This is a genomic window from Mesorhizobium amorphae, from assembly GCF_014843845.1.
Lineage (GTDB): Bacteria > Pseudomonadota > Alphaproteobacteria > Rhizobiales > Rhizobiaceae > Mesorhizobium > Mesorhizobium amorphae_A.
On record NZ_JHQS01000024.1, the window covers coordinates 173,015 to 229,603 of the forward strand.

Here is a 56,589-nt window from a genome sequence, read left to right on the forward strand (position 1 = left end):
CTCGATCTGGCGCCCTGCACGGCAGCGGCCTCGGTCGAATTGCTCAAGGAAACCGGCCTCGACCTCAAGGGGCTCGAAGTGGTCATCGTCGGGCACTCCGAGATCGTCGGCAAGCCGATCGCCTTCCTGTTGATGAGCGAAGGCGCGACGGTGACGGTCTGCCATCACATGACACGCTCGGTGGCGGCGCATGCGCGGCGCGCCGATGCGCTGTTCGTCGCCGTCGGCAAGCCGCGGCTGATCAAGGCCGATATGGTCAAGCCGGGTGCGGCCGTCATCGACATCGGCATCAATTCGGAGATCGGACCCGACGGGCAAAACCGCATCGTCGGCGACGTCGACACCGACAGCGTCAAGGACGTGGCGTCATGGATCACGCCGGTGCCGGGCGGCGTCGGCCCGATCACCGTCGCGATCCTGCTGCGCAACACGATGGTGGCGCTCAACCGCCAGCGCGCGCTCTACAACGCGACTTACGGCGTGGCGGACAAGCTCGCGGCGGAATAGACCCGCAATCGAGCAGCCGTCACTCGGCAGCGACAAGCCTTTCCTCGGAAACGCCTTCCGGCCGCGGCCCGCCATAGGCCCAGTCGAGCAGTTTTATCGTGTGCACCACCGGCAGCTTCGCGGCCGACGCGATCTGGGTGATGCAGCCGATGTTGCCGGTGGCGACGATTTGCGCACCCGTCGCCTCGATGTTCCTCACCTTGCGGTCGCGCAGCTTGGCCGAGATCTCGGATTGCAGGATGTTGTAGGTGCCGGCCGAGCCGCAGCACAGATGCCCCTCGCGTGGCTCGCGCACGACGAAGCCGGCTTTGGTGAGCAGTTCCTTCGGTTGGCGGGTGATCTTCTGGCCGTGCTGCATCGAGCAGGCGGAGTGATAAGCGACGATCGTGCCGGGCTTACGGACCGGTTCGGGCAGGTCGAGGCTTGCCAGATATTCGGTGATGTCCTTGGCCAGCGCCGAGACGCGTTCCGCCTTCTCCGCATAGGCCGAGTCGAGGCGCAGCATGAAGCCGTAATCCTTGATGGTGGTGCCGCAGCCCGATGCAGTGATGATGATGGCATCGAGCCCGCCGTTCTCGATGGCGCGCGTCCAGGCGTCGACGTTCTGTCTCGCCGAGGCGAGCGCTGCTGGTTCCCGCCCCATGTGATGGACCAGCGCGCCGCAGCAGCCCTCACCCTCCGGCACCACCACCTCGACTCCCAGCCGCGTCAGCAGCGCGATCGTCGTGTCGTTGATGGCGGGATCGAGCACCGACTGTGCGCAGCCGGTGAGGATGGCGACGCGACCCTTTTTTGTCCCCTGCCCGGCATGGATGCCCGGAGATGCCATCGGCGACGCCGTGGGGATCGAGACCGGAGCGAGCTTGAGCATGGCACCGAGCGGCTTCAGCGCCGGGATCTTTTCGAACAGGCCGACAAAGGGTTTTCCCAGCTTCGCCAGTCTCAGCGCGGCGCGAAAGCGCGCGGGATAGGGCAGCACGAAGGCCAGCATGGCGCGCGTCAGGCGATCGAGCAGCGGGCGTCTGTAGGTCTCCTGGATATGGGCGCGGGCGTGGTCGACCAGATGCATGTAGTTGACGCCCGACGGGCAGGTGGTCATGCAGGCTAGGCAGGACAGGCAGCGGTCGATATGGGTGACGATCTGCTTGTCGGCCGGACGACCGTTCTCCAGCATGTCCTTGATCAGGTAGATCCGCCCGCGCGGCGAATCCAGTTCGTTGCCCAGCGTCACATAGGTCGGGCAGGTAGCGGTGCAGAAGCCGCAATGCACGCATTTGCGCAGGATCTTCTCCGATTCCGCGACATGCGGATCGGCAAGCTGGGCAGCTGAGAAATTGGTCTGCACGCAAAAATCCTATTGTCCGAGGAGCCAGCTTTCCGGGTTCTTGACCGGCTCGCCGCGCTGCAGCGCCTGGATGCCCAGAATGCAGCGGGCGATGAACCAGACGGCGACCGCGAACATCAGCAGGAGGCCGATCACCAAGAAGATCAGCACCGCCGAGATCAGCGCGTAGAGCAGGCCGATCCAGAAGGTGCGGATCAGGAATGTATAGTGGCTCTCGACAAAGCCGCCGGCCTTGTCGCGGTTGATGTAGGCCAGCACGATGCCGACAAGGCCGGTGATACCGATGACGAGGCCGGCGAGATAGAGGATATAGATGACCAAGGCGTTGGTCGCGCCCGGCTCCAGCCAGCGGTCGGTCTGGCGCGGCGTGTTCTGGCCTGGATTGGTGTTGCTCATGGTGCTGCTCCCTCCGTTGTGGGGCTGAGAGTAGCAGAGCCTGAGCCCGGCGCCATGCGGCCGGGGTTGAGGATCGATTTGGGGTCGAATTCGGCTTTGAGCCGCGCCGACAGGGCCGCGAGGTGCGAGGCCTGCGGCTCGAACACCGGCACGGCGGCGCGATGCGAGAGAGCGGCACGCACCAGCGTCGCGTGTCCGCCGCCATGCTTGCGGATCAGCCCGCGCAGCAGGCTCGCCTCGGGATCCCCTGCCTCCATGCGCAGCCAGATCAGCCCGCCCTGCCAGTCGTAGGAAGCGCTGACGCCGGCCTGCATGCGCAGCGTCAGCACCATCTGGTGCGCCTGCGACGGAGCCATTGAGATGCGCCAGACCGGCTTTTCAGTGCCATCGGCGAAGGGCACGCAATCGCGGACATCGCGCCAGATGGTCTTCGACGCCTCGCCCGCAATCTCCTGCAGCGGACCGGCCTTGCCGAGCAGCTGCTTCAGCGCGGCAATGCGGTAGGCGACCGATGGGCCGAACCCCTCGACGCGCAGCAGCGTCGCGGCTTCGCTGCCAAGGTGACCGGCGGCGACGCGCGCGGCGACGCGTTCGGGCAGATGAGCGGCACTCGACACTTCGGCGCTGGAGCCGAGCGCCAGTGCCATGGCGGCGGTCGCGGCTTCGTCGAGCAGGCCGCGGATGGCGAGCGTCACCTCGGTCTCGGCCGCCGGCAGCACCTTGAAGGTGACGTCGGTGAGCACGGCAAGCGTGCCCCAGCTGCCAGCCATCAGCTTGGAGAGATCGTAGCCGGTGACGTTCTTGACCACGCGGCCGCCGGACTTGAAGGCCTCGCCGCGACCGGCAACCGCGCTGATGCCGAGGATATGATCGCGCGCCGCCCCCGCCTTCAGCCGACGCGGGCCGGAAAGGTTGGCGGCCAGCACGCCGCCGATGGTGCCCTTTCCGGGCGCGCCGCCGAGCAGCGGGCCGTAGTCCATCGGCTCGAAGGCCAGCTGCTGACCGTTTTGCGCCAGGAGTTGGTCGATCTCGGCAAGCGGCGTGCCGGCTCTGGCCGACAGCACCAGTTCGGCGGGCTCGTAGAGCGTGACGCCGGTGAGCTTCGACAGGTCGAGCGTGTGCTCGCTCTGCTGCGGACGGCCGATGCCGCGCTTGGAACCATGGCCGAGGATTTCCAGCGGCGCGTCTTCCGCCGCCGCCCATTGGACGGTGGAGAGGGTTTCGGATGCGGTGACGGGGGTGAAGGTGGTCATGGGCGTGCCCGCTTCCTCGCCCCCGCAAAGCGGGGGAGAAGAGATAGGTCGCGATCCTTCGCGCCCCCCTCTGTCCTGCCGGACATCTCCCCCGGAAGGGGGGAGATCGGATGTCGCGTCGAGTTTCGCCAATCGCCAACGTTAATGGAAATGCGCGGCGCCAAGGCTGCCAGTCTCCCCCCTTGCGGGGGATATGTCCGGCAGGACAGAGGGGGGTGTTCAAGCGCCAGCGTGTCCACTCAAAACCTCGGAATATCCGGAAACGCCACCTGCCCGCGATGCACATGCATCCGCCCCAGCTCGGCGCAGCGACGCAGCTGCGGGAAGACCTTGCCGGGGTTGAGCAGATGGTTGGGATCGAAGGCGCATTTGACCCGCATTTGCTGGTCGAGGTCGATCTGGTTGAACATTTCCGGCATCAGGTCGCGCTTTTCGACGCCGACGCCGTGTTCGCCGGTCAGCACGCCGCCGACCTTGACGCAGAGCCGCAGGATGTCGGCGCCGAAGCTTTCGGCCTTGTCGAGTTCGCCCGGCACGTTGGCGTCGTAGAGGATCAGCGGGTGCAGATTGCCGTCGCCGGCGTGGAAGACGTTGGCGACGCCGAGCCCGTATTTTTCGGAGAGTTCGCGCATGCCGGCGAGCACGCGCGGCAGTTCCTTGCGCGGGATGGTGCCGTCCATGCAGTAATAGTCGGGCGAGATGCGGCCGACCGCCGGGAAGGCCGCCTTGCGGCCGGCCCAGAAGCTCAGCCGCTCCTGCTCCGATTGCGAGATGCGGCAGGTGGTCGAGCCGTTCTTGTAGGCGATGGCCTCGACGAGACCGATCAGGTGGTCGACCTCGACACCCGGTCCGTCGAGCTCGACGATCAGCAACGCCTCGACATCGAGCGGATAGCCGGCATGGACGAAATCTTCCGCCGCGTGGATCGCCGGACGGTCCATCATCTCCATGCCGCCGGGAATGATGCCGGCGCCGATGATGTCGGCGACGCACTGACCGCCCTGCTCGCTGGTCGGGAAGCCGATCAAAAGCGCCCGCGCCGTCTCCGGCTTCTTCAGGATGCGCACGGTGACCTCGGCGACGACACCGAGCAGGCCTTCGGAGCCGGTCATGACGCCGAGCAGGTCGTAGCCCTCGGCATCCAGATGCCTGCCGCCGAGCCGCACCACTTCGCCATTCATGAGCACCATCTCGATGCCGAGCACATTGTTGGCGGTGAGGCCGTATTTCAGGCAGTGCACGCCGCCGGAATTCTCCGCGACGTTGCCGCCGATCGAGCAGGCGATCTGGGAGGATGGATCGGGGGCATAGTAAAAACCCTCCTGCTCGACGGCGGTGGTGATACCGAGATTGGTGACGCCCGGCTGGGCAACGACGGCGCGGTTCGGAAAATCGATCTCGAGGATGCGGTTGAAGCGGCTCATGACCAGGAGCACGGCGTCCTCGAGTGGCAGCGCGCCGCCGGACAGCGAGGTGCCGGAGCCGCGCGGCACGACGCGGATGTTGCGGTCGTTGCAGTATTTCAGCACGCGCGAGACCTGCGCCACCGTCTCCGGCAGCACGACCACCAGCGGCAGTTGCCGGTAGGCGGTGAGGCCGTCGCTCTCGAAGGCACGCATGGAGTTCTCGGCATCGACGACGCCCTCGCCCGGCACAATGATGCGCATGTCGGCGACGATCTCGTCGCGCCGGCGCATCGTGGCATCGTCTGGCTTCGGCATGGCCAGGCCGGACATCAACAGACTCCATCGCTTGACTGGTAAAAATCTTTTACCAGCTGGAGGCTACCGTTGCAAACCCTGCTTGGGTCAAAATCGAAGGCCGGCCACGGAACAGCCTTCCGCAGCGGCAATCTGCCGCTGCGCGGCGATCACATCTGTAGCAAGGTTCGGCTGGCCTATTCGCCCGGATGTTTCGCCGGCTCGGAGTGCATGCGCCGCACGCGGCGCACGCCCCACCAGACAAGCAGCAGGGCAACCGGCACCGAGGTCGCGGTGACGACTTCCGGCGCAAAGGCATGGCCGAAGATCGAGGCGCCCTTGGCCAGATACGAGACGAGGCCGACGACATAGTAGGAGACGGCGGCGACAGAGAGACCTTCCACCGTCTGCTGCAAGCGCAGTTGCAGGCGGGCGCGGTTGTTCATCGACGCCAGCAGGTCGCGGTTCTGCTTCTCGACCTCGACGTCGACCCAGGTGCGCAGCAGCGTCGTGGCGCGGGTGAGCTTGCGCGACAGATTGGCCTGGCGCTCCTCGACCGAACGGCAGGTGCGCATGGCGGGCGCGACGCGTCGCTGCAGGAAGCCGCCCCAGGTGTCGTAGCCGGGCACCGCCTGTTCCTCCAGCGCCTCCAGCCGCTCGACGACGATGCCGTCATAGGCGCGGCTGGCGCCGAAGCGGTAGAGGCTGGAGGCGGCATCGGCCTCGAGTTCCGCGGCAAGCTCGGTCAGGTCGGCGAGCAGCGTCTGGCTGTCGCGCGTCTCGGCGACCTTCATTTCCAGCGTGGTCTGCGCCAGCCTGTCCTCGATGCGGCGGGCGCGGCCCGACAGCGTCAAGGCCAGCGGCAGACCGAGCATGGCCAGCGTCCTGTAGTTTTCGATGTCGATAAGCCGCTGCGACAGCGCGCCGGTTCGCGCCGGCGTCAGGCCGCGATCGAGCACCAGTATGCGGGTCATGCCGTCGCCGTCCTGACGGAAGTCGGTGATGATGGCGGCGTTGCCGCGCTCGACCAGCGAATAGCACAGGCTGGTCGGGTCGAAGCTGGCGATTAGCCTCTCGCTCGCCTGCGTCCATTTGCGGATTTCCAGCCGGATGCCGGAAATGACCGTTCCCGGCGGCGAAAACCCGTTGCCGAAGGGAGACTCCTCCTGGGCCCTGCCGCTTTCGGAAAGCGACCCCTCCCACAGATAGGTCGAGAATTCCGTATGCCGCTCCCAGCGCAGCGTGCCCTTGCCCCATTTCATGGCGTGGTGGCGGGCGTGACGATCCGGCGCGGCAATACCAAGGCGCCGTGACAGTTCGGAGAGCACGGCCATGTCGACGCCGGAGCCACCCTCGGTCATGAAGGCAAGCTGCACCAGAACGCGCGGCTTCTCGATCAGCGGATGCGGGCGGGCATGGACCTCGCCGAGCGCGCCTGGCCGTCCCTCATGCGCCGGGAAACCCATGACGGCGCCCTGGGCGCGCGGCTGGAATTCGAGATTGGACGTCTCGTCCGACACGGCTGGTCCCCCTGTTTTCGACCCTTCGTGCAATGGCGTCCTCTTGCGGCAATCGGCCAAGCACGTAAACAGCAAAGTTTAGCAACGGCCGATATGCGGGCGCGACCTGAGAACCGGTCAGATCGGACGAATTGGATAAATAATTTGACCAGTTGGCGACACTGGCTCTAATCTGTGCGGCACCGGCAAGATTTCCCAGGCGCCCCGTTGAGCGATATTTTCTCCAGGATCGAGCATTCGCGCACCGCCGACGAGGTGGTGCAGCAGATCGAGAGTCTGATCCTCGAAGGCGTGCTGCGCACCGGCGACCGGCTGCCCGGCGAGCGCGAGCTGGCGCGCCAGTTCGAGGTGTCGCGGCCGATCCTGCGCGACGCCCTGAAATCCCTTGAGGGGCGCGGCCTGCTGACAACACGGCCGGGAGGCGGCACCCATGTCGCCGACGTCATCGGCCAGCTGTTCACCAAGCCGGTGACCGACTTGATCTCCATGCATCGCAAGGCGGTGACCGACTATCTGGAGTACCGCCGCGAGATCGAGGCCATCGCCGCCGAATATGCGGCGCGGCGCGCCACATCAGACGACCTCGCGCTGCTCGATCGCATCATGGCGCGCATGGACGAGGCGCATCGCACCGGCGACTTCGACGACGAGGCGGAAATCGACATCGAGTTCCATCACGCGGTCTGCGAATGCGCGCACAATATGATCCTCCTGCACACGCTGCGCTCCTGCTACCGGCTCTTGTCGGAAGGCGTGTTCCAGAACCGGCTCTTGGTGTTCACCGTGCCCGGCGCGCGCGAAGCGCTGCTTGCGCAGCACAGGGCGATCTACACCGCGATCAAGGCGGGCGATCCGGCGGCCGCCCGGCAGGCGGCGATGGACCACATCTCCTATGTCGAGCGCTCGATGCTCGAGGCCGAGCGCAGCGGCGACTGGCAGCGCGTGTCGCGGCTTCGGCTCAGGCAGCGTTCCGAAGCCGGCGACGGCGCGCCAAGACAACGAATTAATGAACCAGCTGAAAAACCATGAGCAGCATTCTCACCATCGCCGATCTCAAGGATCTCGCGCGCCGCCGCGTGCCGAAGATGTTTTTCGACTATGCCGATTCCGGCGCCTGGACGGAGAGCACCTACCGCGCCAACGAAGAGGATTTCGGCAAGATCAAGTTCCGCCAGCGCGTGCTGGTCGACATGAGCAACCGCTCGCTGGAATCGACCATGATCGGCGAGAAGGTAGCGATGCCGGTGGCATTGGCGCCAACCGGCCTGACCGGGATGCAGCATGCCGATGGCGAGATGCTGGCGGCGCAGGCGGCGGAGGAGTTCGGCGTGCCGTTCACGCTGTCGACGATGAGCATCTGCTCGATCGAGGATGTTGCTTCCGTCACCAAGAAGCCGTTCTGGTTCCAGCTCTATGTGCTGCGCGACAAGGATTTCGTGCTGAATCTGATCGATCGGGCGAAGGCGGCGAAATGCTCGGCCCTAGTGCTGACGCTCGACCTGCAGATCCTCGGCCAGCGCCACAAGGACGTCCGCAACGGGCTTTCGGCGCCGCCCAAGATGACGCTGGCCAACATTGCCGACATCGCCATGCGCCCGCGCTGGTGGATGGGCATGGCCGGCACCAAGCGCCGGACCTTTCGCAACATTGTCGGCCACGCCAAAGGCGTCGGCGACGTCGCCTCGCTGGCATCGTGGACGACGGAGCAGTTCGACCCGCAGCTCTCGTGGAAGGACGTGGCCTGGATCAAGGAACGCTGGGGCGGCAAGCTGATCCTGAAGGGCATACTCGACAAGGAGGACGCGCTGATGGCGGCCAAGACCGGCGCCGACGCCATCGTCGTTTCCAACCATGGCGGGCGCCAGCTCGACGGCGCGTCGTCGTCGATCAGTGTGCTGGAGGAGATCGCCGACGCGGTCGGTGACCAAATCGAGGTGCATATGGATGGCGGCATCCGCTCAGGCCAGGACGTGCTGAAGGCGCTGTGCCTCGGCGCCAAGGGCACCTATATCGGCCGCCCCTTCCTCTATGGCCTCGGCGCGATGGGCAAGGAAGGGGTCACCATGGCGTTGGAAATCATCCGCAAGGAGATGGACATAACACTGGCGCTGTGCGGCAAGCGCCTGGTGACCGACATGGGCAAGGATCAGCTTCGGCGCTAGGGGCTTGTTCACTGTTTGGCCCTAGCGTCTCCCGTGACGGTTCCGTCGTGGAGACGAACAAGCATTGACCCGGCCCGGCATCCACTTTCTCGACGCGCGCGGACCGCAAGGCATGCGGCTCTACGCGATCGGCGACGTGCATGGCCGGCTCGACCTGCTCAGCGCCATACATCGCCGGATCGAAAGCGAGATCGAACATAAGCCAACCGCCGACTGGCGCGTCATCCATCTCGGCGACTATGCCGACCGCGGACCGGACTCCAGGGGCGTCATCGATTTCCTGATCGAAGCCCGCAAACGTGATCCGCGCCACCTGATGCTGGCCGGCAATCACGACATCGGCTTCCTCGATTTTCTCGACACCCCCGACTCGGACGGGCTGTTCATGCGCTTTGGCGGGGTGCAGACGGCGCAGTCCTATGGCGTGTCGCTGACCGCCGACGCCAGCTGGTTCGGGAAGGCGGAGTCGGTGCGACGGGGACATGCGGCACTGGTCGAGGCCGTTCCGCAGAGCCATATCGACTTCCTGCAGTCGCTGGCGTTTTCAGTGACGTTCGGCGACTTCTTCTTCTGCCATGCCGGTATCAGGCCGGGCATTCCACTCGAGCAGCAGAGCCCACAGGACCTGATCTGGATCCGCGAAATCTTCCACGACCATCCCGGCCTCTACGAGAAGATCGTGGTGCATGGCCATACGCCGGTGCCGGAAGCCGAAGTGATGGCCAACCGCGTCAATGTCGACACGCTCGCCTGGCATTCAGGCAAACTCACCGCGCTCGCCATTGACGGCGCGGACAAGCGTATCCTGACGGTGACTGGCGAAGGCGAAGGATTTTAGCGGAGGGCGGCGGTGACGCCGTAGCCGTCGACGGCCTGATGGTTGTTGGCTGCATCGGCCGAATAGATGCCGAGACCGCACAGCACGATGGCAGACAGCATGACAAAGGACAGAAGTGCTGCTTTCACGGACGTCATCTCTTGTTGAGCTCGCTGCATCTGTGCACGAGGCGGTTACCAATGCGTTGAAACGAAAAATTCGTCTCAAAGTTTCGACGATTTCGCGCTTCTAGGCCGATTCTGTATCGGCCATGTGTCGCGCGGGTCACACAGAAGGTTCATCGCGGTTGCATGGAAGATGCAGAGCGCGCCTTCTAGGCTGGCGGCCGGCCACAGACCAAGGATGAAAGGGGTTTTCCCCAGATGGATCCGGCGCCGCGTGCCAAATATGTCACGCAGCACAGCGGCTGCGCCGAGCATTGGGTGCTCAGATCGTCGCTACCCAGGCGCGGGCAATCGCAAGGCCGGCGGCATCGGCATCCGGCCCGTTGCGGGCCATTTCGCCGTCGAGCCGGTCGTTCCAGTCGGGATGCCGCTCGGCAATGAGCGAAGCGAAGGACGTGCTCCAGTCGCGCACCATCGGGCGGTCCGCCTCGAAATGGAACTGGAAGCCGTAGACGGCGCGGCCGATGCGGAACGCCTGGTTCTCGGCAATGGCGCTGCCGGCCAGCCGCACGGCATTGTCCGGCAGGACGAAGGTGTCGTCGTGCCATTCGAAGATCGGGAATTTTTCGGGAAGTGCCGCAAGCACCGGATCCGTCTTCGCCTCAGGCGTCAACGACACCCTGTGCCATCCGAATTCGGTGGCGCCGCCGATCTGGTTCTCGCCGCCAAAGGCACGCGCCAGCAGCTGGCTGCCGAGACATATGCCGAGCACCGAGCGGTCCTTGTCGGCAAAGTCGCGCGTCAGGTCGAGCAGGCCGGGGAAATACGGGCAATTCTCGTCGTCGAGCGCGTTCTGGGCGCCGCCGAGCACCACCATCGCATCGTGCCCTGCCGCATCGTCCGGCAACGGGTCGCCTTGATAGGGCCGGCGCAAGTCGATATCGGCGCCCGCCTCGACAAGAGCCGCACCAATCTGGCCAAGTCCCTCATTGTCGAAATTCTGGACGACCAGGACCCGCATCGAAAACCTGCTGACATGAAAACGATGCAACGAGCGATATCATGGCGCCAGCATTGCAGCCAAGATGCGCATTCGGGGAGAAGCTATGCCACTGCAGAACCGGGTCGATCCGTTCGGCGCCATCCACGCCGTGCCCGAACGCGGGATGTTCACCGGCAATCGCGGCATCATCCATGACCCCGATACGAAGACGCTGCTCAAGAAACGCTGGGCCTTGCCGGCCTGGATCATCTGCGTCTGCCAATTCCGCAATGCGCGGCGCGAACCGATGGGCCGCAACCGGCCGGGTGGCAAGGCAGGCTGGACCGAACTGTTCTTCCTCGACGAGGTGACGGCGCTCACCGCCGGGCATCGGCCTTGTTTCTACTGCCGACGCGAACGGGCCACGGATTTTGTCGGCCGTTTCGGCAAAGCCTTCGGCGTAACCGAGCCGCGCGCGCCTATGGTCGACAAGCGGCTGCACACGGAGCGGCTAGCCTCGGGCGGCAAGCCGCCGTCCATCGAGTTGGAGGACCTTATCGGCCTTCCGGACGGGACGATGGTCGCGGATGGCGCCTCTGCCTATGCCCTGCGCGGCGGCAAGGCGCTTCGCTGGTCGTTCGCGGGCTATGGCGATGCGAAGGACTTCGACAGTATGGCCAGCCGAACGCTTGGTCTCGTCACGACGGCGACCACCATTTCGGTGCTGCGGCAAGGCTATTTGCCTGTCTGGCACCCTTCCGCCGATACTTGACGGCAACCCTCGCCTCGCCCATTCCTCGGCGATGCGCGCCAATTACAAGATGCAGCGGCTGTTCGTGGCCGACGATCTCGGAGCAGACATCGAATTCGATGCCGGGCAGCAGCAAAGCCATTACCTGATGCATGTGCTGCGGCTCGGCGAAGGCGCCGAGATCCTGCTGTTCAATGGCCGCGATGGCGAGTGGTCGGCGGTCGTCGCCGCAAAGTCGAAGAAGACGGTGCGGCTCAAGGTGCTCGCCCTGCAGCGGCCGCAGCCGCCGCTGCCCGATCTCGTCTACTGCTTCGCGCCGCTGAAGCAGGGACGGCTCGACTATCTGGTGCAGAAGGCGGTCGAGATGGGCGCCGGCATCCTGCAGCCGGTCATCACCCAGCACACGCAGGTAGCAAAGCCCTCCATTGATCGGCTGCGTGCCAATGTCGTCGAGGCGGCCGAGCAATGCGGCATACTGGCGGTGCCGGAGGTGCGGGAGGCCGAGAAATTCGAACGCCTGCTCGGCGGCTGGGACAAGGAACGGCGGCTGATCTTCTGCGACGAGGATGCCTCGACCAACAATCCGCTGCCGGCGCTGCAAGGGTTGAGGGAAAGGAAGCTCGGGCTGCTTGTCGGGCCGGAAGGCGGCTTTTCCGATGACGAGCGCAAGATGCTGCGGGCACTGCCATTCGTCACTGCTATTCCGCTCGGGCCTCGCATCCTGCGCGCCGACACGGCGGCGGTGGCGGCACTCGCGGTGATGCAGGCGACGATCGGGGATTGGTGATCAAATCCTGTTGAGGCGTGGCTCAGGATTTTTCGCTTGATCGGCTGCCGACATTTCGTCCATTTAGCGCCGGCGGTTGTTCCGCCGCTTCCGGAGGGGCCTTTTATGGCGCGCGACACAACCGATTTCCGGCCGATCGAAGGCGTCGACGAACTTGTCGAGCACCTGGCCGAAGGCAACAAGCCACGCGACAAATGGCGCATCGGCACCGAGCACGAGAAATTCCCCTTCTATGTCGACGGCAACGCGCCGGTGCCTTATGGCGGCGAGCACGGTATCCGCGCCATCCTCGAAGGCATGCAGGAAAAGCTCGGCTGGGATCCGATCATCGATGACGGCCGCATCATCGGCCTGGTCGAGCCGACCGGTCAGGGCGCGATCTCGCTGGAGCCCGGCGGCCAGTTCGAACTGTCCGGCGCGCCGCTGGAGTCGATCCACCAGACCTGCCGCGAGGGCAATGCGCATCTGGCGCAGGTGCGCGAGATCGCCGAGCCCATGGGCATCCGCTTCCTCGGCCTTGGCGGCAGCCCGAAATGGTCGCTGCCCGACACGCCGAAAATGCCGAAGTCGCGCTACGAGATCATGACGCGCTACATGCCGAAGGTCGGCTCGAAGGGCCTCGACATGATGTACCGCACCTGCACCATCCAGGTGAATCTCGACTTCGAGAGCGAGGCCGACATGCGCCGCAAGATGCAAGTGTCGCTCAAGCTGCAGCCGCTGTCGACGGCGCTGTTCGCCAACTCGCCCTTCACCGAGAGCCGGCCCAACGGATTGCAGAGCTGGCGCGGCGACATCTGGCGCGACACCGACAACCAGCGCTCGGGCCTGCTCGAATTCTGTTTCTCGCCCGACTTCGGCTTCGCCGACTATGTCGAATGGGCGCTCGACGTACCGATGTATTTCGTCATCCGCGACGGCCACTATCACGACATGACGCACGTCACCTTCCGCCAATTCATGGCAGGCGCGGCGCGCAACGAGGTGCCCGACGGGCTGCCGACGATGGGCGACTGGGCGAACCATCTGTCGACGCTGTTCCCGGACGTCCGGCTGAAGCGCTTCCTCGAAATGCGCGGCGCCGACGGCGGACCGTGGCGGCGCATCTGCGCCCTGCCTGCCTTCTGGGTCGGGCTGCTCTATGACGAGGCGGCGCTCGACGCGGCCGAGGCATTGACCTCGAGCTGGACCTACAAGGAGGTCCTGGCGATGCGCAATGCGGTGCCCGAGCATGGCATTGCCGCGCCCTTCCGCAACACGACGCTGCGCGAGATCGCCCGCGACGTGCTGGTCATTTCGCGCATGGGACTGAAGAACCGCGGCAAGAAGAACCGCGACGGCTATGACGAGACCTCGTTCCTCAACACCCTCGACGAGGTCGTGGCGCGCGGCACCACCAGCGCCGAGGAAATGCTTTCGGCCTACCACACGCGCTGGGGCGGCTCGATCGAGCCGGTGTTCATGGAATACGCATATTGAGCCGGCGGGGCATGGCCCGGCCGTAAAAGCCGCTTCAATCGGCGGTGGAAACAAACTAGAGCGCCGCGCGTCCTCTCGGACGCACAAAGGACGCTCTAGCACTTTGAATCTACGCATCGTGCTTTCCGAAAATCGATTCCGATTTTCGGGCCGATGCGTTAGGTTTCTCCCAAGAGGATTTCCGGAGGAGAGACCTATGCCTTCCTTGTTCGACATAATGGCGCAAGCCCAGAACGGCAACGGCATGCAGGCGCTTGCCCAGCAGTTCGGGCTTTCAATGCAGCAGACGCAGTCGGCGGTCGAGGCGCTGCTGCCGGCCTTTTCGCAAGGGCTGCGGCGCAACACCGCCGACCCCTATGGGCTCGGCGCCTTCATGACGGCGATGGCCAGCGGCCAGCACGCCAAATATTTCGAGGACGCCACCAGAGCCTTCTCGCCACAAGGCCTTGACGAAGGCAACGGCATTCTGGGGCATCTGTTCGGCTCCAAGGACCTGTCGCGCGCCGTGGCCAGCCAGGCGGCGCAGGCGACCGGCCTCAGCCAGCAGGTGCTGCAGCAGATGCTGCCGGCGATGGCTTCGATGATGATGGGCGGACTGTTCAAGCAGACCACCAACCAGATGCAAGCGGCAGGCGGTTTTGGCGGCGGCGGCAATCCGCTCGGCGAGATCATCGAGCAGATGATGCGGCAGGCTGGCGGCGGTGCGCAGGCGCCGCAGCAACGCCAGGCGCCGCAACCGCAGAGCCCGATGGACAACCCGCTCGGCAAAGTGCTGCAGGACATGTTCGGTGGCGCCGCGCAACAGCCTCAGGATCGGCAATCGCAACCGCAGCAGACTGAGAGCCCGTACGGCGACAACCCGCTGGGCAAGATGTTCGAGGAGATGCTGCGGCAAGGCGGCGGCGGCGGTTTCGGCATGCCGGGCGGCCAGCCCGCGCCACAGGCGCCGCAACCGCGCCAGGCACCGCAGCCGCAGGCCAATCCGAGCGGCAGGCCGAGGAACCCGTTCGACGATCTGTTCGGCAAGATGTTCGAGACCGGCGCCCAGCAGCGCGACGACTATCAGAAGGGCATGGAATCGATCTTCGACCAGTTCAAGCGCGGCATGGACCGGCGGTAAGGTCTCTCGCCAACCTAAGCTGCGTTGAGATTCAGGTCAGGCCAGCATCACCCGACCACCAGCACTCCTTAAAGAAAAGCCCGGTCCTTGGACGGACCGGGCAGGATGCAGGCAGGCCGGCGGGGAACCGGCAGGGAGTGGGAAGCCTGCGATAAACGTTGGTCGCGCCGAACCTCAAGAAGGTTCACAGGCAACCGAAACAGCAAGCAACCGCGATCAGGCCACCTTGCGGGCGAGATCCTCGATCGTATCGGCCCGGTCGCTCACGATCGAACGCAGCTTCGCGGTCGGATCGCGGCCGAACGGCAAGTCGATGGCGACGTGCAGGTCGCCGCGCGTCAGGCCGATATCGGCAAGCTCGGCGTCCGACATCTCGCCGAGGCGATAGAAGGCGCGGCGGTTTTTCCAGGCTTGGTAGGCGTTGGCGACCGCATTGATCACACGCGTCGCAACGGCCGGACGCGTGGTGATGCGCGAGGTCTCGGTGGCGAAATCATACGTGGTCATGTCGATCTCCTTCAGATTCGAACAGACGAAGCCGGCCGATCGGCGCTGGAGCACAGCGCCGTTCCGGTCTCGATTCACATGCCTTCATGTGGACAATGCGAATTTGCCACGGCCCGATTGATTAATCCAACGAATGTTTCTAATCTTTAGCATCAACATCAATGATGGATTGACCCGATGAAAGCGCCGCTCGATCTCGATCAGTTGCAGACCTTCATCTCGATTGCCGACACCGGCAGCTTCACCCGCGCGGCGGAAGAAGTGCATCGGACCCAGTCGGCGGTGTCCATGCAGATGCGTCGGCTGGAGGAGCGGATCGGCAAGCCGCTGTTCGAGAAGGACGGGCGCACCAACAAGCTGACGGAGGAAGGCGACAAGCTGCTCTCCTACGCGCGACGGCTGCTTTATCTGAACCGCGAAACATTGGCCGCCTTCGACGACCGGCGGCTCGAAGGCACCATCCGCATCGGTACACCGGACGACTATGCCGACCGCTTCCTGCCCGAGATCATGGCGCGCTTCACGCGCTCCAACCCGCGCGTCGAACTGACCGTCATCTGCGAACCAACGCCGGGCCTGGTCGAGCATATCAAGCGCGGCAATCTCGATCTGGCGCTGGTGACGCACAATGACACGCGCGGCCAATCGGAAGTGGTGCGGCGCGAGCCGCTTTTGTGGGTCACTTCGGCCAACCACGCGACGCATGAGCAGGAGATCCTGCCGATGGCATTCGGCCGGCCGAATTGCATCTGGCGGCGCGCCGCCGTCGATGTGCTCGACCGGCAGGCCCGCGAATACCGCATCCTGTTCACCAGCTTCTCGGCCACCGTCATCACCGCCGCGGTCCTGTCGGGCCTGGCGATTTCGGTGCTGCCGGAATGCGCGCTGAGGCCGGGCATGCGCGTGCTCGGCGAAGCCGACGGCTTCGGCACCCTGCCCGACTGCCGGATTGGCATCATGCGCGGCCAGACCTCGCAGCCGGAAATCGTCGATGCGCTTGCCCGCCACATCTCGGAAAGCCTCGACAACATTTCCGTGCCGCTCGGCGAAGAGACGGGAAGCTTCGATTTCGCGGCGCTTGCCTTCACCAAGATCAAGCGGACCAAGCCCAACCAGATCCTGCCAGGCTGGTAGGTGGTTTCAAGCGCGTGCGGCAGCCGGCCTGTCGTCTTCCTCTGAGGGCAGGCCCGAAAGGGCGAGCAACTGGGCCGGTTCCAGCGGCGGCGAGAGTAGAAAGCCTTGCAGTTGCCGGCAGCCCATGGCGACCAGCAGCGTCTTTTGCGCCTCGGTCTCGACGCCCTCGGCGGTGACCTCGACATCAAGCGCGATGGCGAGATCGATCAGCGCCTTGACGATCGCCGCGGAATTCCCATCGCCGTCGAGGAGCCGCACGAAGGAGCGGTCGATCTTGAGCTTGTCGATGGCATGACGGCGCAGGTAGCCGAGCGAAGAATAGCCGGTGCCAAAATCGTCGAGCACGATGCCGACGCCCGACTGCCGCAAGGCAGCAAGGGTCGCCCTCGACGTGTCGCCGTTCTCCAAAAGCACGCTTTCGGTGATCTCGAGTTGCAGGCGCGTCGGCGCCAAGCCGGTTTCGGCGAGGATCGACGCAACCTGTTCGGGAAAGCCGGCGTCGCGCAATTGCAGCGGCGACACGTTGACGGCGAGCCATGGCAGTTCGGTGCGCACGGCAAAGCGGCAGGCTTCGAGCAGCACCCATGCGCCGAGCTGGCCGATCATGCCGCGTTCTTCGGCGATGGCGATGAATTGCACGGCCGGCAATGCGCCGTGGACCTCATGCCCCCAGCGGATCAGTGCTTCCGCGCCGAGGATGGCCTTGCCGTTGGTGGCGAAGACCGGCTGGTAGGCCAGCTTGATGCCGGTTCCGCCATTCAGCGCCTTGCGAAGCTCGCTCTCGACCTTGCGCTTGCGCAGCAGAAGGTCGTCCATGTCGCCGGCAAACACCTGATGCCGGCCGCGGCCGTTCTTCTTGGCTTCGTAAAGCGCGATGTCGGCCTTGCGCAGCAGATCGTCGGCATCGGCATCGGCACCCGACGAGAGCGAAATGCCGATGCTAGCGCTGACGAAGACCTGGTCGTCCATCAGCTTGAACGGCTCCTGCAGTTTCTGCTGCAGCCGCTCGGCGATGTCCTCGGCAGCCCTGATATCGCGGATGTCGATGAGGATCAGGGCGAACTCGTCACCGCCCAGCCGCGCCACGGTGTCGACTTCACGGACCGTGTGCTGAAGCCTGGCCGCGGTCTGGCGTACGAGTTCGTCGCCCGCCGGATGACCGAGCGTATCGTTGATGTGCTTGAACCGGTCAAGATCGATATAGAGCAGCGCCACCCTTCCCATGTCATGACCGGTCGTGAGCAGGGCGCGCCGCAGCCGGTCCTCGAACAGGGCCCGGTTGGGCAGGCCTGTAAGCGTATCGTGGAAGGCGAGGTACTGTGCCTCATCCTGGCTGGTCTGCAGCGCAGACGAGGCGCGGCGCAAGCGGCGCAGCAGAAATGCCAGCACGCTTGCCGCGAGCAGCAGCCCAACGATCAAAGCGGGAGCCGTCTTGCGCACCAGCGTCAGACCGGGGCGCTCCTGGTCCCAGCCGATATAACCAAGGATGACACCCCGCGAATCCACCAGAGGAATGGTTGCCGAGGCGGCCGGCTGCGACAGGGGCAACAGATGGGCCCTGGCCAGCAGATACTTTTCGGCAATCCTGCCGATGACCGCGTCGTTGATGAATTCCACCGACACGTGCAGATACTCGCTGCCCGGCTCCTGGGTGAGCCGGTCCGTGCTCGGCACCAGCGGCATGACGCTGAGGATGGCGGGCTTGCCCCCAAGCGACACAAGGTCTTCGACGGTGGTCTTGACCGGCTCGTCGGACGTATCGTCCTTCGGCGGCTGGGCGATCATCGCGCGCAGCTTTTCGATGGTGGGCTGGATGGCGGGCTCGTCCTCGCTATAGACGGATGGGGCGAGCACCTTGCCCTCCCGCATGACATGGACGGGACGGTTGGCGGCATCGAGTAGGTAGACCCGATCGTGACCGTAGTAGGAATACATCCAGACACTGAGATTCTCTTCTATCCAGCTCTGGTTGCCGGCCTTGGTGTTGATCACGGAATCGTCCCAGACGGTAACGCTTTCCTGCTCGCGCACGACCGCCGCGATCTGATCCTTCAGCCCATTGGCGAAGAAGATCTTCTGCCGTTCGAGCGAGACATGATCGGCTTGGGCGGTGGCGTAGATGCCAAAGCCGACGACCATCGCCAGCGCAAAGGCGGCGAGCATCAGCACGGTCAGCGTGACCTGGTGCGTCAATGGGCTGCTGTTCGGGCGTGCGCTCATGCGTCCCTGGCCGTTTGAGTGGCCTCCAGTCAAAGCAAATTGGCCTTAAGATCGCGTTATAATATTAGCGAGGATTGATGCCCTGCCTTGACGCAGGCCAACAACCGCTCCCCAATCGAGCCATGAGCGACGCATCCGAATCACGCACCAACGCCACCGAGTACACGGTGAGCGAAATCTCAGGCGCGCTGAAGCGCACGGTCGAGGACGTCTTCGGCAATGTGCGGGTGCGCGGCGAGATATCGGGCTATCGCGGTCCGCACTCTTCCGGCCATGCCTATTTCGCGCTGAAGGACGATCGCGCCCGGCTCGACGCGGTGGTGTGGAAAGGCACGATGAGCCGGCTGAAATTCCGCCCCGAGGAAGGGATGGAGGTGATCGCCACCGGCAAGCTGACCACCTATCCCGGCAAGTCCAACTACCAGATCGTCATCGACAATCTCGAGCCCGCCGGCGCCGGCGCGCTGATGGCATTGCTGGAAGAACGCAAGCGCCGGCTGCAGGCCGAAGGCCTGTTCGATGCCGGCCGCAAACGGCGGCTGCCGTTCATGCCGCGCACCATCGGCGTCGTCACCTCGCCGACCGGATCGGTGATCCGCGACATCATCCACCGGATCAAGGACCGCTTTCCGCTGCATGTGCTGGTCTGGCCGGTCAGGGTGCAGGGCGAGACGGCCGGCGCGGAAGTTACCGCCGCTGTCAAAGGTTTCAACGCGCTGGCATGGGATGGCGCGATTGCGCAGCCTGACCTGCTGATCGTGGCGCGCGGCGGCGGCAGCCTCGAGGACCTCTGGGGCTTCAACGACGAGGGCCTGGCGCGGGCGGTCGCCGCCTCGCGCATTCCGGTGATTTCCGCCGTCGGCCACGAGACCGACTGGACGCTGATCGATCTCGCCGCCGATGTGCGGGCGCCAACGCCGACGGGCGCCGCCGAGATCGCCGTGCCGGTCAAGGCCGATCTCGAGGCGACGCTCGCCAGCCTCGGCGCACGGCTCAAGACCGCGGCCTCGCGCAATTTCGAGCGCAAGCGCCATGCGGTGCGTGCGGCGGCGCGGGCGCTCCCCTCGCCCGACCAGCTTTTGGCGCTACCGCGCCGGCGCTTCGACGAGGCGACGAGCCGGCTTGGCCGGGCGCTGTCGGTCAGCATCGAGCGCAAGCGAGCGAGGCTCGCCGGGCAGCGGCTGACGCCGGCCACGTTGTCACGACGCATGAACGAGGCCCGCACGCTGACTGGCCGCGACCTTGCCCGCGCGCAAGCGGCGTTCTTCGCCATCGTGCGCGAACGCAGAGCGCGCTTTGCGCGGACAGTGACGAGGCTATCGCCGGCGCCGATCGCCAGGCGGCAGAAATTGCAGGTGGACGCGCTCGCCGGACTGGCGCGGCGGCAGGATCAGGCGGTTGCCAGACAGTTGGACCGCCTCCGTGGAAAATTGACGCAAGCCGATCGGCTGCTGGCGACGCTGTCGCACAAGGCGGTGCTGGCGCGCGGCTTCGCGCTGGTCAAGGACGCCGACGGCGCGGTGATAAAGCTGGCAGCGGAGGTGGCGCCGGGGGCAGCGCTCTCACTGGAATTTGCCGACGGCAACGCGGATGCGATCGCGACCAGCGGCACGGCGCGGCCGAAGACAATCGACAAGCCGGCCGCCAAATCCGCCGCTGCCAAACCGAAGGAACCGGGCAATCAGGGGTCGCTTTTTTAGAGGACGGCATGACCGGATACGATCCGCATCTTCGGACGCCATCGGGCAAGCCGCGCGCCCGCGCCTTCGGCATCCCGTTCGATGGGGCGCCGGGCACCTTCAACGCCATCACCGACGTATCAGGCGTTTCGGTTGGCTACGCGACGCTGATCTCAGGCGACGGGCCGCTTAGAATCGGCACGGGGCCAGTGCGCACGGGGGTGACCGCAATCCTGCCGCGGCCGCTCGGCGAACTCGCCACACCGGTGTTCGCCGGCGTCTTCAGCCAGAACGGCAATGGCGAACTGACGGGGTCGCACATCATCGAGGAAACCGGCGCTTTCAACCTGCCTGTCACCATCACCAACACCCATTCCTGCGGTGTTGCGCGCGACGGCACGCTGCGCTGGATGAGCCAAGTGCTGCCGGCGGCACTCGACAGCGGCTGGGGCCCGCCGGTGGCGGCCGAGACCTATGACGGCTTCCTCAACGACATCAACGGCCATCATCTGAGCTTCGAACATGTCGAAGTCGCGCTCGATGCCGCTGCCGGCGGGGCGATCGAGGAAGGCAGCGTCGGCGGTGGCACCGGCATGATCTCATTCGGCTTCAAGGCCGGGTCCGGCACGGCGTCGCGTGTCGTCGCATGGCAGGGCAGCCGCTACACGGTCGGCGTGTTCGTGCAGGCGAATTTCGGCAAGCGGCGCAATTTCACCCTTCGCGGCCTGCGGGCCGGGCTCGATCTCGCGGAGCCGGCGATCCGCGAAGGCACGCCGCACACTGAGAAGGGTTCGATCATCGCCCTCGTCGCCACCGACGCGCCGTTCCTGCCGCATCAGATGAAGCGGCTGGCGCGGCGGGTGCCGCTCGGCATCGGCATGACCGGCGGCTTCGGTTACCACAGCTCGGGCGACATTTTTCTCGCCTTCTCGACCGCCAATCCGGAGGCCGCGCTGGCGCCGTCAGGCCGGATCGCGCGCGCCGATTTCATACCGGACGTCGATATCGACCCATTCTTCGACGCGGTGGTGCAGGGGGTGGAGGAAGCGATCCTCAATGCGCTGGTCGCCAATGAGGATATGACCGGCCGCGACGGAAATTTCGTGCCGGCGCTGCCGAAGGCCTGGCTTCAGGCGAAATTCCCAAAGGGATAGGCGCCCGCAAATGGGCGCCTTGCCCGCCCTGCGGCCGGGCGGCTCGTCAGGGTTTGTTCGAATTCGCTTCGCGCTCTTCGGCCTCGGCCGCCTCTTCGAGACGCGACGCAATCAGTTCCTGGATGTCGCCGACCTCTTCCTGGATATCCTCCAGGGGTATGCCGGCCTCAGCAGCCTTGGCCGCACATTCCCTGGCAAGGGTCTCGGCCTGCTTGTCGATCTCTGCCGGCACGGGCTGGCAATGGACCTTCTCGCCAATCCACCCCTGCAAAAACTCGATCGCATGTTCACTCATACTGCTGCTTCCCTAGCGGCTATGCCGGTTGGTAATCATAAACGTCCGCATCTCGCAAAGGATGCATGTTCCCATTCCAACCGAGTCGGCCCCGCCCGGCAAGCCGGTCGTGCCCAAGGTCCACAGAGGCGAAGGAGGAAGGTTCAAGGAGCACGCTCTGACTGTTGAGGGTAATGGTACCGTTGGCTGGGATCGATTGCGACCCTACGTAATTGTTTCTATTTGCTTTTTCCCGGTTTCAACTACCGATTTATATCACAATGGGCATCACAATACGTAGCACATTTACTGCTGTTCCGCGGGCGCAACCATAGGCACGCCGTCGAAGCCGCCGCTATATAGTGACATCCTCTTGCAATGTCGACTCTACGCCCCATCCTGCTTCTTTCCGCCGCGTCGGGCTGAACGCCCTCTTATCCAAAAATGAAATTGGTAGGCCCGGAGGATGTCCTATGGATATTGATTTCACTAGGTTTTTCGTGGGCCAGAATCAGAAGGCTTCCCGCATCGTTCCGTATGGTCCCGCAACCGCCTTAAAGCCGAAGGGGAACCCTCGCCCCCTTCGGGCCATGAAATCATTAGCATCCCGTAATGTCCTGTACGGACTTGCCCCATGAATGCCGTGGCCGCGGAATGATACTGCGTCAAGAAACGCCGCTGTGATAGGCGACGATCCAGGACTCCTTTCGGAGGCGCGCCAACCCAAGCCGATCTTGATCAACAGGCGCTAGCGCCGCCTGTCAGACCTTTCGTGAAACTGCACAAAGACAACGGCGGCGCCCAGCACAATCAAAGCCAGCCCAAACCACGTCACGGCATAGACCAAATGGTTGTTGTGGAATGCGATCACTGTCAGACCGCCCACAGGCCATCCGCCCGGATTGGGTGTGGCGTCGGCATCAATGAAGTAGGGGGCGGCCTGAGGGATGCCCAGTGCTGCGGCGATCGCCTTGACATCGCGCGAATACCATCGGTTGGCTGCCGCATCGTTGGCACGCAGGAAGCCGCCCTTTGGCTCAGTCATACGCAGCAGGCCGTGAACCACGGTGCGATCGCCTGACGGTCGGGCTCGCTGACGCGTTGCCGGATCACGCTTGTCCGGCGGCACGAAACCCCTGTTCACCAACACGGTGAAACCATCATCCGTCCGGAACGGCGCCATCACCCAGAAGCCGCCGCCGAGGTCGGTCACCGCCTGAACCAGCGTTTCTCGGCCATCGACGAACCTGCTCGAGACGGCAAGCTGGCGGTACTCGTCATCCACGGCGTTGATCGCCGGCCAGGTCGAGGGCCCCGGGGCGGCCACGGGTGCTGCCTTGAGACGCTGGTCGACACGGTTGATCAGGTCGAGCTTCCAGACCCGGCGCTCCAGCTGCCAGATCCCAAGCGCTGAAAACCCGGCCACGCCGATGGCGAAGCAAAGGCAAAGCGACAGCAGTGCCCATTTCGAACGCGGTGCGCGCCGGCCCTCGCCGGGACCGGAATGCGGCCGCGTCTGCGCCTCTTCGTGCAAAGCCGGCTACGCTCTCAGGGCATCTGGCTCATGTCGTGGCCAGGCATCATGTTGATGTTCAGATGGTACATGACCCAGAGCGAGCCGGTCAGCGCGATGACCACCAGAATGAGGGTGAAGATCAGCGCCATCATGGTCCAACCGCTCTCCGAGCGGGTGTTCATATGCAGGAAGAACACCATGTGGACGACGATCTGCACCATGGCAAAAGCCATGATGGCGATCGCCGACGCCATTTGATTGCCCAGTGCGTTGCTCATGACCAGCCAGAAGGGGATAGCGGTCAGCACGACCGACAAGCCAAAGCCTGTCAGATAGCCGCGCAACGTGCCATGATCGACGCCGTGATCCGCATGCCCGTGTTCCTTGGTGTCGGCGTGGTGTCCGGCGCTCATCGCAACATTCCCATCAGATAGACGAAGGTGAAGACGCCGATCCAGATGACGTCGAGGAAGTGCCAGAACATGCTCAGGCACATCAGCCGCCGTTGGTTCGCAACGATGAGCCCGTGCCTGGAAACCTGGACCATCAGCACCACCAGCCAGACCAGGCCGAAGGTGACGTGCAGGCCGTGCGTCCCGACCAGCGTGAAGAACGACGACAGGAAGCCGCTGCGCTGCGGCGTCGCGCCTTCATGGATCAGATGCGCGAATTCGTAGAGTTCGATGCCGAGGAAGGCGAGGCCGAACAGGCCGGTAATCACCAGCCACATCTGCATGGACCTCACCCGTCCTTTCGCCATCTCCAGCATGGCGAAGCCGTAGGTGATGGACGACAGGAGGAGCATCGTCGTGTTGAGCGCGACCAGAGGAAGATCGAACAGATCCTTCGGCGCTGGCCCGGCAGCATAATTGCCGCCGAGAACGCCGTAGACCGCAAACAGCATCGCGAAGATGAGGCAGTCGCTCATCAGATAGATCCAGAAGCCGAGCATGGTGCTGTTGCCGCTCTCGGCATGCCCGTGGTCGTCTTCCAGGTGGAAGATCGTGTCGTCGCTCACATCATGCGCAAGGTCCATCGTGTTCACCCCGCCTGCGTGTTGGCCGCGAGCAGCCGCGTCCGCTCGTCTTCGACATGCGTGACGTCGCCGGACGCGATGTGGAAGTCGCGGTCGTAGTTGAAGGTGTGTGCGATGGCGTAGCCGATCAGGGCAACGAAGCTGACGATCGCCAGCCACCAGATGTACCAGATGAGCGCCACGGCAAGCACCACGCTCAACCCGGCCAGGATGACGCCGGCGCCGGTGTTTCGCGGCATGTGAATGTCGCGGAAGCCCGTCAGGGGACGCTGGTAGCCGCGCTGCTTCATGTCCGCCCAGGCGTCGCCGTCATGGATCACGGGCGTGAATGCGAAATTGTAGGCCGGTGGCGGCGACGCGGTTGCCCATTCGAGCGTGCGTCCGTCCCAGGGATCGCCGGTGTCATCGCGCAGTTGCTCGCGCCGCCGCACGCTGACGAAGATCTGGATCAGGAAAGACACGATGCCGAGCAGGATCAGGAAGGCGCCGAATGCGGCGATGATGAACCAGATCTGCAGCGACGGATCGTCGAAGACACGCAGCCGACGCGTCACGCCCATCAGCCCGAGAACATAGAGCGGCATGAAGGCGAACCAGAAGCCGACGACCCAGAACCAGAACGACATCTTCCCCCAGAACGGATCCAGCCGGAAACCGAACGCCTTGGGGAACCAGTAGCTGATGCCGGCGAACAGGCCGAACAGCACGCCGCCGATGATGACGTTATGGAAATGCGCGACCAGGAACAGGCTGTTGTGGAGCACGAAGTCGGCCGGCGGCACCGCCAGCAGCACCCCGGTCATGCCGCCGACTGTGAAGGTCAGCATGAAGGCCACCGTCCACATCATCGGCAGTTCGAAGCGGATGCGGCCGCGGTACATGGTGAACAGCCAGTTGAATATCTTGGCGCCCGTCGGGATCGAGATGATCATCGTGGTGATGCCGAAGAACGAGTTGACGCTCGCGCCCGACCCCATGGTGAAGAAATGATGCAGCCAGACGAGATAGGACAGGATGGTGATGACGATGGTCGCGTAGACCATCGAGGTGTAGCCGAAGAGGCGCTTGCCGCAGAAGGTCGAGGTCACTTCGGAGAATATGCCGAATGCCGGCAAGATGAGGATGTAGACCTCCGGGTGGCCCCAGATCCAGATCAGGTTCACGTACATCATCGGGTTGCCGCCGAAATCGTTCGTGAAGAAGTTGGTGCCGACATAGCGGTCGAGAGAGAGCAGCGCCAGCACCGCCGTCAGCACCGGAAAGGCGGCGACGATGAGCACGTTGGTGCACAGCGCGGTCCAGGTGAAGATCGGCATCCGCATCATGGTCATGCCGGGAGCGCGCATCTTGACGATGGTGCAGACGAGATTGACGCCCGACAGCAGCGTTCCCACACCAGCCACCTGTAGCGCCCATATGTAGTAGTCGACGCCGACATCCGGGCTGTAGCCGATGCCCGAAAGCGGCGGGTAGGCCAGCCAGCCTGTGCGCGCGAACTCGCCGACGAACAGCGACATCATGACGATGACCGCGCCGCCAGCGGTCATCCAGAAGCTGAAATTGTTGAGGAAAGGGAATGACACGTCGCGCGCGCCGATCTGCAGCGGGACGACGAAATTCATCAGACCGGTGACGAGCGGCATCGCCACGAAGAAGATCATGATCACGCCATGCGCGGTGAAGATTTGGTCGTAGTGATGGGAATTGAGGTAGCCCTCGGAGCCGCCGAAGGCCATCGCCTGCTGAAGCCGCATCATGATGGCGTCGCTGAAGCCGCGCAGCAGCATGACGATACCGAGCACCATGTACATGACGCCGATGCGCTTGTGGTCGACGCTGGTGAACCATTCACGCCACAGATAGCCCCAGAGCCGGAAAAAGCTCAGCGCGCCGACAAGGGTGATGCCGCCCAGCGCGACGACAACGAAGGTTGCCACGACGATGGGCTCATGGAGCGGAAGCGACTCGAGCGTCAGGCGGCCGAAGATCGCCTTGAGAAGTGCGGGATTGTCGAACATGTCTTGCGTGGCGCCTCAGGAGTTGAATGGCGACCGAAATGCGCCCGTTGCGGAGCGTGATGGCAGTCGGATCGACATGGGGGTTGGCCGTTGCAGACCTGCGCCGAGGATTGGCGTGAAGGTTGTCGGCAAGGCGGGTTGCGCCGCGTTCGTGGCTGCCGCCAGCGCTTGCTCTGTCGTGCATATGCTGGCGACATAGGATGGTGCGGGGCCGAAGACCGTGCCGCGCCGAGTGAACTTGTCGTACAGCAGCGGAACGGTGTTGTAGATGCCGGCCAGGCCAAGGCCGCCCCTGGCGTCGATCTGCGTCATCTCACTCATGCACATCTTTCCGGGCTCGACGCACATGTTGAGGATCGCCTTGTACAGGTCTGACTGGACGGAGGCGTAGCGGCGTGCCGGCTCGTTCTCGCTGGGCCGCTCGAGCTCCAGATAGCTGCTTCGGTCGAGCTTGCCGCCGCCGTCTTTCGCCTTCGCAACCCATGCCTGGAAGTCAGCGTCGTTCAGACCGTGGAACGCGAAGCGCATCCCGGAAAAGCCGGCGCCACTGTAGTTGGCGGAGAAACCCTCATAGTCGCCGGATTTGTTTATGACGGCGTGCAGCTTCGTTTCCATGCCCGGCATCGCATAGATCTGTCCGGCGAGAGCGGGGACGTAGAAGGAGTTCATCACCGATGCGGAGGTGATGCGGAAGGTGATCGGCCGATCGACCGGTGCGGCGAGTTCATTGATCGCGGCGACGCCGTATTCCGGGTAGATGAACAGCCATTTCCAGTCGAGGGCGACGACCTCGACCTCAAGCGGACGCGCGCCCAGCGTGAGCGACTTGCCGGCAGCGACACGGCCGATCGGCCGATAAGGGTCCAGAAGATGCGTACCCATCCAGGTTACCGCGCCAAGACAGATGATGATCAGCAGCGGCACTGCCCAGATGACGAGTTCGAGATGGGTCGAATGGTCCCAGTCCGGCTCATAGCGCGCCTCGCGGTTCGACTGGCGATAGCGCCAGGCGAAGAATATGGTGAGCGCCATCACCGGTATGATGACGATCAGCATCAATGCCGTAGATACCACCAACAGGTCGCGCTGCTGCGCGGCCACGTCGCCAGACGGGTTCATGACCACCATGCTGCAGGAACCGAGCGATGCCAGCAGGGGCAGCAGGACGAGGGTGCGAAGACGGCTCAATGGATGACCTGTCGGTTGTTCCCCCAAGTGCTAGCTGCACTGCAGCAATGAAGGCATTGGACAATTTGTCCAATGCCGCAATCATGCGCCAACCGGCATTAAGGCATCTGGCCCGCGCACATGGCACGCGATCGCATCTGAATGTGGTGCCAGACGCATCTCCCGGGCAACGGAGAACGCTGTGAGTCCAACTTCGAAGATCGAGGCCGACGCGAGACGCATCACCGCGCGCCATCATGAGGTGAACCCCGGCGAAATTGCCGTCGGCGTCATCATCGGACGGACATCGGAGTTCTTCGATTTCTTCGTCTATGCGATCGCTTCCGTCATCGTCTTTCCAAAACTCGTGTTTCCCTACCTGGATCCGCTAACGGGCACGCTTTACTCGTTTGGCATCTTCGCGCTCGCCTTCATCGCGCGGCCGTTCGGCACGACCATCTTCACGGCAGTCGACCGGGCCTATGGACGCAGCGCCAAACTGACCATCGCTCTGTTCCTGCTGGGCACCTCGACGGTGGCAATCGCCTTTCTTCCGGGTCATGAGCAGATCGGCTCGGCTTCGGCCTGGCTGCTGGCGCTGTTCCGCATCGGCCAAGGGCTGGCGCTTGGCGGCACCTGGGACGGGCTTGCCTCCCTGCTGGCGCTGAACGCACCGGGGAATCGTCGCGGCTGGTACGCGATGATCCCGCAGCTCGGCGCTCCGCTCGGACTGATCGTCGCAAGCGCGCTGTTTGCATTCTTCGTTGGCAATCTGTCGGCGGAAGACTTTTTCAGCTGGGGCTGGCGCTACCCGTTCTTCGTCGCTTTCGCCATAAATGTCGTCGCCCTGTTCGCGCGATTGCGGATCGTCGTGACGCCCGAATACACCAGGCTGTTCGAGAGCCGCGAACTGCAGCCGACCTCGGTGACCGAGACGCTGCGCGCGGAAGGCCGCACCGTCGTGCTCGGCGCCTTCGCGCCGCTGGCTAGCTTTGCCCTGTTCCACATGGTCACGGTATTCCCGCTGTCCTGGATATTCCTGTTCACGCGCGAAGGGCCGGCACGGTTCCTGGTCATCGAGACGATCGGAGCCATCTTCGGTCTTGCGGCAATCGTGATCTCCGGCTTCGTCGCCGACCGGGTTGGACGCTGGCCCCTGCTGGGCGGATCGGCCATTGCCATCGCTGCGTTCAGCGGCTTTGCCCCGCAGCTTCTCGACGGCGGCTTCGTGGGAGAGTCCGTCTTCATGGTGCTGGGCTTCATCCTGCTTGGCCTGTCGTTTGGTCAGTCTTCCGGCGCGGTGGCATCGAACTTTTCCAGGACCTACCGTTATACCGGCGCGGCGCTGACCTCCGATCTCGCCTGGCTGTTCGGCGCCGGCTTCGCGCCCATCGTCGCCCTGTTCCTCTCAAGCCATTTCGGACTGATCTCATCGGGCGCCTATTTGCTCTCGGGGGCAGCCTGTACCCTGCTGGCCCTCAGGCTGAGCCAGCGTCTGGACCGGACCGCTGCTTGAGTCGGAGGGTTCCAAGACTTTGCGCTGTCTCGCGCTGCTCGATCAAAGGCGGATCGGAAGCTTGGAGTTATCCCGACAAGCATATCGACCGATTGGCCATTAGATTGGAGCCGGCTACCGGAACGGACCTGCATGACCCTGCATGATAAAACCAACAAGCAGAATTTCCTGCTTCTGATTCAATTGCGCTGGATTGCGGTCGGCGGTCAGGTCGTGACGATTCTCTTCGTTCGCTACGGGCTCGGCATTGGCCTGCCGCTAACGCCTATGGTGGTGGTGATCCTGCTATTGACCGCGCTCAACATCGCCAGTCTGCTTCGGCACAGCAGCCAGGACGCCATCACCAACATGGAGCTCTTTCTCGGACTCCTGCTCGATGTCGCCGCATTGACTGTTCAGCTGTATTTGAGCGGCGGCGCGTCCAACCCATTCATTTCCCTCTATTTGCTCCAGGTCATTCTGGGCGCTGTGCTGCTCGAGACCTGGTCGGTATGGGCCCTGGTTCTGATCACCAGCGCGTGCTTCGTCGCGCTGACCAGCTTCTACCGGGAGATCATCCTGCCGCATGCGGACGGTACCGGGCTGTTCAGCCTGCACATCCAGGGCATGTTCATCTGCTTCGTCCTGGCGGCCACGCTACTGGTGCTCTTCATCACCAGGGTCCAGCACAACCTTCGCACCCGCGACGCGCATCTAGCCGATTTGCGCCAACAATCGGCGGAGGAGGATCATATCGTCAGGATGGGCCTTCTCGCCTCGGGCGCCGCGCATGAACTCGGCACGCCGCTCGCCACGCTTTCCGTCATCCTCAACGATTGGCAGCGCATGCCGACCCTCAAGGCCGATCCGGAGTTGACCCAGGAAATCCGTGAGATGCAGGGCCAACTGGATCGCTGCAAGAAGATCGTTTCGGGAATCCTGATGTCCTCGGGTGAACTGCGTGGCGAAGGAACCGTTCGCACCTCCGTGGATGCCTTCCTGGCGGAGCTGGTGGCCGAGTGGAGGTCGACGCGGCAGCCGCAAGGCTTCGAATACACGAACAATTTCGGGTCCAACCAACAGATCGTGTCCGACCCGGCGCTCAAGCAGGTGATCTTCAATGTCCTGGACAATGCACTCGAAGCGTCGCCTCATTGGATCGGGCTGAACGTCAGCCGTCACGAGGACAGTCTTGTCGCCGAAGTTGTCGACACGGGCCCGGGATTTGAAAAAGCCATGCTTGCGGAATTCGGCAAGCCTTATAGTTCGACCAAGAACCGGCCCGGCAGTGGGCTTGGCCTGTTTCTTGTCGTCAACGTCATCCGCAAGCTGGGGGGTAGCGTCGCCGTCAGGAACAGACCCGAGGGTGGAGCTTCGGTCACGTTGCATCTGCCGCTGGCTGCTCTGTCCCCAGGAGGCCACAATGCCGACTAAACGCGCGCTGTTGATCGTCGAGGACGACATCGCCTTTGCAAACGCGCTGCGCCGGTCTTTCGAACGGCGCGACTACGATACGCATATCTGCCAGAGCGTCGACGGCGTGCTGGCGCTCATCGGCACGGTTGTGTTTCGATATGCTGTCGTGGATCTCAAGCTTGCCGGCGGCTCGGGCCTCGAATGCGTCAAGGCGTTGCATGAACACGATCCGGAGATGAGGATCGTGGTCCTGACGGGTTTCGCCAGCATCGCCACGGCTGTCGAGGCGATAAAGCTCGGCGCCTGCCAGTATCTCGCGAAGCCCGCCAATACGGACGACATAGAGGCTGCTTTCGGCAAGGTCGACGGGGACGCATCAGTCCCGCTCACCGAACGGCACACCTCCATTAAGAACCTCGAATGGGAGCGCATCCACGAGACCCTTGTCGACACCGACTTCAACATTTCGGAGACGGCGCGGCGCCTCGGCATGCATCGGCGAACGCTAGCGCGGAAGCTCGAAAAGAGACGCGTGACGTGAAAGAGCGAAATTAGGAAACACCAACGGCCGCGCGCTTCGGAAAAAATACCGTCAGTCCGCAACGCCCGATCTCTACGCCGGCACATGGCCAGCAGCGGTCTCGTGCGGCGATCCGTCTGATTTTGGTCATCTTCGTGCTCGCCCTCGCCGGCCGGCAGGTGGGCTGTTTGGGACTGCATTTTACTGCGCCTGGCCTATCCGCACATGATGAACTGGATGGTGATTATGAGGAGACCCTTTATAACGGTCGCTGAAATTGCGATAATCAAGGGGAGACGATGCGTTACATACGTCCGCTTTCAATCGAAGATGCCGTTGGCCTGCTGGCCGGGTCGGCCGGCACGGCCGCCATTCTCGCCGGGGGCAGCGACCTCTTGGTGAGGATGAAAGGCGGCTTTGTCGAACCCGACCTGATCGTCGACATAAAGGCGATCGAGGGCTTGAGCGAAATCAGGGAAACGGCCGACGGTTTCAGCATCGGTGCCGCTGTCCCCTGCGCCGTATTGGGAGAGAGCGCGGCGCTGAAGAAGGCATGGCCGGGCGTCGTCGAAGCGGCCAAGCTGATCGGCTCGAAGCAGGTGCAAGGACGCTGCACCATCGTCGGCAATCTCTGCAACGCCTCGCCGGCGGCCGACAGCGTGCCGGCGCTGGTGGCCGCGGGCGCCAAGGCATTGGTTGCCGGGCCGGCAGGCAAGCGCACCATTCCCGTTGAGACCGTGCCGACCGGACCGGGCAAGACTTCGCTCGCCAAGGGCGAGATCATCGAGGCAATCCTGCTCGACAAGCGCCCGCCGCGTTCGGGCGATGCCTATCTGCGGTTCATTCCGCGCACGGAGATGGATATCGCGGTGGTCAGCGCCGGTGTGAACCTGACGCTCGATGAGCAAGGTGTCGTCAGGGTGGCCCGCGTGGCAGTGGGCGCTGCGGCACCCACGGTGCTTCTGGTGGAAGAGGCAGCCGAGGCCCTCATCGGCAGGACGCTGGACGAAGCGACGCTGGAGCGGCTCGCCAAGGTCTGCTCAGGCGCCTGCCGGCCCATTGACGACAAGCGGGGCACCATCGAGTTCAGAAGGAAGGTTGCGGGCGTGCTGGCCAAGCGGGCCACTACCACCGCCTATGCACGTGCAGGAGGCAAATGATGGCTGGTGTTGCAGTCTCAACGACGATCAACGGCGACAGCGTCGAGTATCTCTGCCAGCCGGACGAGACGCTGCTCGACGTGCTGCGCGACCGCCTCGGGCTGACGGGCGCCAAGGAAGGCTGCGGCACCGGCGACTGCGGCGCCTGCAGCATCATCCTCGACGACCGGCTGGTGTGCTCCTGCCTCGTGCTGGGGGCTGAAGCCGAAGGCCGGCGCGTCGAGACCGTCGAGGGCATGGCGCATGGCGACAGGCTGCACCCGCTGCAGCAGAAGTTCCTCGAGCACGCGGCCCTGCAATGCGGCATCTGCACGCCCGGCTTCCTGATCGCGGCCAAGGACCTTTTGGCCAAGAACCCCGACCCGACCGAGGAGGAAATCCGCTTCGGCCTCGCCGGGAACCTCTGCCGCTGCACCGGCTACGACAAGATCGTGCGCGCCGTCCAGGACGCGGCAAACGTGATGAAGGGAGCCTGAGATGAATTTCGATCCGCGCTACTCCGGACGCAATTTCTCGTCCGTCGGCACGCGCCCGATCCGTCCCGACGGCGTCGACAAGGTGACGGGCCGCGCCCGCTACGGCGCCGACTTCAACATGGCCGGCCAGCTGGTCGGGCGCGTTCTCAGAAGCCCGCACGCGCATGCGAAAATCACGAAGATCGACACCTCGAAAGCGGAGAAGCTTCCCGGCGTGAAGGCGGTGATCACCGCGGCCGATTTGCCGGACCTCACCGATGGCGATGCGTCCATGTATGACGTCCTCGACAACTGCATGGCGCGCGGCAAGGTGCTCTATGACGGCCACGCGGTGGCCGCGGTCGCCGCGGTCGACGCCCGCACGGCGAGGCAAGCGCTGAAGCTGATCGAGGTCTACTACGAGATACTGCCGCATGTCACCGATGTGGACGAGGCGATGAAGCACGCCGCGCCTCTCATCAACGACGCCATCTTCACCGAGGGCCTCGAGGAAAAGCCGGTAAAACCCTCCAATGTCACCAAGCGCAGCCAGTTCGGCCATGGCGATGTCCATCAGGGTTTCGGGCATGCCGATTTCATCGTCGAGCGCTCCTTCAAGACCGAGCAGACGCATCAGGGCTATATCGAGCCGCATGCCTGCGTGGCCAATGTCAGCTCCGACGGCACCGCCGACCTGTGGGTTTGCACGCAGGGCCATTTCGTCTACCGCCAGCACTGCGCTCAACTGCTTGGGCTCGAAGCCTCGAAGCTGCGCGTCACCTCCTCCGAGATCGGCGGCGGTTTTGGCGGTAAAACGCATGTCTGGGCGGAGCCGGTGGCGCTGGCGCTGTCGCGCAAGGCCGGACGGCCGGTGAAGCTGGTGATGACCCGCGAGGAGGTGTTCCGCGCCTCCGGCCCGACCAGCGCCACCTCGATCGACGTCAAGATCGGCGCCAGGAAAGACGGCACCATCACGGCGGCGGAAGCGACGCTGCGCTACACCAGCGGGCCTTATGCCGGCATGTGGGCAGAGCTCGGCGCGATGACGGCGTTCGCCTGCTACAAGCTCGATAACGTCAAGACCGTCGGCTACGAAGTGCTGGTCAACCGGCCGAAGACCGCGGCCTATCGCGCGCCCTCCGCGCCGATGGCGGCCTTCGCGGTGGAAAGTGCGGTCGACGAGCTCGCCAAGGAGATCGGCATCGATCCGGTCGAGTTCCGCATCAAAAACGCCGCGCAGGAAGGCACCAGAGCCTCCTACGGCCCGGTCTACGGCCCGATCGGCATCGGCCCGACGCTGGAGGCGGCGAAGCACCATCCGCACATGAAGGCGCCGTTGGCGAAGAACCAGGGGCGCGGCATGGCCTGCGGCTTCTGGTTCAACTTCGGCGGCCAGACCTGCACCGACCTGAACATTGGCATGGACGGCACGGTCTCGCTTGCCGTCGGCACGGTGGATGTCGGCGGTTCGCGCGCGTCGCTGTCGCTGGTGGCGGCGGAGGAGCTCGGCATCGACTATTCTCACGTAAAGGCGATCGTCGCCGACACCTCCTCCCTCGGTTACAACGACATGACCGACGGCAGCCGCGGCACCTTCTCCTCTTCAATGGCGACGATCTCGGCCGCCCGCAACGCCATCAAGGTGCTGCGCGACCGCGCCGCTCAGATGTGGGATATCCCCGTCGACGACGTGATCTGGGAAAACGGCCAGGCGATCGCCAAAGGCGAGAAATACGGCAACCTGTCGCCGCTGTCTTTGAAGGAGATCGCCGCCCAGTCCGGCAAGACCGGCGGACCGATCGCCGGCCATAGCGAGCTCGTCGCCGACGGCGCAGGCGTGTCCTTCGCCACCCATATCTGCGATATCGAAGTCGACCCCGAGACCGGCGCCACCAGGGTGCTGCGCTACACCGTCATCCAGGACGCCGGCAAGGCGGTGCACCCGACCTATGTCGAAGGCCAGTACCAGGGCGGTGCCGCGCAAGGCATCGGCTGGGCGCTCAACGAGGAGTATATCTACGGCAAGGACGGGCGGCTGCAGAATGCCGGCTTCCTCGACTACCGCATCCCGGTCTGCTCGGACCTGCCGATGATCGACACCCAGATCCTCGAGATCCCCAACCCCAACCACCCCTACGGCGTGCGCGGCGTCGGCGAGACGTCGATCGTGCCGCCGCTGGCAGCAATCGCCAATGCGGTGTCGAATGCCGTGGGCGTGCGGATGACGCATATCCCGATGTCACCGCCGCGCATCCTGGCGGCGCTCGAGGCGGAAGGCTGATGGTCGAAGTGACGCTCTGGGGGTCGCTTGGAACGGCCGCCGGAGGCAAGAACAAGGTCGACGTCGAGGCCAAGGACATAAGGGAGCTGTTCAGAAAACTGGGTGAGCAGTATCCCGGCCTCGAGCCCTGGATCGATCGCGGTATCGCTGTCTCCATCGACGGGGTGATCTATCGCGACACCTGGTCGAAGGAATTGCCACAAGGCGCTGAAATTTTCCTGCTGCCGCGTCTCGCCGGGGGGTAACTACCATCGACGACCAGCGGCTCTGCGTTTCCGCGAAACGATGAACCGGTCCAGGGTCGACACCAGTGTATGCGCACCAGCTCGCGTTCAATCGGCGAGAGGGATAAACTGACGGCATGCAAATGCGCGCGCTCGATCATATTGTGCTCTGTGTTAGCGATATTGCAACCACGTGCCGATTCTACGAGCGCGTGCTGAACATGCAGTCGCGGGAAGAACGTCCCGGCAAATGGTCGCTGTACTTCGGTATGAACAAGATCAGCCTGCAGGATGCCCGCGCATCGCCAGCCATTGCACGCGACACCGTTCCGGGAAGCGGCAACTTCTGTTTGCTAACCGATACTCCGATGGATGCGGTCATCCTGCATCTTGAGCGTCATGGCATAGCGATTGTGGACGGGCCAGGCGAGCGGGCCGGTGCGCTGGGTGCACTCCTGTCGGTCTACTTCAAGGACCCCGACGGCAACCTCATTGAGGTGAGCAATCAACTCTAGGACAGCATCTGGCTGCGGCTGGCCTTCCCTTCGACTCCAGATAAATATTCTGTCCTTCCTTTGTAAGGCTGGCATCTGGGTTGACGGTCGGAAAAGCGCCGTCGCGCCAGTTGTGTGCGCACCTCATTAGACGGTTTCGAGCCGGCTGAACCGAACCGGGATGAGTTTCCGAGTCTCGAGTTGCCCTACCGCATCCTTGTCGATGGTAGTCAGAAACTGTACTCCTTCAGACACCAAAGGCAGAACCAGACGTCCCGCTGGCTTGAGCTGCTCCAGCAAAGCTGGCGGCGTCCGCTCAGCCGCCACGCTAAGCAAGATCTTGTCGAATGGGGCATGCTCGGACCAGCCGCGAGACCCGTCTCCGACACGAATGGCAACATTGGAAAAGCCAATGCCCTGCAGCAAAATCTCGGCATGGCTTGCGAATTCCTCGATGATCTCGACGCTCCAAACTTGTCCGGCGAGTTCCGCGAGGATTGCCGTTTGGTAGCCCAGGCCAGTGCCGATCTCGAGCACTGCCTCGTGCGGCTGAGGAGCGAGGAGATCGGTCATCAGAGCGACAATGAAGGGTTGCGAGACGGTCTTATCAAAACCGATCGGCAGCGGCATGTCCTGGTAGGCATAGGGCGCCAGCGGGGCTGGCACGAAGAGATGCCGCGGAACCCGCCGCATCGATGCCATCACCCGCTCATCGAGCGTTGCCTTGCCGAGTTCTTCACTTGCAAGGTCGGCATGGATCGCAATCACCTCGACCATGTGCCTGCGTAGAACTGCCAGATGCTCTTCATTCATCGGCTTCATGACGGTGGGACGTTCCTCAACCAGTCTGCTGCCAGATAGCTTTATATCCTGTTCGTCTTGTCACTGTAACGCCCGCCATCATTTTCCAGTGAGAGCCTGCGGCAAGCGCGGGTGACTTGGGGCCGTCCGATATTCAAGCACTTGCAGCGCGGATGGTAACGCCGGGACGACGAACTCCAAGCATGGTCGCCACGCGGCACGGTCTCGTTGACATGGTGCAGCCCTGCCAGCAGGTCGCGATCAAGGATGGAGCCCTCCGCGGTTGCTTACCGTGTAGTTACAACTGAATACGCAAATCAGCTCCTGCTAGAAATCAAATCTTCAGGATAGCTTGGCATCCTTGCGCATCGCCGACGACCGGATGGCTCGGATGGATGTTCAGGAGAAAGCAGCTTAAGGGCCTATCGATTGTGTCAGATCGGATGCACCTCGAAGTGCAGGTTGATCCTGCCATAGCTGCAGAAGTTGACCGACTTCTGGCGCGCCGCACGCGCGATATCCGCCTCAAAGGCGAGATCAAACGCCTGTTTCGAGCGCGTGTCTGGTCGCAAACGGCGAAGATCATCCGCGCCTGGATGATCTGGGTGGCCTTTCTGGATGTGCTGACCCTGGCGCTCAACATGTTGATGCTTCCAAGGGCGATCGCGCTGTCGATGCTCCTGCCTGGCGCCATCATTCCGCCCGTCGTTATGGCCATCGTCCTTGTCTGGCGAAAACCGCAGGCGCCCTGGCTCCAAGGGGCTTCGCTGATCGCAGGCATGTTCCTCATCTTGTTGTCGATTGCTTTGGTCGGCGTAAGCGCTGGTGGCGAGTTCTACGAACGGCACTTGAACATCATGCTGTTCGTGGCCATTACAGCCATCATCATCTTCGGCATCCCGCTGGCCTGGACGGTAACTATTGCCGCATTGGCGCTCGGTCTTTATCTCGTTTTTCAACTGCAGAACCCGGGCATCGAATTTGGGAGCGCCGTGGCCGCGACGCTGTTTTTCGCCAGCGGTATCTTCGCAACGGTCGCCGCGCGGCGCATCATGACAATTCTCGCTCAGAAGACTTTCCTATTTGAGCTTCGCGACCGACGCAGGGTCGCCGAACTGGCGGAAGCGAACGATCGGCTGGAACTCCTGGCGCGTACCGATCCGCTCACCGGCATCGCCAACCGGCGCTGGATGACGGAAACGCTCGACCGCCTATGGGGCGGTGGCAGAAAATGCCCCGACGGTGCCGCTATGCTGATGTGCGACATTGACGACTTCAAAACCGGCCGGAACCGAGTGCTGCTCCACAGACAGGAGTCATTCGGGCGCAAACATATTCAGTCGACACGGTGATGCCGTTGTAGGCCGCGACGCGTGCTGCGGCGGTAGTGCTTCTACGTCGGCACTACCGCTGCGCCTGACAATGCCGAGGTCCTCCACAGGGACCGTATCTTCATGGCTGCACTCTTCGTTGTCTCGTCAAGTCGTCGTCGTCACATGCGGCAGCGCAGAGCTTCGGGGTCGTAGGGCGATTCCGCGATCACCCGCGCCTTGCGCATCTCGCCGAGGATCGGCACCTCCAGTTCCGTGCCCAGCTTACCGAGTTCCACCGGCAGCAGGGCAAAGGCGACGTCGTGGCCGAGCGTATAGGCATAGCTGCCGGAGGTGATGCGGCCGACAAGCCTGCCCTCGTGATGGACGCCCTCGTGGATGAGTGAGCTCGCGCCATCCGTGTCGATGGCGATCGTCACCGATCGCTGCCTCACACCTTCCTGCTGCTGGCGCACGAGTGCCGCCTTGCCAATGAAATCGCCCTTGTCCAGCCGGATGAAGCGATCGAGGTTGCTTTCCCAGGCGCTCAACTCCGGGTTCATGTCGCGGTACATGGCGCGATAGGATTTTTCGAGCCGCAGCGATTCAAGCGCATGCAAGCCTATGAGCCGCAGGCCGTGGGGTTCGCCGGCCGCTAGCAGTGCCTCGAGAAGATGACGCTGGTAGCACAGCGGATGGTAGAGTTCCCAGCCGAGCTCACCTTCATAGTTGATGCGCAGCAGACGGACATCCGTGGCCAACCCCACCGTGCCGGACTTCACGCCGAACCACGGAAACGCCTCGTTGGACAGATCGATCTCGGTCAGCCCCTGCAGAACCTCGCGTGCCTTCGGGCCAACGATCGTGAAGCAGCCGCGCTCGTTCGTGACATTGCGGAGCTGCACGCTGCCGTCCTTGGGCAACAGCTTCGACAGATCGTCGAAATTCCAGCGTTCGGCGCGCGGCGTGGAGATGAGGTAGAAGGTGCCGTCCTGCAGGCGTGAAATCGTATATTCCGCTTGCACACCGCCGTTCTTCGTAAGGTGATGGCTGAGATTGACGCGGCCGATCTTCGGCAGTCGGTTTGCGAGGATACCATCCAGCCACGCTTCGGCGCCCGGACCGGAGACCTCGAACTTCGTCATTGGTGTCATTTCGACGAGACCTACGGCGGTGCGCACGGCCCTCACCTCCTCGCCGACATAGTGACCTTTCTGGGTCCACCGCCAGCTATACTGATCCTTCGCCTCCACGCCTTCCGGCGCGAACCAGTTCGGCATTTCCCAGCCGTTGAGCACGCCCCAGACCGCACCGCGCCTGGTCAGAATATCGTAGGAGGGTGCGGTCTTCTGCGGGCGGGCTGCCGGCATGTCCTGGTAGGGATAGTGCAGTTCGGCGTGCGTCCCCCAGCATTCGCGCACCTTCTGCCGCGTCCACTCCTTGTTGGCGTAGTCACCGAAGCGGCGCGGATCGATTTCGGACGTGTCGAGGCTGTTCGCACCCTCGACGATGCGTTCCGAGAGATAGTAGCCGATTGCACCGCCCCAGAGGATGCCTCCCGCAACGCCTTCCGCGAGCCAGACATTCTCCAGCCCCCAGGCCGGACCGACCAGCGGCAGTTCGTCGGCCGTCATCTGGAACGGGCCTCGAACGTTCGCCTTGATGCCGACGCGACCGAGCGCCGGCACGAGGTCCAAGGCACGCTCCCAGTTCCAGGCGACCGCGTCGAAATCCTCTTCGAGCAGGTCCGCGCCGAACGATTCAGGAACGCCGTTTTCGGCGAAGAGCTTCAGGCGTTCCGTCTTCTCGTAGGGTCCGAACATCAGCCCGTCGCCTTCTTCGCGCAGGTAGCCTTCGTAACCTTCGTCGCGCAGGATCGGCATTTCCGGCAGGCCCTGGCGCTTGCGCTCCACCACTTCGGGAACCGCATTGGTGATCCAGTACTGGTGGACGATAGGGATTGCCGGGATTTCCAGGCCGAGCATGGCGCCCGTCTGGCGTGCATAGTTGCCGGTCGCCGAAATGACGTGTTCGCAGGTGATTTCGCCCTGATTGGTGAGGATCTTCCATTCTCCGCCCGGGATGCGCTCGAAGCCGCGCACTTCGGTGTTGAGGTAGATCTTCGCGCCCCGGTCGCGGGCGCCCCTGGCCATGGCCTGCGTCACGTCCGCCGGTGCGATGTGCCCGTCATCGGGATGGTAGAGAGCGGCCCGCATCTCCTTGTTTTCGAGCAGTGGCCAGAGCTCACGCGCCTCCTGCGGTGTCACCAGTTCCGCGCGGATGCCCTGCACCGCTGCGACACTCATGTAGCTCTTGTATTCATCCAGGCGGTCTTGCGTGTTGGCGATGCGCAGCTGGCCGCACTTGTGCCAGCCCACATGCTGACCGGTTTCCGCTTCGAGACCTTCGTAGATTTCTATCGTCTTGGCGATCATGCGGCCGATATTGATGCTGCGCATGTAGGAGGGAATGAGGCCGGCGGCATGCCAGGTCGATCCGGCCGTAAGCTGTGTGCGTTCCAGAAGAGCGACGTCGGTCCAACCGCGTTTCGTAAGACCGTAGAGGATGGCGGCGCCGACACAACCACCGCCGATGACTACAGCGCGAGCATGAGTTTGCATTGAGAGGCTCCCTCGAATTGGTTTTGCAACCTACAAACGCCTTACCGACCTGTAATGTTGATAAAAATTGTCGAGCGGCATAACTTGAAATTATGCACAGGCTCCGCTCCCTGGTCCCGTCCGCGAATTATCTCTTCTGCTTCGAGGCAGCCGCCCGACGCCGCAGTTTCACGGCTGCCGCACAAGAACTGAATGTCAGCCAGCCCGCCGTCAGCAAGACGATCCGGCTGCTTGAGCACGCGACGGGGCTGAAGCTCTTCCGCCGCGACCATACACGGCTGGAGCTGACCGCAGAGGGGCAGCGGCTTTACAAGGAAACGCAGGAAGCGTTCGACCATCTGCACATGGTCATCTCCTCGCTGCAGAAGAAGCATTCGAACGACGTGGTTCGCGTTTCTTTCTCCGCCGCCTTCGTGCAGCTCTGGCTGCTGCCGCGGCTCAAGGACTTCAAGGCGAAGCACCCGGACGTTTCGCTTCGCATCGAGGAAAGCAGCCGCGACCATCAGGACCTGCTCGAAGAGGACATCGACCTGTCTGCGCGCCTCGGCAACGGCAAGTGGCCAGGCATCCATGCCTGGCGCTTCGTGACGGAAGAAGTGCTGCCGGTGTGCAGCCCGGACTATTTGAAGGAACATGGACCGATCCGCGAGCCCGCCGACCTTTTGCAGCATACGCTCCTGATTTTCGAGGAACGGCACCGGTTGCGTCTCGGCTGGCGCGAATGGCTGGAGCGGCACTCGGTTCCGGCGGCGCGGCTGAAGCAGGATTTCGTCTTCACCGATGCGCTCGGCTCGATTGAGGCGGCGGTGCTCGGCCAGGGTATCGCGCTCGGCTGGAAGCATCTTGTCCATGACCATGTCCGGGCCGGACGACTGGTCTTCCCGCTGGCGGAGTCCTATCGCTCGGGACAGGCGATCCACATCATCATGCCGGTGCAACGCGCGCCCAAGCGCGGAACCGAACTCTTTCGCAACTGGCTGATCGAACAGAATGTCGACGCCGATATGCTGCAGGTTGGTAAGGAGTGAAAAGGTCCCCTGAGCATCCTGCAGGCAACTTCGATGCCTCAGCCACCTGGTTGTCGCATTTAGTATAGAAATGCACCAGCGCACGGGCAAAGACCGAGACCTGGTCGAACCTGAGCGAACGCCCCTACGCGAGAGGCGCGCCCTGAACCGACCACCGACGCCTATTGCTTGACCGAGGTGGAGGTGCCCCAGGTGTCGGACAGCACGTAACCTTGGGGATACGGATCTGTCGGATCGAGATAGTAATTGTGCTCGCCCGTGATCCAGGCTCGGCCGGTGATCTCCGGAACGATCGCCTTGCGGTCGCCGATTTCCGTCAGCTCCACGATCTTGCCGGTGAAGCGAGAGCCGATGATCGATTCATGGATCAACACATCGCCCACTCCCATCAGGCCGCGGGCTTGTAACACGGCCATGCGGGCCGATGTGCCGGTTCCGGTTGGGCTGCGATCCGAGCGTCCGGGCGAGACGATGCAGGTGTTGCGGGTGACGTTGCCCGGACCCTGGAACGGCATGGCGAACTGTACGATCGACACGCCGCGCACATGGTCGAATTCCGGATGGACGACATCGAGCTGTTCGCGCGCGGCCCGTCGGACTTTCTCGCCTGCCATCGCCAGTTCGCGAGCCTCGTCGGGGGCGACCGAAAAGCCGAGCGCCTTGGCATCTACGATCGCGTAGAACATGCCACCATAGGCGATATCGACCGTGAGCGTGCCGAGCCCTTCAACCTCGATGTTGGCATCCAGGCGATCGACAAAGGCAGGCGCGTTGCGGAAGGTGATCGACAGGCATTTGCCGTCGCGGCATTCGGCGCGCACCTCGATGACGCCACCCGGCATGTCGAGCTTGAAGCGTGTCTCGGGCTCCTGCATCGGCACCATGCCGGTCTCAAGCAGCACCGTGGAGACGCAGATCGTATTGGACCCGGACATCGGAGGGTATTCCGTCGGCTCCATGATGATGGCGCCCGCGGCGCAATCGTCACGCGTCGATGGGACTAGCAGGTTGACGTGCCGCGCAACACTGCCGCGCGGCTCGCAGATCAGCATCCGCCTTACATGGTCGTGATCACGTTCCATCGTGATCATCTTTTCCATCATGGTGCGGCCCGCCGGCGGCAGGACGCCGCCCACGATGACGTCGCCGACTTCGCCTTCGGCGTGACAGCCGACGACACGAATGCTGGTTTTCGTACGCATTGATGTTTCCTTCCTCCAAATGACTGTTTTACCTGGCAGGCAGCCGCCGAGTTGCACTTGCGGGCCATCAGGCAACAGCCGGCACTTCATGTCAGCAGTGATTTTGCGTTCAGCTCTTTATGCGCCATCAAGGTAGTCCTACCGACGAAACAAGGTGTGCTGCTAGCGGAAAACCGAATGCCGTGGCCTTCTGCGTCTAGCAGAGCGAACCGGTTTCGATGCCGCTGTCGCGAATGCCGTCCTGGGGTAGTCGGTCGGCAAGGATCGCCAGGGACGCAATGGAGAGGGCCGCGACGATACCCAGTCCAGCGTCGGCCTTGCCGAGTGCGATATAGACCTGCTGGCCGAGGTCGCGTGTGCCGACAAGGGCTGCAATCGCCAGCATCGACAGAGCAGCCATGATGGTCTGGTTGACCCCCAGCATGATCACCGGAACGGCAAGCGGAAGTTTCGCCTGAACCAAAATTTGAGCTGGGGTCGCGCCATCTGCTCAACTGCCTCGACCACGTCTGCGCGCACATGGCGGAGCCCATGCTCGACATAGCGAATAGGTGGCACGATGGCGTAGAGCATGATGGCGATGAGGGCTGTGAACTCGCCTACCTTGAAGAACATAAGTGCCGGTATCAGAAAGACGATTAGGTGTGACGCGTGTCTTCGATGAGAAGGGGAGTTGCAGTGCAAAGGCCCACAATGTTGAGGTATCACAGACCAACGGCTGCAAGCCGATGGTACCGTCGGCTGGGATCGATCTCTTCTATAAAGAATTGTTTTTATTGCCTTTTTTCTGCTGCTCACCTCCGATTTGTATCACAATAGGTGTCACATGTAGCACATTCTCCGCGACTTTCACGTGTGCATACATTTTCCACTATTGTTCTCCGAATGGGCGTCGCCAAATACTGCCTAATCGGTCAGCGTTGCGATGTTTTTTGCGGCATCAGCATGACGCGACTGCCTTCAAATCGGGAGAAAAGCCGCCGCAGAGCGGTATCGCTGGACTGGCACGCCCCTTGCTTGGTTGCTTAACGTGCAGAGCGTCTAGGGTTCCGGCCGTGTCGATCACGGCGCTGGTCCAAGAGACGCGACCGCCAGGGATGCATTGAGGCATCCGGCGGAACACGGCGGGCCAAAATCCCGGGAGAACCCTGCACGGGTTTGCTGGCGCGAACCTCTCCCGGATGCGCGCTCTGTGAACCCCCAACAGACGTCCGGGCGCAACCCGGATCGCAAACAGGGGTACGCAATGCTTTGCAAGCTGGCCGCAATCATCCTAGCCGCATCAGTCAGCCTTCCCTTCATCGCAACAGCGCAAGCAGCGCCGAAGAATGACTTCAAGATCTGCTGGTCGATCTATGTCGGCTGGATGCCCTGGGGCTATCTCTCCGACAGCGGCATCATGAAGAAATGGGCCGACAAATACGGCATCAATGTCGAGATCACCCGCATCAACGACTATGTCGAGAGCATCAACCAGTACACCGCCGGCGGCTTCGACGGCTGCTCGATGACCAACATGGACGCGCTGTCGATCCCGGCCGGCGGCGGCGTCGACACGACCGCCTTGATCGTCGGCGACTTCTCCAACGGCAATGACGCCGTCATCCTCAAGGACAAGGCCGCGCTCAAGGACATTGCCGGCCAGAAGGTCAATCTCGTCGAGCTCTCGGTCTCGCACTATCTGCTGGCGCGCGCGCTGGACACGGTCGGGCTGGCCGAGAAGGACATCGCGGTGGTCAACACCTCCGACGCCGACATGGTCGCCGCCTACGGCACCAGCGACGTCACCTCCGTCGTCACCTGGAATCCGCTCGTCTCCGAGATCGTCGCCATGCCGGGCGCTCACAAGGTGTTCGATTCGGCGCAGATACCCGGTGAGATCATCGACCTGATGGTCGTCAACACCGAGACGCTGAAGGACAATCCGGCATTGGGCAAGGCGCTGGTCGGCGCATGGTACGAAGCAATGGCGCTGATGACCTCAGGTTCGCCCGAAGGCAAGGCGGCCAAGGAAGAGATGGCCAAGGCTTCGGGTACGGATCTTGCCGGCTTCGACGCGCAGCTGGCGTCGACGGCGATGTTCTTCGAGCCGGCCAAGGCGGTGGACTTCACGAACGGCGCCGAATTGCCGAAGACCATGGATATGGTCCGCAACTTCCTGTTCAGCCACGGCATCCTCGGCGCCAATGCGCCGAGTGTCGACGTGATCGGCATGAGCTTCCCCGACGGCTCGACGCTGGGCGACGCCAAGAACGTCAAACTGCGTTTCGATCCGGCTTATATGGCCCTGGCGGCGGCTGGAACGCTGTAGGGCGCGGCCATGCTGGCCAGAGGAAGCGGCGCCATGAACGCTGTACCCGAGGGGGGCGCTGACGTCGCGCGCGCCCCTCGGCGCAGGCCGCGGCTTCGCCTGATCAACGCGACGGTGTCGCGAGGCGGAGCCCTGTTCCTTGGGACCCTGCCGTTTGCCGCCGTGGCGGTCGCCTATCTCTTCGCGTCGGCGCAAAGACTGGCCGTCAACCCCAGCGACAAGTTGCTGCCCTCCCCTGCACAGATGTGGTCGGCTTTCCTGGATCTTGCCACGGTTCCGGACAAACGCTCCGGCGACCTCATCCTGTGGGCAGACACTTTTGCCAGCCTGGTCAGGCTGTTCGCAGGCGTCAGTGTGGCGACGCTGGCCGCTCTTTGCCTCGGCGTCGCCATCGGCTTCATCCCGCGTGTCAGGGCTTTTCTGCTTCCCTTTGTCACCGTTGTCTGCGTCATTCCGCCATTGGCCCTGCTGCCGATCCTGTTCATCGCACTTGGCCTCGGCGAAACGGCCAAGATCACATTGATCGCTCTCGGTGTCGCCCCGGTCATGGTGCGCGACATCGCCAACCGGGTGATGGAGCTGCCGTCCGAACTCGTCGCCAAGGCGCAGACGCTGGGCGGCAACAGCTGGACCATGGTGCTGCGGCTGGTGTTGCCGCAGGTCACGCCGCGCCTCATCACCTGCGTGCGGCTGGCGCTTGGACCGGCGTGGCTGTTCCTGATCGCGGCGGAAGCCATCGCCTCGACCGAGGGGCTGGGCTACCGCATCTTCCTCGTCCGCCGCTATCTGTCGATGGACGTCATCCTGCCTTACGTCGCCTGGATCACTTTGCTAGCCGTCATCACCGACTGGTTGCTGGTGCGGCTCTCGCACGTCATCTCCCCCTGGGCTCATCCGGTGCAGGACAAATGAGCCGCATCGTCGTCCATGGACTGGAGAAGAGCTACGGCGATGCCCGCGTGCTGGAACGCGTTAATGTCACCGCCGAGGCCGGCGAGTTCCTGTCATTGGTCGGCGCCAGCGGCTGCGGAAAATCGACCTTCCTGCGCATCCTGCTCGGTCAGGAACAGCAGAGCGGCGGCGTGGTCGTTGTCGGCGATCGGCCGATCGTGCCGCAGCCGACGACGCAACGCGGCATCGTCTTCCAGCGCTATTCGGTGTTTCCGCATCTGACTGCCCTGCAGAACCTGCTTTTGGTCGAAGACTTTCGCTCGGGCGGACCGTTCGGCCGCGTCTTCGGCGTCAGACGCAGAAACGCCAGGCAAGAGGCCGAAACCATGCTGGAGCGCGTCGGCCTCGCCCATGCGCGCGACCTCTATCCGGCCTCGCTCTCGGGCGGCATGCAGCAGCGGCTGGCGATAGCCCAGACCTTGCTCGGCCGGCCTCAGATCCTGCTTCTCGACGAGCCGTTCGGCGCGCTGGATCCCGGCATTCGCGTCGAGATGCACGAACTGCTCACCGAGCTATGGACCGAACACGGCATGACCGTCGTCATGGTCACCCACGATATCGGCGAGGCCTTCAAGCTCGGCACCCGCGTGCTCGTCTTCGACAAGGTGCGCCATGACCGCCAGTTCCCGTCCGCCTATGGCGCGACGATCACCTACGACCTGAAGCTCGACCGCAAGAACCGGGCTTCCCCACAAGACGTGGCCAAAGTGGCCGCGATGGTCGGGACGACCCGACCGGACAGCGCAATCGCGACGACGGCGTCGTGAAGGAGGTTTTCATGCACAGAGGCATTCCAGAACGCCGGCATCGCCGCGCCGGGCTACTCGACCGGCAGCCACGTCAGCGCTTCCATCATCCCAACTTCGAAATCCGTGACATGCAGGGCTGGAAGTCGATCGAGGCGGAAGGAAAGCTGCCCGAGGATGGCTGGCGCAAGGAACAGAAATGGGCACTGGATATGGGCTTGCCGGGATCGGATTCGATCATCGACAAGTCGATCCCGACATTCGCACGCGGCGAGCTGCCGCATTTTGCCGGCATCAACACTTTCCTCAAGGCGCCCTATGTCGAGAACGTCCGCGATGTCGGCAGGTATGACGCCGCCGTCATGGGCATTCCATTCGACAGCGGCACCACCTACCGGCCCGGAACCCGTTTCGGACCGCAAGGCATCCGCCGCATCTCGGCGCTCTACACGCCTTATAATTACGAGCTCGGCGTTGACCTGCGCGAGCAGATGACACTGTGCGACGCCGGCGACGTCTTCACCATCCCGGCCAATCTCGAAAAGAGCTTCGACCAGATCACCAAGGGCGTCAGCCATGTCGCTTCGTCGGGTGCGCTGCCGATCATGCTGGGTGGCGACCATTCGATCGGATTTCCTTGCGTGCGTGGCATTGCCGACGTGACCTCCAAGCGCATCGGCATCATCCATTTCGACCGCCACATCGACATCCAGGAAAAGGATCTCGACGAGCGCATGCACACGACGCCGTGGTACTGGGCGACCAACCTGCCGAACGTCTCGGCCACCAATCTGGTGCAACTCGGCATTGGCGGCTGGCAGGTGCCCCGCTATGGCGTGGCCGAGGCGAGGAAGCGCGGCACCAACGTGCTGACGATTTCCGACATCGAACAGATGGGGCTGGAGAAGGCGGCGGAAATCGCGCTCGAACTGGCATGGAAGGATACCGACGCGGTCTACATCTCCTTCGATGTCGACAGCATCGATTGCGGTTTCGTGCCCGGTACCGGCTGGCCGGAGCCCGGCGGCTTCCTGCCGCGCGAGGCGCTGAAGCTGCTCGGACTTGTCTCGGCGCCCGGTATCTGCGGACTGGAAGTGGTCGAGGTGTCGCCGCCCTACGACACGTCGGACATCACCGCGCTCTTCGGCGTGCGGGTTGTCGTCGAGGCGCTCGGCTCGATGGTCGCCCACGGCAATCTCGGCAAGCACAAATCCATCATCGACAAGCCGACGAGTTTTTGACCATGCACGACGACCATCATCACCACGGCCATGACCACGGCGACCACCATCACGCACCGAATGGTCACCACCATCATCCGCACCCTGTCGGTCACAACGGGCCGGCCGGCAAGCCGTTGCAATGGCAGACACCGCATCTGCCGCACGACCATGCGCCCGAACCCGCCGACCCGCGGACGACGGATCTCGATCTCGTCGAGATCGCCTTTCTCGAAGGCTTTGCGCGGGCGCCCGATCCCTCCAGTTTCCTGCGGCTGGCCGGAATTCCGTTCGTCGGCGAAACCACCGGCGGCTTGCGTATGCATTTGCTGCGCGTCGAGACGCAGGACATGGTCGATGTCGGCGCCGTCATGCCGCTGATCGGCGGCGCCGGCGTGACCTATCACCCGCTGCCCGCGAAATTGACATCGCACCGGCGACGCCTGGCCTTCGTCTACCATGACGGCACCGTGCAAAGGCCCCTCGACTTCGGCGAGGCGCGGCTTTTGGCCGACAGATCCGAAGCCGCGCAGATCGCCATGCCAGGGTCCGGACAATGAGCCCCCGGCTTCGAACCGATCACTCTCCTTTCAAACAGGTCCAGAACGATGAAAACAACACTTTTGATTCTCGGCAGGCTCACCCCGGCAGCCTTGTCCAGGCTTGCCCTGACCGCCGCTGCGGTCCTCATGCCGTCCTTGGCCTTCGCCCACAGCGGCGGCCTTCATGTCCACGGATTTCTGAGCGGCGTTGAACATCCGCTAGCCGGTATCGACCATCTGCTTGCCATGATGGCCGTCGGCGTCATCGCCGCCCGGACAGGTGGCACAGCCATCGTCGTCGTGCCATCGTGTTTTGTCGCGGCGATGATCGCCGGCGCCATGCTCGGCCTCACCGGGATCGGCTTGCCGTCGCTGGAGTCCGGCATCGCTTTGTCGCTGGTGGTCTTCGGCGCCATGATGGCGCTTGCCAGACCTTTGCCGCTTGCTGTCGCAGCTTTGCTGACTGCTCTCTCCGGGCTCTTCCACGGCAATGCCCACGGCCTCGAAATTCCCGAGACGGCCAGCGGCATCGCCTACGCGATCGGCTTCGTCGTCGCCACTTCGGCACTGCACACGACCGGGGGACTCGCCGCCCTGACGCTTCGGCGCTGGCCGGCGGCGATTCGCACGGCCGGGGTCGGCACATCGCTGGTCGGCGCAGCACTCGCGGCGCAATTCATCTGAACGGCGGCAGGAGCGATCGCAGCGAACAATAGGTGATCATATGCGACTGTGGCGACGCATTCGAACCGTGCTATACCAGGTCCTGAAGGTGCGGGCCGAGCGACTCTGATCGATCTGCCCGCGAATGGCTGACGCCTTTCGCGGGCTTGCGGCACGGCGGGCGCACGATGATGGTCGGCGCGATTGCCGCATGGAATCAGTACGGACGCCCGCGCGAATAGAGGTTGCCCCAAGTATTTTCGGCAGATTCTCCCTGGCGGGACATGTCGCACCGATCGGATGCTCGCGGAGTTCACGAAGGCGCTGACGACGCATGGTGTCGAATGCGAAATCGTTCGTGCGCTTACCCACGACATCAAGCCGGGAGCGCTTCTGACATGGATCAGGGAACGACTGCCCAGGGGCCGACAGCGGACTGGCAGCTTCTAGCGTCCGAAGAGCGGGAGCGGACGTTTCACTTGAGGGAACTAAGGCCTCCGGACTGACCCAAAGTTGACTTTGACCCTCTGGCCGCCAGTCCTGTCGTTCGCAAGCGTTGCTCGTCAGCTGGCAGTGACCGGCATTGTCGTCCTTGCGCCCTTCGGCTGCTCGCCGAGGGCAAAGACAGCGCTTGCTTCGCTGACGATGGAGACGTGATCCTTGGCAGCCTTGCCAGCGGCATTGCCATCGCCGCGCATGATCGCGGTGACGATGGCGTCATGCTCTTGCCAGGATTTAGCGAGACGCCCCGGCAGCATGAACTGCGCGCGCCGGAAGGGCGCTAGCCGGCTGCGCGTCATGGTGGTCATCTCATAGACATGGGTGTTGTGAGCGCCGCGATAGAGCCGGGTGTGGAACTCGGTGTTGAAATATTCATAGTCCTCTTCGGCGCCCAGTTGCACCAGCCGTGCCGAAGCCTGATGCTCGATCTCGAGCAAGCGGCGCTCGCCGCTGGTCATGCGCTCGGCCGAGAAGCGGGCGCAGATCGCCTCCAGTTCGGCCATGCTCTCGAACATCGAGGCGAGATGCTCCTGCGTCACCACCGCGACGATGGCGCCACGGTTGGGCCGCCTTTCGACCAGGCCCATGGCGCTGAGCTGGCCGAGCGCCTCCCGGACCGGAGTGCGTGATACGTCGAAGCGGGCTGCGAGCGAGGTCTCGTCGAGCTTTTCGCCGGGGCGCAGGAAGCCGGTGACGATCCGGTCGCCGATCGCCCTCACCATCTGATCCACGGTCGTGCCCGACCTGACCAAGCTGCGCTTCCCCGACACATTTCCTCCGTCTGGTCTTCTCGTGGAGTCGAGCGGCTTATCGGCCTCTTCGACTCAGTGTACCTCTCTATGCCTTTATTTTAATCTGCTTGTCAAACTGGCTGTTTTCAAGGCAAAAAGTGCATGCAGTTGCCTGTGGCGTGAGCAGATGCTTGCGATGCGGTTATTGATTTCATTTAATAAATTGTGAGTTTGGAACTGGCACGGTGATTGCATGCACTTTTTTGATGGCAAGTTAACCGACCCGGAAAAGGGTCCAATAGGGGAGCATTCACTATGACTGCGAGGTTCACGCTTAGCCGCCGCCAGTTGCTCAAGACGTCCGCCGCCGGAGCCGCGCTTGGGCTGGCTTCGGCATCCTTTCCCATCGGTCGCGCCTTCGCCGCCGCTGCGACCGTCGGCTTCATCTATGTCGGCCCGAAGGATGACTATGGCTACAACCAGGCGCATGCCGAGGGTGCCGCCGCGCTGAAGGGCATCGAGGGCATCTCCATCGTCGAGGAAGAGAACGTCCCCGAGACGGTCGACGTCCAGAAGACGATGGAATCGATGATCAACCTCGACGGCGCCTCGCTGATCTTCCCGACCTCTTTCGGCTATTTCGACCCACATATGCTGGCCATGTGCGCGAAATTCCCCGACGTCCAGTTTCGCCATTGCGGCGGCATGTGGAACAAGGACAAGCATCCGATGAATGCCGGCTCCTATTTCGGCTATATCGGCATGGGCCAGTATCTGAACGGCGTCGTCGCCGGCCACACCTCGAAGACCAAGAAGCTCGGCTTCGTCGCGGCAAAACCGATCCCGCAGGTCCTGCTCAACATCAACTCCTTCCTGCTTGGCGCGCGCTCGGTCGACCCGACCATCACCTGCCAGGCGATCTTCACCGGCGAGTGGTCGCTGGCGGTCAAGGAAGCGGAAGCCACCAACGCGCTGGTCGACCAGGGCGCCGATGTCATCACCTGCCATGTCGACAGTCCCAAGGTGGTCGTCGAGACCGCCGCCGGCCGCGGCGCCTTCGTCTGCGGCTACCACGCCAACCAGAGCCCGCTGGCACCCGAGAAATACCTGACCGGCGCCGAATGGAACTGGGCCAAGGTCTACAAGATGTTCGTCGACGACCTCATCGCCGGCAAGCCGCTGCCCAATTTCACCCGCGGCGGACTGGCCGACGGCTTCGTCAAGATGAGCCCGCTCGGCCCCGCCGTCTCCGAGCCGGCGCGCAAGCAGTTCGACGCCACGCTGGCCGAAATGATGAAGGGCGGCTTCTCGGTCATCAAGGGCCCGTTGACGAGCAACAAGGGCGTCGTCGTGGCGACCGAAGGCCAGGCTTTCGCCGAGACCGCCATCGAGCTCGAAAGCATGGACTATCTCGTCGAGGGCGTCGTCGGCTCGACCGCCTGAACCGGACGGAGGCGGCAATATGACAGACACGGTGGCAGGCGCGCCGGCGACGTTCGGTGCCAGGGGGTATCCGGCGGCGCTCGAATGGATCGCCCGGCGGGCGGAAGCCTTCGTCATTCCGATCGCGGCGCTGATCGTCGGCATGGTGCTGTTCAGCCTGTTCATCCTGGCTGTCGGCAAGTCGCCAATCCAGCTGTATGAAACGATGTGGCGCGGCGGCTTCGGCTCGTGGTTCTCGGTCCAGAACTCGCTGTCGCGTGCCGCTCCCTTGCTGCTGGCGGCGCTCTGCGTGGCGCTGCCGGCCCGGCTCGGCCTCGTCGTCATCGGCGGTGAGGGCGCCATCGTGCTCGGCGGCGTCGCCGCCGCGGCAGCCGGCATGGCGCTCAACGGCGCCCCCTCCTTCATCGTCATTCTCGTCATGGGCGTGGCGGGCATGGCCGCCGGCGGCATCTGGATCGGTGCCGTCGGTGCGCTCCGCCATTACCGCGCCGTCAACGAGACCATCTCCAGCCTGCTGATGGCCTACATCGCCATCGCCCTGATGAACCAGCTGGTCGAAGGACCGCTGCGTGACCCGGCCTCGCTCAACAAGCCCTCGACCCAGCCGCTGGCCGAGATCTACCGCATCGGCAACATGCCGGGCATGGAGGTGCATTGGGGCCTTGCCGTCGGCGTCGTCGCCTGCATGCTGTCCTGGGTGCTGATCGAAAAGACCCGCTGGGGCTTTGCCGCACGCATCGCCGGCGGCAATGTCAGGGCGGCCCAGGTGCAGGGGCTCGCCGTCGGCTCGCTGATCGTCGGTTTCACCGGGCTGGCCGGCGCCTTCGCAGGCCTCGCCGGCATGCTGGAGGTCGCGGCCGTGCAGGGCAGCGCCAACGCCTCGCTCGCCGCCGGCTATGGCTACACCGGCATCCTCGTCGCCTTCCTTGCCCGCCACAATCCGCTGGCCATCATCCCGGTCGCTTTCCTGCTGGGCGGCATCGATGCGTCCGGCGGACTGATCCAGCGCCGCATGGACCTTCCCGACGCCACCGTGCTGGTGCTGCAGGGCATGCTGTTCATCGTCATCCTGTTCAGCGAGACCCTCTACGGCCGCTTCAAGGCGTTCAACCCCGATCTCTGGCAAAGGAGCAGCTGATGGACGCCACCGGGATCGGCCTCTGGGGCGTGCCGCTCGCCATCCTCGGCGGCGCCATCCGCGTTTCGACGCCCTTCATCTTCGTGTCGCTCGGCGAAGCCATCACCGAACGCTCCGGCCGCATCAACCTCGGCCTCGAAGGCACGCTGGTGTTCGGCGCCATGAGCGCCTATGCGGTCGCGGTGATGACCGGCTCGCCCTGGCTCGGCCTCATCGCCGCCGCCTTCGCCGGCCTCTGCTTCGGCCTGTTCCACGGCTGGATCTGCAAATTCCCGAAGGTCAACGACATCGCCATCGGCATTGCCCTGATGCTGTTCGGTTCGGGCCTCGCCTTCTTCTTCGGCAAGCCGTTCATCCAGCCTTCTGCGCCTGACCTGCCGGCCATTCCCTTGGGAGCCTGGTCGGACATTCCGCAGGTGCAGGCAGCGCTCGACGTCAATATGCTGTTCCTGATCGGCGCCGCACTGGCGGTGTTCCTGTGGTGGGCCTTCCGCAACACCCGCGCCGGCCTGATCCTGCGCGTCGTCGGCGACAGTTCCGACGCGGCGCGCGCCATGGGCCTCAATCCGAACACGGTGCGGCTCGCCGCCACTGGCGTCGGCGGCGCACTGGCCGGCATCGGCGGCGCCTATTTGTCGCTCTACTATCCCGGCAGCTGGACCGAAGGCATCTCGTCGGGGCAAGGGCTGATGGCGGTGGCGCTGGTCATCTTCGCGCGCTGGAACCCGCTCGGCTGCTTTGCCGCCGCCCTTCTGTTCGGCGGCGCCGGCGCGCTGGGGCCGGCACTGCAGTCGGTCGGCGTCACGCAAGGCTACTACCTCTTTTACGCCGCCCCTTACATCCTCACCCTCGTCATCATGATTGCCACCTCGTCGCCGAGCCGCTCGCTCGCCGGCGCGCCGGGCGAACTGTCGATCACCAAATGAGACCGGAGGTTTTGCCATGAACGCCAGAGCCGGGATCACCCAGCGATATATCGACGCCGATCCCTATCCGTGGCCCTACAATGGCGATCTGAGGCCCGACAACACGGCGCTGATCATCATCGATATGCAGACCGATTTCTGCGGACCGGGCGGCTATGTCGACCACATGGGCTACGATTTGTCGCTGGTCCGCGCCCCGATCGAGCCGATCAAGTCGGTGCTGTCGGCGATGCGCGAGAAGGGCTACACCATCATCCACACCCGCGAGGGCCATCGACCCGACCTCGCCGACCTGCCGGCCAACAAGCGCTGGCGCTCGCGCCGCATCAATGCCGGCATCGGCGATCCCGGGCCCTGCGGGCGCATCCTGGTGCGCGGCGAGCCGGGCTGGGACATCATCCCCGATCTCTATCCGGCCGAGGGCGAGCCGATCATCGACAAGCCGGGCAAGGGCTCTTTCTGCGCCACCGATCTGGAGCTGATCCTCAACCAGCGCGGCATCGACAACATCGTTCTGACCGGCATCACCACCGATGTCTGCGTCCACACCACCATGCGCGAGGCCAATGACCGCGGCTTCGAATGCGTGATGCTGGAGGATTGCTGCGGCGCCACCGATTACGGCAATCATCTGGCCGCGATCAAGATGATCAAGATGCAGGGCGGCGTCTTCGGCGCGGTGTCGAACGCGGCCGCGCTCGTCGCCCAGCTGCCGTGAGGAGACAGGGGATGAGCCCAACCACCCGCATGAAGGCGGTCGGCGTCGAGACCATCGGCATGACCATGCGCTTCGGCGCCTTCACCGCACTCGACGATGTCTCGGTCAAGGTGCCGGCCGGCTCCTTCCACGCGCTGCTCGGCGAGAACGGTGCCGGCAAGTCGACGCTGGTCAAATGCATGATGGGTTTTTACCACCCGACCTCCGGGGACATCATCATCGACGACCGCGAGGTAACGATCGCCAGCCCCAGGGATGCCTCCGCGCTCGGCCTCGGCATGGTCTACCAGCATTTTACGCTGGTGCCGTCGCTGACCGGTGCCGAGAACCTGGTCATTTCGCGCGAAAAAGTGCCTGGGGTCATCGACTGGCGCAAGGAGCGCGCCGCGCTCGCCCAGTTCATGGAGCGGATGCCGTTCAAGCTGCCGCTGGACGTCAAGGTGGCCGAGCTTGCCGCCGGCGAGAAGCAGAAGCTGGAGATCGTCAAGCAGCTCTATCTCGGTCGCTCCTTCCTGGTGCTGGACGAGCCGACATCGGTGCTCACGCCTGGCGAGGCGCAGGAGGTACTGGGCCTGGTGCGCGCCATGACCAGGGCTGGCGACCTCACGGTGCTGATGATCTCGCACAAGTTCCATGAGGTGACGGCGTTCGCCGACGACGTCAGCGTGCTGCGCAAGGGCAGGCTGACCGGCACCGGCCGCGTCACCGACCTCGACCACAGGCAGATGGCGGCGATGATGATCGGCGACCAGCCGATCGCCGCCCTCGACAGCCGCGCCGAGCCGAAGCCGGACGCCGAGATCGTGCTCAAGGTCAAAGCATTGAAAGCGCCGGACCGCACCGGGTTGAAGTCGATCCGCGTCGAGGATCTCGGCGTTCGCTCCGGCGAGATCGTCGGCATCGCCGGCATTTCCGGCAACGGCCAAAAGGAATTCCTCGAAGTGCTGGCCGGGCAGCGCCCGCGCGATGCCGGCGAAGTCATGGTGCGCGGCACCGCCTATGCGGCAACGCGCGCCGAGGCGCGCGCGCTCAATGTCCGCCTCATCCCTGAGGAACCGCTGAAGAACGCCTGCGCGCCAAAGATGACGGTGGCCGAGAACATCTCCTTCCGCACCTTCGACATTGACGGCAATGGCAAGCCGGTGAGCTGGATCAGCACCGGTACCATCAGGACGTTCAGCGCCCGCCTGGTCGAGCAGTTCAAGGTCAAGACCGCCTCGCTTTCCTCGCCGATCGCCTCGCTGTCGGGCGGCAATGTGCAGCGCGCCGTGCTCGCTCGCGAACTCACCGGCGAGGTCGATCTGCTAATCGTCTCCAACCCGTGCTTCGGCCTCGACTTTTCGGCCGTCGCCGAAATCCGCGCCCGCATCATGAAGGCGCGCAATGCCGGTGCCGCCGTCCTTCTGATGTCGGAGGACCTCGACGAGCTGCTCGAACTCTCCGACCGCATCTTCGTCATGTCCGACGGCGCGCTGGTCTACGAGACCCCGATCGCGCAGGCGAGCGTGCAGACGATCGGCGAGCATATGGCGGGACATCATTGATGGCTGAAATCGCAGCGCAGCCGTTCCCATTCGCCTTCAAGCCGAACACCATGGCGCTGGTCGTCATCGACATGCAGCGCGACTTCGCCGAGCCGGGCGGCTTCGGCGCCAGCCTTGGCAACGACGTCAGCCGGGTGACCGCGATCGTGCCGACGGTGAAGCGGCTGATCGAAGGCTTTCGCGCAGCCGGCCTGCCGGTGATCCACACCATGGAATGCCACAAGCCCGATCTTTCCGACCTGCCGCCGGCCAAGCGCAATCGCGGCAATCCGTCGATCCGCATCGGCGATGCCGGGCCGATGGGTCGCGTGCTGATCGCCGGCGAGCTGGGCACAGCGATCCTCGACGAGCTTGCGCCACTGCCCGGCGAGATCGTCATCGAAAAGCCCGGCAAGGGCGCGTTCTATGCGACCAGCTTCGGTGACGACCTCAGAAAGCTTGGCGCCGAACAGCTGGTCTTTGCTGGCGTCACCACCGAGGTCTGCGTGCAGACGACGAT

General features: G+C 63.7%; 53 protein-coding genes, 1 pseudogene and 1 riboswitch (2 of these 55 only partly in view). Of the genes and pseudogenes, 33 read left to right on the forward strand and 21 right to left on the reverse strand.

Annotated elements, in window-relative coordinates:
• On the forward strand, positions 1 to 507 hold the 3' portion of the coding sequence (locus tag DH08_RS13740; protein WP_192179807.1) for a bifunctional 5,10-methylenetetrahydrofolate dehydrogenase/5,10-methenyltetrahydrofolate cyclohydrolase. 414 nt of this gene lie to the left of the window's left edge; 507 of the gene's 921 nt are visible here — the last part of the coding sequence; its start codon lies beyond the left edge, outside the window; it ends in the stop codon at positions 505 to 507.
• A 19-nt stretch (positions 508 to 526) separates the two neighbouring features.
• Here DH08_RS13740 and glcF read toward each other — a convergent pair whose 3' ends face one another.
• From glcF to DH08_RS13765, 5 genes are all read right to left on the reverse strand, one after another.
• A complete protein-coding gene (gene glcF / locus DH08_RS13745) occupies positions 527 to 1,852 on the reverse strand; it encodes a glycolate oxidase subunit GlcF (RefSeq protein ID WP_192179808.1) in 1,326 nt (441 codons plus the stop codon).
• 9 nt (positions 1,853 to 1,861) lie between these two features.
• A complete protein-coding gene (locus tag DH08_RS13750; RefSeq protein WP_192179809.1) occupies positions 1,862 to 2,248 on the reverse strand; it encodes a DUF4870 family protein in 387 nt (128 codons plus the stop codon).
• A complete protein-coding gene (gene glcE, locus DH08_RS13755; RefSeq protein WP_192179810.1) occupies positions 2,245 to 3,501 on the reverse strand; it encodes a glycolate oxidase subunit GlcE in 1,257 nt (418 codons plus the stop codon). The genes DH08_RS13750 and glcE overlap by 4 nt, the downstream gene beginning before the upstream one ends.
• A 239-nt stretch (positions 3,502 to 3,740) precedes the next feature.
• The gene (locus DH08_RS13760; RefSeq protein ID WP_192179811.1) at positions 3,741 to 5,237 is read right to left on the reverse strand and encodes an FAD-linked oxidase C-terminal domain-containing protein; all 1,497 of its coding nucleotides are present in this window, start codon (positions 5,235 to 5,237) and stop codon (positions 3,741 to 3,743) included.
• A 161-nt stretch (positions 5,238 to 5,398) separates the two neighbouring features.
• Positions 5,399 to 6,721 (reverse strand): DUF3422 family protein, encoded by a 1,323-nt coding sequence (locus DH08_RS13765; protein ID WP_192179812.1) that lies wholly within the window; start codon positions 6,719 to 6,721, stop codon positions 5,399 to 5,401.
• 207 nt (positions 6,722 to 6,928) lie between these two features.
• Here DH08_RS13765 and DH08_RS13770 point away from each other — a divergent pair, with 207 nt between their 5' ends.
• The 3 genes from DH08_RS13770 to DH08_RS13780 all read left to right on the forward strand — a co-directional run bounded on the left by DH08_RS13770 (position 6,929) and on the right by DH08_RS13780 (position 9,721).
• Positions 6,929 to 7,750 (forward strand): FadR/GntR family transcriptional regulator, encoded by an 822-nt coding sequence (locus DH08_RS13770; RefSeq protein ID WP_192179813.1) that lies wholly within the window; start codon positions 6,929 to 6,931, stop codon positions 7,748 to 7,750.
• Positions 7,747 to 8,883 (forward strand): alpha-hydroxy acid oxidase, encoded by a 1,137-nt coding sequence (locus DH08_RS13775; RefSeq protein WP_192179814.1) that lies wholly within the window; start codon positions 7,747 to 7,749, stop codon positions 8,881 to 8,883. Before DH08_RS13770 ends, DH08_RS13775 begins: the two co-directional genes overlap by 4 nt.
• Before the next feature lie 64 nt (positions 8,884 to 8,947).
• On the forward strand, positions 8,948 to 9,721 hold the full coding sequence (locus tag DH08_RS13780) for a metallophosphoesterase (protein ID WP_192179815.1): 774 nt from the start codon (positions 8,948 to 8,950) through the stop codon (positions 9,719 to 9,721).
• Here DH08_RS13780 and DH08_RS36850 read toward each other — a convergent pair.
• Positions 9,718 to 9,849: a hypothetical protein gene (locus tag DH08_RS36850; protein ID WP_280110155.1), complete on the reverse strand. Its 132-nt coding sequence runs from the start codon at positions 9,847 to 9,849 to the stop codon at positions 9,718 to 9,720. The genes DH08_RS13780 and DH08_RS36850 overlap by 4 nt on opposite strands.
• Before the next feature lie 298 nt (positions 9,850 to 10,147).
• Complete coding sequence (locus DH08_RS13785; protein WP_192179816.1) at positions 10,148 to 10,846, reverse strand: type 1 glutamine amidotransferase; 699 nt, start codon at positions 10,844 to 10,846, stop codon at positions 10,148 to 10,150.
• Positions 10,847 to 10,931: 85 nt separating this feature from the next.
• Here DH08_RS13785 and DH08_RS13790 point away from each other — a divergent pair, with 85 nt between their 5' ends.
• The 4 genes from DH08_RS13790 to DH08_RS13805 all read left to right on the forward strand — a co-directional run bounded on the left by DH08_RS13790 (position 10,932) and on the right by DH08_RS13805 (position 14,944).
• Positions 10,932 to 11,579, forward strand: coding sequence for a hypothetical protein (locus DH08_RS13790; protein ID WP_192179817.1), 648 nt, complete (start codon positions 10,932 to 10,934; stop codon positions 11,577 to 11,579).
• A gap of 31 nt (positions 11,580 to 11,610) precedes the next feature.
• Entirely contained in the window at positions 11,611 to 12,345 is a 735-nt protein-coding gene (locus DH08_RS13795) for a 16S rRNA (uracil(1498)-N(3))-methyltransferase (protein ID WP_192179818.1), read from the forward strand.
• A gap of 105 nt (positions 12,346 to 12,450) precedes the next feature.
• A complete protein-coding gene (locus DH08_RS13800) occupies positions 12,451 to 13,824 on the forward strand; it encodes a glutamate--cysteine ligase (protein WP_192179819.1) in 1,374 nt (457 codons plus the stop codon).
• Between the two features lie 196 nt (positions 13,825 to 14,020).
• The gene (locus DH08_RS13805; RefSeq protein WP_192179820.1) at positions 14,021 to 14,944 is read left to right on the forward strand and encodes a DUF937 domain-containing protein; all 924 of its coding nucleotides are present in this window, start codon (positions 14,021 to 14,023) and stop codon (positions 14,942 to 14,944) included.
• A gap of 216 nt (positions 14,945 to 15,160) precedes the next feature.
• On the opposite strand, the gene DH08_RS13810 is transcribed toward DH08_RS13805, so the two are convergent.
• On the reverse strand, positions 15,161 to 15,451 hold the full coding sequence (locus DH08_RS13810) for a DUF1127 domain-containing protein (protein ID WP_120016514.1): 291 nt from the start codon (positions 15,449 to 15,451) through the stop codon (positions 15,161 to 15,163).
• A 177-nt stretch (positions 15,452 to 15,628) separates the two neighbouring features.
• On the opposite strand from DH08_RS13810, the gene DH08_RS13815 reads away from it, so the two are divergent.
• The gene (locus DH08_RS13815; protein WP_065518175.1) at positions 15,629 to 16,585 is read left to right on the forward strand and encodes a LysR substrate-binding domain-containing protein; all 957 of its coding nucleotides are present in this window, start codon (positions 15,629 to 15,631) and stop codon (positions 16,583 to 16,585) included.
• A 6-nt stretch (positions 16,586 to 16,591) separates the two neighbouring features.
• On the opposite strand, the gene DH08_RS13820 is transcribed toward DH08_RS13815, so the two are convergent.
• Entirely contained in the window at positions 16,592 to 18,805 is a 2,214-nt protein-coding gene (locus DH08_RS13820) for a bifunctional diguanylate cyclase/phosphodiesterase (RefSeq protein WP_192179821.1), read from the reverse strand.
• 122 nt (positions 18,806 to 18,927) lie between these two features.
• On the opposite strand from DH08_RS13820, the gene xseA reads away from it, so the two are divergent.
• Positions 18,928 to 20,505, forward strand: a complete 1,578-nt coding sequence (gene xseA / locus DH08_RS13825) for an exodeoxyribonuclease VII large subunit (protein WP_192179822.1) — start codon at positions 18,928 to 18,930, stop codon at positions 20,503 to 20,505.
• Between the two features lie 8 nt (positions 20,506 to 20,513).
• Positions 20,514 to 21,638, forward strand: coding sequence for a DmpA family aminopeptidase (locus DH08_RS13830; protein WP_192179823.1), 1,125 nt, complete (start codon positions 20,514 to 20,516; stop codon positions 21,636 to 21,638).
• 46 nt (positions 21,639 to 21,684) lie between these two features.
• On the opposite strand, the gene DH08_RS13835 is transcribed toward DH08_RS13830, so the two are convergent.
• The 6 genes from DH08_RS13835 to cyoA all read right to left on the reverse strand — a co-directional run bounded on the left by DH08_RS13835 (position 21,685) and on the right by cyoA (position 27,670).
• On the reverse strand, positions 21,685 to 21,933 hold the full coding sequence (locus DH08_RS13835; protein WP_192179824.1) for a DUF768 domain-containing protein: 249 nt from the start codon (positions 21,931 to 21,933) through the stop codon (positions 21,685 to 21,687).
• A 727-nt stretch (positions 21,934 to 22,660) separates the two neighbouring features.
• Positions 22,661 to 23,446, reverse strand: a complete 786-nt coding sequence (locus DH08_RS13840; RefSeq protein WP_192179825.1) for an SURF1 family protein — start codon at positions 23,444 to 23,446, stop codon at positions 22,661 to 22,663.
• Between the two features lie 14 nt (positions 23,447 to 23,460).
• On the reverse strand, positions 23,461 to 23,841 hold the full coding sequence (gene cyoD, locus DH08_RS13845; protein ID WP_192179826.1) for a cytochrome o ubiquinol oxidase subunit IV: 381 nt from the start codon (positions 23,839 to 23,841) through the stop codon (positions 23,461 to 23,463).
• The gene (cyoC, locus tag DH08_RS13850) at positions 23,838 to 24,464 is read right to left on the reverse strand and encodes a cytochrome o ubiquinol oxidase subunit III (protein ID WP_192179827.1); all 627 of its coding nucleotides are present in this window, start codon (positions 24,462 to 24,464) and stop codon (positions 23,838 to 23,840) included. Before cyoC ends, cyoD begins: the two co-directional genes overlap by 4 nt.
• A 5-nt stretch (positions 24,465 to 24,469) precedes the next feature.
• Complete coding sequence (cyoB, locus tag DH08_RS13855) at positions 24,470 to 26,482, reverse strand: cytochrome o ubiquinol oxidase subunit I (protein WP_192179828.1); 2,013 nt, start codon at positions 26,480 to 26,482, stop codon at positions 24,470 to 24,472.
• 15 nt (positions 26,483 to 26,497) lie between these two features.
• Entirely contained in the window at positions 26,498 to 27,670 is a 1,173-nt protein-coding gene (gene cyoA, locus DH08_RS13860; RefSeq protein WP_192179829.1) for a ubiquinol oxidase subunit II, read from the reverse strand.
• A gap of 181 nt (positions 27,671 to 27,851) precedes the next feature.
• Between cyoA and DH08_RS13865 the strand changes: the two genes are divergently transcribed.
• The 8 genes from DH08_RS13865 (at position 27,852) to DH08_RS13900 (ending at position 35,715) form a co-directional block, all read left to right on the forward strand.
• Positions 27,852 to 29,165, forward strand: coding sequence for an MFS transporter (locus tag DH08_RS13865; protein ID WP_192179830.1), 1,314 nt, complete (start codon positions 27,852 to 27,854; stop codon positions 29,163 to 29,165).
• Between the two features lie 132 nt (positions 29,166 to 29,297).
• Positions 29,298 to 30,578 carry an ATP-binding protein gene (locus DH08_RS13870; protein WP_192179831.1) on the forward strand — a complete coding sequence of 427 codons (1,281 nt, stop codon included), beginning with the start codon at positions 29,298 to 29,300 and terminating at the stop codon, positions 30,576 to 30,578.
• A complete protein-coding gene (locus tag DH08_RS13875; protein ID WP_192179832.1) occupies positions 30,568 to 31,101 on the forward strand; it encodes a response regulator transcription factor in 534 nt (177 codons plus the stop codon). Before DH08_RS13870 ends, DH08_RS13875 begins: the two co-directional genes overlap by 11 nt.
• A 278-nt stretch (positions 31,102 to 31,379) precedes the next feature.
• Positions 31,380 to 32,240: an FAD binding domain-containing protein gene (locus DH08_RS13880; protein ID WP_192179833.1), complete on the forward strand. Its 861-nt coding sequence runs from the start codon at positions 31,380 to 31,382 to the stop codon at positions 32,238 to 32,240.
• Entirely contained in the window at positions 32,240 to 32,716 is a 477-nt protein-coding gene (locus DH08_RS13885) for a (2Fe-2S)-binding protein (RefSeq protein ID WP_192179834.1), read from the forward strand. Before DH08_RS13880 ends, DH08_RS13885 begins: the two co-directional genes overlap by 1 nt.
• 1 nt (position 32,717) lies before the next feature.
• The gene (locus DH08_RS13890; RefSeq protein WP_192179835.1) at positions 32,718 to 34,976 is read left to right on the forward strand and encodes a xanthine dehydrogenase family protein molybdopterin-binding subunit; all 2,259 of its coding nucleotides are present in this window, start codon (positions 32,718 to 32,720) and stop codon (positions 34,974 to 34,976) included.
• Complete coding sequence (locus DH08_RS13895; protein ID WP_192179836.1) at positions 34,976 to 35,221, forward strand: MoaD/ThiS family protein; 246 nt, start codon at positions 34,976 to 34,978, stop codon at positions 35,219 to 35,221. The genes DH08_RS13890 and DH08_RS13895 overlap by 1 nt, the downstream gene beginning before the upstream one ends.
• A gap of 116 nt (positions 35,222 to 35,337) precedes the next feature.
• The gene (locus DH08_RS13900) at positions 35,338 to 35,715 is read left to right on the forward strand and encodes a VOC family protein (protein WP_192179837.1); all 378 of its coding nucleotides are present in this window, start codon (positions 35,338 to 35,340) and stop codon (positions 35,713 to 35,715) included.
• Positions 35,716 to 35,841: 126 nt separating this feature from the next.
• On the opposite strand, the gene DH08_RS13905 is transcribed toward DH08_RS13900, so the two are convergent.
• Complete coding sequence (locus tag DH08_RS13905) at positions 35,842 to 36,516, reverse strand: protein-L-isoaspartate(D-aspartate) O-methyltransferase (RefSeq protein WP_192179838.1); 675 nt, start codon at positions 36,514 to 36,516, stop codon at positions 35,842 to 35,844.
• Positions 36,517 to 36,938: 422 nt separating this feature from the next.
• Between DH08_RS13905 and DH08_RS13910 the strand changes: the two are divergent.
• A pseudogene (locus DH08_RS13910) lies at positions 36,939 to 37,793 on the forward strand (GGDEF domain-containing protein); the annotation flags it as partial.
• Positions 37,794 to 37,987: 194 nt separating this feature from the next.
• On the opposite strand, the gene DH08_RS13915 reads toward DH08_RS13910, so the two are convergent.
• Positions 37,988 to 40,426 carry a GcvT family protein gene (locus DH08_RS13915; RefSeq protein WP_192179839.1) on the reverse strand — a complete coding sequence of 813 codons (2,439 nt, stop codon included), beginning with the start codon at positions 40,424 to 40,426 and terminating at the stop codon, positions 37,988 to 37,990.
• Positions 40,427 to 40,518: 92 nt separating this feature from the next.
• Between DH08_RS13915 and DH08_RS13920 the strand changes: the two genes are divergently transcribed.
• Positions 40,519 to 41,454: a LysR substrate-binding domain-containing protein gene (locus DH08_RS13920; protein ID WP_192179840.1), complete on the forward strand. Its 936-nt coding sequence runs from the start codon at positions 40,519 to 40,521 to the stop codon at positions 41,452 to 41,454.
• A 161-nt stretch (positions 41,455 to 41,615) separates the two neighbouring features.
• Here DH08_RS13920 and DH08_RS13925 read toward each other — a convergent pair whose 3' ends face one another.
• The 3 genes from DH08_RS13925 to DH08_RS13935 form a co-directional block, all read right to left on the reverse strand.
• Positions 41,616 to 42,656: a proline racemase family protein gene (locus DH08_RS13925; protein ID WP_192179841.1), complete on the reverse strand. Its 1,041-nt coding sequence runs from the start codon at positions 42,654 to 42,656 to the stop codon at positions 41,616 to 41,618.
• A 196-nt stretch (positions 42,657 to 42,852) separates the two neighbouring features.
• Positions 42,853 to 43,086: a hypothetical protein gene (locus DH08_RS13930; RefSeq protein ID WP_345892391.1), complete on the reverse strand. Its 234-nt coding sequence runs from the start codon at positions 43,084 to 43,086 to the stop codon at positions 42,853 to 42,855.
• A complete protein-coding gene (locus DH08_RS13935) occupies positions 43,083 to 43,271 on the reverse strand; it encodes a hypothetical protein (RefSeq protein ID WP_192179843.1) in 189 nt (62 codons plus the stop codon). The genes DH08_RS13930 and DH08_RS13935 overlap by 4 nt, the downstream gene beginning before the upstream one ends.
• A 415-nt stretch (positions 43,272 to 43,686) precedes the next feature.
• A riboswitch (guanidine-I (ykkC/yxkD leader) is annotated at positions 43,687 to 43,802 on the forward strand.
• A 100-nt stretch (positions 43,803 to 43,902) separates the two neighbouring features.
• On the opposite strand from DH08_RS13935, the gene DH08_RS13940 reads away from it, so the two are divergent.
• The 6 genes from DH08_RS13940 to DH08_RS13965 are packed head-to-tail and all read left to right on the forward strand — an operon-like array spanning position 43,903 to position 49,110.
• Complete coding sequence (locus DH08_RS13940) at positions 43,903 to 44,967, forward strand: putative urea ABC transporter substrate-binding protein (protein ID WP_192179844.1); 1,065 nt, start codon at positions 43,903 to 43,905, stop codon at positions 44,965 to 44,967.
• A 33-nt stretch (positions 44,968 to 45,000) separates the two neighbouring features.
• On the forward strand, positions 45,001 to 45,879 hold the full coding sequence (locus tag DH08_RS13945; RefSeq protein ID WP_192179845.1) for an ABC transporter permease: 879 nt from the start codon (positions 45,001 to 45,003) through the stop codon (positions 45,877 to 45,879).
• Positions 45,876 to 46,685, forward strand: a complete 810-nt coding sequence (locus DH08_RS13950) for an ATP-binding cassette domain-containing protein (RefSeq protein ID WP_192179846.1) — start codon at positions 45,876 to 45,878, stop codon at positions 46,683 to 46,685. Before DH08_RS13945 ends, DH08_RS13950 begins: the two co-directional genes overlap by 4 nt.
• 11 nt (positions 46,686 to 46,696) lie before the next feature.
• Complete coding sequence (locus DH08_RS13955; RefSeq protein ID WP_192179847.1) at positions 46,697 to 47,905, forward strand: agmatinase family protein; 1,209 nt, start codon at positions 46,697 to 46,699, stop codon at positions 47,903 to 47,905.
• Between the two features lie 2 nt (positions 47,906 to 47,907).
• Entirely contained in the window at positions 47,908 to 48,444 is a 537-nt protein-coding gene (locus tag DH08_RS13960; protein WP_192179848.1) for a hypothetical protein, read from the forward strand.
• A gap of 48 nt (positions 48,445 to 48,492) precedes the next feature.
• The gene (locus DH08_RS13965) at positions 48,493 to 49,110 is read left to right on the forward strand and encodes a HupE/UreJ family protein (RefSeq protein WP_192179849.1); all 618 of its coding nucleotides are present in this window, start codon (positions 48,493 to 48,495) and stop codon (positions 49,108 to 49,110) included.
• Positions 49,111 to 49,652: 542 nt separating this feature from the next.
• Here the strand turns inward: DH08_RS13965 and DH08_RS13970 are convergent.
• A complete protein-coding gene (locus DH08_RS13970; protein ID WP_192179850.1) occupies positions 49,653 to 50,342 on the reverse strand; it encodes a GntR family transcriptional regulator in 690 nt (229 codons plus the stop codon).
• A gap of 294 nt (positions 50,343 to 50,636) precedes the next feature.
• On the opposite strand from DH08_RS13970, the gene DH08_RS13975 reads away from it, so the two are divergent.
• The 6 genes in view from DH08_RS13975 to DH08_RS14000 are tightly spaced (at most 19 nt apart) and all read left to right on the forward strand, a layout consistent with a single transcriptional unit that may run on beyond the window.
• Positions 50,637 to 51,764 carry a BMP family ABC transporter substrate-binding protein gene (locus DH08_RS13975; RefSeq protein WP_192179851.1) on the forward strand — a complete coding sequence of 376 codons (1,128 nt, stop codon included), beginning with the start codon at positions 50,637 to 50,639 and terminating at the stop codon, positions 51,762 to 51,764.
• 19 nt (positions 51,765 to 51,783) lie between these two features.
• Positions 51,784 to 52,902 carry an ABC transporter permease gene (locus DH08_RS13980; RefSeq protein WP_192179852.1) on the forward strand — a complete coding sequence of 373 codons (1,119 nt, stop codon included), beginning with the start codon at positions 51,784 to 51,786 and terminating at the stop codon, positions 52,900 to 52,902.
• Positions 52,902 to 53,828 (forward strand): ABC transporter permease, encoded by a 927-nt coding sequence (locus tag DH08_RS13985; protein ID WP_192179853.1) that lies wholly within the window; start codon positions 52,902 to 52,904, stop codon positions 53,826 to 53,828. The genes DH08_RS13980 and DH08_RS13985 overlap by 1 nt, the downstream gene beginning before the upstream one ends.
• Before the next feature lie 16 nt (positions 53,829 to 53,844).
• Positions 53,845 to 54,546: a biuret amidohydrolase gene (biuH, locus tag DH08_RS13990; RefSeq protein WP_192179854.1), complete on the forward strand. Its 702-nt coding sequence runs from the start codon at positions 53,845 to 53,847 to the stop codon at positions 54,544 to 54,546.
• Positions 54,547 to 54,557: 11 nt separating this feature from the next.
• Positions 54,558 to 56,090 carry an ABC transporter ATP-binding protein gene (locus DH08_RS13995; RefSeq protein ID WP_192179855.1) on the forward strand — a complete coding sequence of 511 codons (1,533 nt, stop codon included), beginning with the start codon at positions 54,558 to 54,560 and terminating at the stop codon, positions 56,088 to 56,090.
• A protein-coding gene (locus DH08_RS14000; RefSeq protein ID WP_192179856.1) for a cysteine hydrolase family protein crosses the window boundary here: on the forward strand, positions 56,090 to 56,589 show its 5' portion. The gene runs 169 nt beyond the window's last position; the window shows 500 of its 669 coding nt (coding positions 1-500); it begins with the start codon at positions 56,090 to 56,092; its stop codon lies beyond the right edge, outside the window. The genes DH08_RS13995 and DH08_RS14000 overlap by 1 nt, the downstream gene beginning before the upstream one ends.

Bases quoted from the DNA above. Each gene is read 5' to 3' on its own strand.
- DH08_RS13900 (WP_192179837.1), top strand. From the start codon at position 35,338: ATGCAAATGCGCGCGCTCGATCATATTGTGCTCTGTGTTAGCGATATT.
- DH08_RS13955 (WP_192179847.1), top strand. From the start codon at position 46,697: ATGCACAGAGGCATTCCAGAACGCCGGCATCGCCGCGCCGGGCTACTC.
- DH08_RS13870 (WP_192179831.1), top strand. From the start codon at position 29,298: ATGACCCTGCATGATAAAACCAACAAGCAGAATTTCCTGCTTCTGATT.
- DH08_RS13790 (WP_192179817.1), top strand. From the start codon at position 10,932: ATGCCACTGCAGAACCGGGTCGATCCGTTCGGCGCCATCCACGCCGTG.
- DH08_RS13880 (WP_192179833.1), top strand. From the start codon at position 31,380: ATGCGTTACATACGTCCGCTTTCAATCGAAGATGCCGTTGGCCTGCTG.
- glcE (WP_192179810.1), bottom strand. From the start codon at position 3,501: ATGACCACCTTCACCCCCGTCACCGCATCCGAAACCCTCTCCACCGTC.
- DH08_RS13945 (WP_192179845.1), top strand. From the start codon at position 45,001: ATGAACGCTGTACCCGAGGGGGGCGCTGACGTCGCGCGCGCCCCTCGG.
- DH08_RS13950 (WP_192179846.1), top strand. From the start codon at position 45,876: ATGAGCCGCATCGTCGTCCATGGACTGGAGAAGAGCTACGGCGATGCC.
- DH08_RS13935 (WP_192179843.1), bottom strand. From the start codon at position 43,271: ATGTTCTTCAAGGTAGGCGAGTTCACAGCCCTCATCGCCATCATGCTC.
- DH08_RS13760 (WP_192179811.1), bottom strand. From the start codon at position 5,237: ATGTCCGGCCTGGCCATGCCGAAGCCAGACGATGCCACGATGCGCCGG.
- DH08_RS13795 (WP_192179818.1), top strand. From the start codon at position 11,611: ATGCGCGCCAATTACAAGATGCAGCGGCTGTTCGTGGCCGACGATCTC.
- biuH (WP_192179854.1), top strand. From the start codon at position 53,845: ATGAACGCCAGAGCCGGGATCACCCAGCGATATATCGACGCCGATCCC.
- DH08_RS13820 (WP_192179821.1), bottom strand. From the start codon at position 18,805: ATGAGCGCACGCCCGAACAGCAGCCCATTGACGCACCAGGTCACGCTG.
- DH08_RS13920 (WP_192179840.1), top strand. From the start codon at position 40,519: ATGCACAGGCTCCGCTCCCTGGTCCCGTCCGCGAATTATCTCTTCTGC.
- DH08_RS13975 (WP_192179851.1), top strand. From the start codon at position 50,637: ATGACTGCGAGGTTCACGCTTAGCCGCCGCCAGTTGCTCAAGACGTCC.
- DH08_RS13810 (WP_120016514.1), bottom strand. From the start codon at position 15,451: ATGACCACGTATGATTTCGCCACCGAGACCTCGCGCATCACCACGCGT.
- DH08_RS13875 (WP_192179832.1), top strand. From the start codon at position 30,568: ATGCCGACTAAACGCGCGCTGTTGATCGTCGAGGACGACATCGCCTTT.
- DH08_RS13835 (WP_192179824.1), bottom strand. From the start codon at position 21,933: ATGAGTGAACATGCGATCGAGTTTTTGCAGGGGTGGATTGGCGAGAAG.
- cyoC (WP_192179827.1), bottom strand. From the start codon at position 24,464: ATGGACCTTGCGCATGATGTGAGCGACGACACGATCTTCCACCTGGAA.
- DH08_RS13905 (WP_192179838.1), bottom strand. From the start codon at position 36,516: ATGAAGCCGATGAATGAAGAGCATCTGGCAGTTCTACGCAGGCACATG.
- DH08_RS13785 (WP_192179816.1), bottom strand. From the start codon at position 10,846: ATGCGGGTCCTGGTCGTCCAGAATTTCGACAATGAGGGACTTGGCCAG.
- DH08_RS13830 (WP_192179823.1), top strand. From the start codon at position 20,514: ATGACCGGATACGATCCGCATCTTCGGACGCCATCGGGCAAGCCGCGC.
- DH08_RS13995 (WP_192179855.1), top strand. From the start codon at position 54,558: ATGAGCCCAACCACCCGCATGAAGGCGGTCGGCGTCGAGACCATCGGC.
- DH08_RS13960 (WP_192179848.1), top strand. From the start codon at position 47,908: ATGCACGACGACCATCATCACCACGGCCATGACCACGGCGACCACCAT.
- DH08_RS13980 (WP_192179852.1), top strand. From the start codon at position 51,784: ATGACAGACACGGTGGCAGGCGCGCCGGCGACGTTCGGTGCCAGGGGG.
- DH08_RS13890 (WP_192179835.1), top strand. From the start codon at position 32,718: ATGAATTTCGATCCGCGCTACTCCGGACGCAATTTCTCGTCCGTCGGC.
- DH08_RS13750 (WP_192179809.1), bottom strand. From the start codon at position 2,248: ATGAGCAACACCAATCCAGGCCAGAACACGCCGCGCCAGACCGACCGC.
- DH08_RS13775 (WP_192179814.1), top strand. From the start codon at position 7,747: ATGAGCAGCATTCTCACCATCGCCGATCTCAAGGATCTCGCGCGCCGC.
- DH08_RS13985 (WP_192179853.1), top strand. From the start codon at position 52,902: ATGGACGCCACCGGGATCGGCCTCTGGGGCGTGCCGCTCGCCATCCTC.
- cyoB (WP_192179828.1), bottom strand. From the start codon at position 26,482: ATGTTCGACAATCCCGCACTTCTCAAGGCGATCTTCGGCCGCCTGACG.
- DH08_RS13940 (WP_192179844.1), top strand. From the start codon at position 43,903: ATGCTTTGCAAGCTGGCCGCAATCATCCTAGCCGCATCAGTCAGCCTT.
- DH08_RS13815 (WP_065518175.1), top strand. From the start codon at position 15,629: ATGAAAGCGCCGCTCGATCTCGATCAGTTGCAGACCTTCATCTCGATT.
- DH08_RS13895 (WP_192179836.1), top strand. From the start codon at position 34,976: ATGGTCGAAGTGACGCTCTGGGGGTCGCTTGGAACGGCCGCCGGAGGC.
- xseA (WP_192179822.1), top strand. From the start codon at position 18,928: ATGAGCGACGCATCCGAATCACGCACCAACGCCACCGAGTACACGGTG.
- DH08_RS13800 (WP_192179819.1), top strand. From the start codon at position 12,451: ATGGCGCGCGACACAACCGATTTCCGGCCGATCGAAGGCGTCGACGAA.
- DH08_RS13805 (WP_192179820.1), top strand. From the start codon at position 14,021: ATGCCTTCCTTGTTCGACATAATGGCGCAAGCCCAGAACGGCAACGGC.
- DH08_RS13965 (WP_192179849.1), top strand. From the start codon at position 48,493: ATGAAAACAACACTTTTGATTCTCGGCAGGCTCACCCCGGCAGCCTTG.
- DH08_RS13885 (WP_192179834.1), top strand. From the start codon at position 32,240: ATGGCTGGTGTTGCAGTCTCAACGACGATCAACGGCGACAGCGTCGAG.
- DH08_RS13925 (WP_192179841.1), bottom strand. From the start codon at position 42,656: ATGCGTACGAAAACCAGCATTCGTGTCGTCGGCTGTCACGCCGAAGGC.
- DH08_RS13915 (WP_192179839.1), bottom strand. From the start codon at position 40,426: ATGCAAACTCATGCTCGCGCTGTAGTCATCGGCGGTGGTTGTGTCGGC.
- cyoD (WP_192179826.1), bottom strand. From the start codon at position 23,841: ATGAGCGCCGGACACCACGCCGACACCAAGGAACACGGGCATGCGGAT.